Origin of the sequence: Halomonas halocynthiae DSM 14573, assembly GCF_000425725.1 — a bacterium.
GTDB lineage: Bacteria > Pseudomonadota > Gammaproteobacteria > Pseudomonadales > Halomonadaceae > Halomonas > Halomonas halocynthiae.
This window is the reverse complement of the sequence record NZ_AUDZ01000013.1, coordinates 57,295-114,532: the sequence shown is the minus strand read 5'-3', so window position 1 is coordinate 114,532 and position 57,238 is coordinate 57,295. Positions and strand designations below refer to the sequence as shown.

At 53.4% G+C, this 57,238-nt stretch carries 53 protein-coding genes and 1 other RNA gene (2 of these 54 running past the window's edge); 24 read left to right on the top strand and 30 right to left on the bottom strand.

The genetic code is table 11. The annotated features are described in order from the left end of the window. From H616_RS0100540 to H616_RS0100465, 16 genes are all read left to right on the top strand, one after another. On the top strand, window positions 1-804 hold the 3' portion of the coding sequence (locus H616_RS0100540) for an NAD(P)/FAD-dependent oxidoreductase (protein WP_027965605.1). It extends 405 nt beyond the left edge of the window; only the last 804 of its 1,209 coding nucleotides appear in the window; the start codon falls outside the window, past its left edge; its stop codon occupies window positions 802-804. A 57-nt stretch (window positions 805-861) separates the two neighbouring features. Next, on the top strand, window positions 862-2,127 hold the full coding sequence (locus H616_RS0100535; RefSeq protein WP_027965604.1) for an MFS transporter: 1,266 nt from the start codon (window positions 862-864) through the stop codon (window positions 2,125-2,127). A gap of 104 nt (window positions 2,128-2,231) precedes the next feature. Next, on the top strand, window positions 2,232-2,753 hold the full coding sequence (locus H616_RS0100530) for a cupin domain-containing protein (RefSeq protein ID WP_027965603.1): 522 nt from the start codon (window positions 2,232-2,234) through the stop codon (window positions 2,751-2,753). Continuing rightward, on the top strand, window positions 2,750-3,583 hold the full coding sequence (locus H616_RS0100525; protein WP_240470505.1) for an alpha/beta fold hydrolase: 834 nt from the start codon (window positions 2,750-2,752) through the stop codon (window positions 3,581-3,583). The genes H616_RS0100530 and H616_RS0100525 overlap by 4 nt, the downstream gene beginning before the upstream one ends. Next, the gene (locus H616_RS0100520; protein WP_027965601.1) at window positions 3,584-4,378 is read left to right on the top strand and encodes an SDR family oxidoreductase; all 795 of its coding nucleotides are present in this window, start codon (window positions 3,584-3,586) and stop codon (window positions 4,376-4,378) included. Window positions 4,379-4,398: 20 nt separating this feature from the next. Further along, complete coding sequence (locus tag H616_RS0100515; RefSeq protein ID WP_027965600.1) at window positions 4,399-5,193, top strand: aspartate dehydrogenase; 795 nt, start codon at window positions 4,399-4,401, stop codon at window positions 5,191-5,193. Window positions 5,194-5,208: 15 nt separating this feature from the next. Continuing rightward, window positions 5,209-6,669, top strand: a complete 1,461-nt coding sequence (locus H616_RS0100510; RefSeq protein ID WP_027965599.1) for an aldehyde dehydrogenase — start codon at window positions 5,209-5,211, stop codon at window positions 6,667-6,669. 27 nt (window positions 6,670-6,696) lie between these two features. Further along, entirely contained in the window at window positions 6,697-8,331 is a 1,635-nt protein-coding gene (locus H616_RS0100505) for a thiamine pyrophosphate-binding protein (protein WP_027965598.1), read from the top strand. Between the two features lie 161 nt (window positions 8,332-8,492). Next, window positions 8,493-9,710, top strand: coding sequence for a DcaP family trimeric outer membrane transporter (locus H616_RS0100500; protein WP_027965597.1), 1,218 nt, complete (start codon window positions 8,493-8,495; stop codon window positions 9,708-9,710). A 220-nt stretch (window positions 9,711-9,930) separates the two neighbouring features. Then, on the top strand, window positions 9,931-11,067 hold the full coding sequence (locus tag H616_RS0100495; RefSeq protein ID WP_035572225.1) for an FAD-dependent monooxygenase: 1,137 nt from the start codon (window positions 9,931-9,933) through the stop codon (window positions 11,065-11,067). Window positions 11,068-11,126: 59 nt separating this feature from the next. Beyond that, window positions 11,127-12,104 carry a TRAP transporter substrate-binding protein DctP gene (gene dctP / locus H616_RS0100490; protein WP_027965595.1) on the top strand — a complete coding sequence of 326 codons (978 nt, stop codon included), beginning with the start codon at window positions 11,127-11,129 and terminating at the stop codon, window positions 12,102-12,104. A gap of 68 nt (window positions 12,105-12,172) precedes the next feature. Further along, window positions 12,173-12,682 (top strand): TRAP transporter small permease, encoded by a 510-nt coding sequence (locus H616_RS15170; protein ID WP_051233853.1) that lies wholly within the window; start codon window positions 12,173-12,175, stop codon window positions 12,680-12,682. A 47-nt stretch (window positions 12,683-12,729) separates the two neighbouring features. Then, window positions 12,730-14,046, top strand: coding sequence for a TRAP transporter large permease (locus H616_RS0100480; RefSeq protein ID WP_027965594.1), 1,317 nt, complete (start codon window positions 12,730-12,732; stop codon window positions 14,044-14,046). 62 nt (window positions 14,047-14,108) lie between these two features. Continuing rightward, complete coding sequence (locus H616_RS0100475; protein ID WP_027965593.1) at window positions 14,109-15,686, top strand: sulfatase family protein; 1,578 nt, start codon at window positions 14,109-14,111, stop codon at window positions 15,684-15,686. Window positions 15,687-15,965: 279 nt separating this feature from the next. After that, window positions 15,966-16,775 (top strand): IclR family transcriptional regulator, encoded by an 810-nt coding sequence (locus tag H616_RS0100470; RefSeq protein WP_027965592.1) that lies wholly within the window; start codon window positions 15,966-15,968, stop codon window positions 16,773-16,775. 530 nt (window positions 16,776-17,305) lie between these two features. After that, window positions 17,306-18,277: a zinc transporter ZntB gene (locus H616_RS0100465; RefSeq protein WP_027965591.1), complete on the top strand. Its 972-nt coding sequence runs from the start codon at window positions 17,306-17,308 to the stop codon at window positions 18,275-18,277. A 99-nt stretch (window positions 18,278-18,376) separates the two neighbouring features. On the opposite strand, the gene ppx is transcribed toward H616_RS0100465, so the two are convergent. Beyond that, entirely contained in the window at window positions 18,377-19,894 is a 1,518-nt protein-coding gene (ppx, locus tag H616_RS0100460) for an exopolyphosphatase (RefSeq protein ID WP_027965590.1), read from the bottom strand. 184 nt (window positions 19,895-20,078) lie between these two features. Between ppx and H616_RS0100455 the strand changes: the two genes are divergently transcribed. Next, window positions 20,079-22,193, top strand: a complete 2,115-nt coding sequence (locus tag H616_RS0100455; protein ID WP_027965589.1) for a PhoX family protein — start codon at window positions 20,079-20,081, stop codon at window positions 22,191-22,193. 86 nt (window positions 22,194-22,279) lie between these two features. Here H616_RS0100455 and ppk1 read toward each other — a convergent pair whose 3' ends face one another. After that, entirely contained in the window at window positions 22,280-24,487 is a 2,208-nt protein-coding gene (gene ppk1, locus H616_RS0100450; protein WP_035572222.1) for a polyphosphate kinase 1, read from the bottom strand. 231 nt (window positions 24,488-24,718) lie between these two features. On the opposite strand from ppk1, the gene H616_RS0100445 reads away from it, so the two are divergent. Continuing rightward, window positions 24,719-24,919 carry a hypothetical protein gene (locus H616_RS0100445; protein ID WP_027965587.1) on the top strand — a complete coding sequence of 67 codons (201 nt, stop codon included), beginning with the start codon at window positions 24,719-24,721 and terminating at the stop codon, window positions 24,917-24,919. A gap of 94 nt (window positions 24,920-25,013) precedes the next feature. On the opposite strand, the gene H616_RS0100440 is transcribed toward H616_RS0100445, so the two are convergent. The 22 genes from H616_RS0100440 to smpB all read right to left on the bottom strand — a co-directional run bounded on the left by H616_RS0100440 (window position 25,014) and on the right by smpB (window position 45,191). Next, the gene (locus tag H616_RS0100440; RefSeq protein WP_027965586.1) at window positions 25,014-26,279 is read right to left on the bottom strand and encodes a dicarboxylate/amino acid:cation symporter; all 1,266 of its coding nucleotides are present in this window, start codon (window positions 26,277-26,279) and stop codon (window positions 25,014-25,016) included. Between the two features lie 81 nt (window positions 26,280-26,360). After that, on the bottom strand, window positions 26,361-26,693 hold the full coding sequence (locus H616_RS0100435) for a hypothetical protein (protein WP_027965585.1): 333 nt from the start codon (window positions 26,691-26,693) through the stop codon (window positions 26,361-26,363). 161 nt (window positions 26,694-26,854) lie between these two features. Continuing rightward, window positions 26,855-28,684, bottom strand: coding sequence for a translational GTPase TypA (typA, locus tag H616_RS0100430; protein ID WP_027965584.1), 1,830 nt, complete (start codon window positions 28,682-28,684; stop codon window positions 26,855-26,857). A 456-nt stretch (window positions 28,685-29,140) separates the two neighbouring features. Further along, the gene (locus H616_RS0100425) at window positions 29,141-32,353 is read right to left on the bottom strand and encodes an autotransporter domain-containing protein (protein ID WP_084155621.1); all 3,213 of its coding nucleotides are present in this window, start codon (window positions 32,351-32,353) and stop codon (window positions 29,141-29,143) included. 160 nt (window positions 32,354-32,513) lie between these two features. Continuing rightward, on the bottom strand, window positions 32,514-33,410 hold the full coding sequence (locus H616_RS0100420) for a LysR substrate-binding domain-containing protein (protein WP_205619047.1): 897 nt from the start codon (window positions 33,408-33,410) through the stop codon (window positions 32,514-32,516). 26 nt (window positions 33,411-33,436) lie between these two features. Next, a complete protein-coding gene (locus H616_RS0100415; protein ID WP_027965581.1) occupies window positions 33,437-34,114 on the bottom strand; it encodes an HAD family hydrolase in 678 nt (225 codons plus the stop codon). Window positions 34,115-34,965: 851 nt separating this feature from the next. Continuing rightward, on the bottom strand, window positions 34,966-36,336 hold the full coding sequence (locus H616_RS0100410; RefSeq protein WP_027965580.1) for a phage terminase large subunit: 1,371 nt from the start codon (window positions 36,334-36,336) through the stop codon (window positions 34,966-34,968). After that, on the bottom strand, window positions 36,323-36,727 hold the full coding sequence (locus H616_RS13885; RefSeq protein WP_051233849.1) for a hypothetical protein: 405 nt from the start codon (window positions 36,725-36,727) through the stop codon (window positions 36,323-36,325). The genes H616_RS0100410 and H616_RS13885 overlap by 14 nt, the downstream gene beginning before the upstream one ends. A gap of 40 nt (window positions 36,728-36,767) precedes the next feature. Further along, window positions 36,768-37,757: a hypothetical protein gene (locus H616_RS0100400; protein WP_027965579.1), complete on the bottom strand. Its 990-nt coding sequence runs from the start codon at window positions 37,755-37,757 to the stop codon at window positions 36,768-36,770. Window positions 37,758-37,911: 154 nt separating this feature from the next. Then, window positions 37,912-38,490 (bottom strand): hypothetical protein, encoded by a 579-nt coding sequence (locus H616_RS0100395; protein WP_027965578.1) that lies wholly within the window; start codon window positions 38,488-38,490, stop codon window positions 37,912-37,914. Then, the gene (locus H616_RS0100390; RefSeq protein ID WP_027965577.1) at window positions 38,483-38,863 is read right to left on the bottom strand and encodes a hypothetical protein; all 381 of its coding nucleotides are present in this window, start codon (window positions 38,861-38,863) and stop codon (window positions 38,483-38,485) included. The genes H616_RS0100395 and H616_RS0100390 overlap by 8 nt, the downstream gene beginning before the upstream one ends. After that, a complete protein-coding gene (locus tag H616_RS13880) occupies window positions 38,863-40,368 on the bottom strand; it encodes a YfjI family protein (protein ID WP_051233847.1) in 1,506 nt (501 codons plus the stop codon). Before H616_RS13880 ends, H616_RS0100390 begins: the two co-directional genes overlap by 1 nt. Then, on the bottom strand, window positions 40,361-40,867 hold the full coding sequence (locus tag H616_RS0100380; protein ID WP_051233846.1) for a CHC2 zinc finger domain-containing protein: 507 nt from the start codon (window positions 40,865-40,867) through the stop codon (window positions 40,361-40,363). Before H616_RS0100380 ends, H616_RS13880 begins: the two co-directional genes overlap by 8 nt. Beyond that, a complete protein-coding gene (locus tag H616_RS0100375) occupies window positions 40,852-41,079 on the bottom strand; it encodes a hypothetical protein (RefSeq protein ID WP_027965575.1) in 228 nt (75 codons plus the stop codon). Before H616_RS0100375 ends, H616_RS0100380 begins: the two co-directional genes overlap by 16 nt. Continuing rightward, window positions 41,076-41,252, bottom strand: coding sequence for a hypothetical protein (locus H616_RS15500; RefSeq protein WP_156906399.1), 177 nt, complete (start codon window positions 41,250-41,252; stop codon window positions 41,076-41,078). The genes H616_RS0100375 and H616_RS15500 overlap by 4 nt, the downstream gene beginning before the upstream one ends. Then, the gene (locus H616_RS0100365) at window positions 41,249-41,497 is read right to left on the bottom strand and encodes a hypothetical protein (RefSeq protein ID WP_027965574.1); all 249 of its coding nucleotides are present in this window, start codon (window positions 41,495-41,497) and stop codon (window positions 41,249-41,251) included. Before H616_RS0100365 ends, H616_RS15500 begins: the two co-directional genes overlap by 4 nt. Beyond that, window positions 41,494-41,988: a hypothetical protein gene (locus H616_RS15495; RefSeq protein WP_035572219.1), complete on the bottom strand. Its 495-nt coding sequence runs from the start codon at window positions 41,986-41,988 to the stop codon at window positions 41,494-41,496. The genes H616_RS0100365 and H616_RS15495 overlap by 4 nt, the downstream gene beginning before the upstream one ends. Then, window positions 41,988-42,212 (bottom strand): helix-turn-helix transcriptional regulator, encoded by a 225-nt coding sequence (locus tag H616_RS0100355; RefSeq protein ID WP_027965573.1) that lies wholly within the window; start codon window positions 42,210-42,212, stop codon window positions 41,988-41,990. The genes H616_RS15495 and H616_RS0100355 overlap by 1 nt, the downstream gene beginning before the upstream one ends. Before the next feature lie 89 nt (window positions 42,213-42,301). After that, window positions 42,302-42,865, bottom strand: a complete 564-nt coding sequence (locus H616_RS0100350) for a hypothetical protein (RefSeq protein WP_027965572.1) — start codon at window positions 42,863-42,865, stop codon at window positions 42,302-42,304. Then, the gene (locus H616_RS0100345; protein ID WP_027965571.1) at window positions 42,862-44,088 is read right to left on the bottom strand and encodes a tyrosine-type recombinase/integrase; all 1,227 of its coding nucleotides are present in this window, start codon (window positions 44,086-44,088) and stop codon (window positions 42,862-42,864) included. The genes H616_RS0100350 and H616_RS0100345 overlap by 4 nt, the downstream gene beginning before the upstream one ends. A 165-nt stretch (window positions 44,089-44,253) precedes the next feature. Then, window positions 44,254-44,633, bottom strand: a transfer-messenger RNA (tmRNA) gene (gene ssrA / locus H616_RS15325). A gap of 72 nt (window positions 44,634-44,705) precedes the next feature. Next, on the bottom strand, window positions 44,706-45,191 hold the full coding sequence (smpB, locus tag H616_RS0100340) for an SsrA-binding protein SmpB (protein WP_027965570.1): 486 nt from the start codon (window positions 45,189-45,191) through the stop codon (window positions 44,706-44,708). 148 nt (window positions 45,192-45,339) lie between these two features. Between smpB and H616_RS0100335 the strand changes: the two genes are divergently transcribed. After that, window positions 45,340-45,783, top strand: coding sequence for a type II toxin-antitoxin system RatA family toxin (locus tag H616_RS0100335; protein ID WP_027965569.1), 444 nt, complete (start codon window positions 45,340-45,342; stop codon window positions 45,781-45,783). After that, entirely contained in the window at window positions 45,783-46,097 is a 315-nt protein-coding gene (locus H616_RS0100330; RefSeq protein ID WP_027965568.1) for an RnfH family protein, read from the top strand. The genes H616_RS0100335 and H616_RS0100330 overlap by 1 nt, the downstream gene beginning before the upstream one ends. A 47-nt stretch (window positions 46,098-46,144) precedes the next feature. Here H616_RS0100330 and H616_RS0100325 read toward each other — a convergent pair whose 3' ends face one another. Beyond that, window positions 46,145-46,573 carry an outer membrane protein assembly factor BamE gene (locus H616_RS0100325; protein ID WP_035572217.1) on the bottom strand — a complete coding sequence of 143 codons (429 nt, stop codon included), beginning with the start codon at window positions 46,571-46,573 and terminating at the stop codon, window positions 46,145-46,147. A gap of 71 nt (window positions 46,574-46,644) precedes the next feature. Between H616_RS0100325 and fur the strand changes: the two genes are divergently transcribed. After that, complete coding sequence (gene fur, locus H616_RS0100320; RefSeq protein ID WP_027965566.1) at window positions 46,645-47,091, top strand: ferric iron uptake transcriptional regulator; 447 nt, start codon at window positions 46,645-46,647, stop codon at window positions 47,089-47,091. 87 nt (window positions 47,092-47,178) lie between these two features. Here the strand turns inward: fur and recN are convergent, their stop codons facing one another. Next, complete coding sequence (gene recN, locus H616_RS0100315) at window positions 47,179-48,861, bottom strand: DNA repair protein RecN (RefSeq protein WP_027965565.1); 1,683 nt, start codon at window positions 48,859-48,861, stop codon at window positions 47,179-47,181. Between the two features lie 211 nt (window positions 48,862-49,072). Between recN and grpE the strand changes: the two genes are divergently transcribed. From grpE to dnaJ, 3 genes are all read left to right on the top strand, one after another. Continuing rightward, window positions 49,073-49,711 carry a nucleotide exchange factor GrpE gene (gene grpE / locus H616_RS0100310; RefSeq protein WP_027965564.1) on the top strand — a complete coding sequence of 213 codons (639 nt, stop codon included), beginning with the start codon at window positions 49,073-49,075 and terminating at the stop codon, window positions 49,709-49,711. Between the two features lie 151 nt (window positions 49,712-49,862). Further along, the gene (dnaK, locus tag H616_RS0100305) at window positions 49,863-51,788 is read left to right on the top strand and encodes a molecular chaperone DnaK (protein WP_027965563.1); all 1,926 of its coding nucleotides are present in this window, start codon (window positions 49,863-49,865) and stop codon (window positions 51,786-51,788) included. A gap of 92 nt (window positions 51,789-51,880) precedes the next feature. After that, on the top strand, window positions 51,881-53,017 hold the full coding sequence (gene dnaJ, locus H616_RS0100300) for a molecular chaperone DnaJ (protein ID WP_027965562.1): 1,137 nt from the start codon (window positions 51,881-51,883) through the stop codon (window positions 53,015-53,017). Window positions 53,018-53,158: 141 nt separating this feature from the next. Here the strand turns inward: dnaJ and clcA are convergent, their stop codons facing one another. The 4 genes from clcA to H616_RS0100280 all read right to left on the bottom strand — a co-directional run. After that, the gene (gene clcA / locus H616_RS0100295; protein ID WP_338035741.1) at window positions 53,159-54,628 is read right to left on the bottom strand and encodes a H(+)/Cl(-) exchange transporter ClcA; all 1,470 of its coding nucleotides are present in this window, start codon (window positions 54,626-54,628) and stop codon (window positions 53,159-53,161) included. A gap of 114 nt (window positions 54,629-54,742) precedes the next feature. Beyond that, complete coding sequence (locus H616_RS0100290) at window positions 54,743-56,062, bottom strand: TRAP transporter large permease (RefSeq protein ID WP_027965560.1); 1,320 nt, start codon at window positions 56,060-56,062, stop codon at window positions 54,743-54,745. Between the two features lie 69 nt (window positions 56,063-56,131). Further along, window positions 56,132-56,677: a TRAP transporter small permease subunit gene (locus H616_RS0100285; RefSeq protein WP_027965559.1), complete on the bottom strand. Its 546-nt coding sequence runs from the start codon at window positions 56,675-56,677 to the stop codon at window positions 56,132-56,134. Beyond that, on the bottom strand, window positions 56,670-57,238 hold the 3' portion of the coding sequence (locus H616_RS0100280; RefSeq protein ID WP_027965558.1) for a TRAP transporter substrate-binding protein. The gene runs 451 nt beyond the window's last position; 569 of the gene's 1,020 nt are visible here — the last part of the coding sequence; the start codon falls outside the window, past its right edge; it ends in the stop codon at window positions 56,670-56,672. The genes H616_RS0100285 and H616_RS0100280 overlap by 8 nt, the downstream gene beginning before the upstream one ends.

Below are 57,238 nucleotides of genomic sequence, written 5' to 3'. Positions count from 1 at the left end.
GCCTGTCGCCTCAAGGAGCGGCTTGGAGAGAGTAAACGCATCGGCATTATAGGTGGTGGTTGGATTGGCCTTGAGGTGGCATCCAGTGCACGCAAATTCGGTGTCGAGGTTGATGTTTTTGAGCGTGCTCCCAGGCTGTGCGGGCGCAGTGTCGGTATCGAAGTAGCGCATGCGATTCAGGCGTTACATGAGCAGCATGGAGTGGGCTTGCATCTAGATCGCCAGTCCATCGAGTTGGCCCAGGATGCTGATAACCGCGTTTGTGTGACGGCCGATGATAAAGCCTATGCGCCTTATGACTTGGTGGTGGTCGGTGTTGGTGTCGATATCAATCTGGAGCTGGCTCGGGATGCTGGGCTAACAACAGAGCAGGGCATCGTTATTGATGCTGCAGGTTACACCTCTGACCCCCAGGTCTTTGCCGCCGGAGATGTGGCTCAGCACCCGCACCTAGGGCTTTGCTTGCAGTCTTGGGCTTATGCTCAGAATCAGGCTCAAGTTGTGGCCAATGCAATGCTCGATAAGTCGGCGCATTACGATGAGCCAGCTTGGCTGTGGTCAGATCAGCATAACGTCAATATTCAGATCCTTGGAATACCCACCACTGAGACTCACTGCGTTATTCGTCAGGAAGACTCTGGCTCAGTGTTCTTCTATCTCGATAACCAAAACCGCTTAGTACAAATGGTGGCCTTTAATCATCCACGTGCGATCAAGTTGGGCAAGCGTTGGTTGGCCGCTGAGCGTGTGCTTGACGGTGTCGTACTGGCAGATCCTGAATTTAACCTTATGCAGCTTCGTTAACTTTACGAAGTGACTTTTTAGATACACAGCAATGACAATAATGACAGGTAATGATCCATGGAATCAGTACAGGATAAAATAAATCCGCCAGAAGAGTCACTTGATTATGGCGGTTATAAACGCTGGGCTATTCCTATTGCTTTATTAAGCTGTGTTGTTCTTGCGTTTTTTGACAAGATAAGTATCGCTGTATTGCTGAGTAACCCTGAGTTTCAAAGTGCTTTAGGTATTGAGGGCGAAACCACAAAGTTAGGCTTTTTGATGACAGGCTTCTTGCTTTCCTATGGCTTCTCATCAATGTTCCTAGGTTTTCTTGGTGACATTATAAGTCCCAAGAAATGCCTCTATGGCATGTTAGTGTTGATGGCGGCCATTATGGCAACCATGGGGTTCATGAATACCTATGGCAGCATGCTTACGTTGCGTATTCTGCTCGGTATTGCTGAAGGTCCGATGTTTGCTATCGCTTATACTATTGTAAAGCGTACTTTTCCTCCTAAAGAGCAAGCCAGGGCAACGATGTTATGGCTACTGGGCACACCGATTGGTGCATCAATCGGTTTCCCCGTCACTATTTACGTACTAGCTAATTTTGGTTGGAGGGCTTCGTTCTTTTCCATGGCGCTATTGACGATTCCCGTTATGTTGTTCGTCTTATTGGTGTTTAGGAAAGTAGATATCACAACGAAGTCACCAGTTCAGCAATCGTTAGGTACGAGTCGTGTGCCGCTTTCTAATCATAAGCAAGCCACGCGCAAGCTATTTGGGAATATGTCTTTTTGGGCAATATGCCTATTCAATATCGCTTTCCTTTCCTATCTCTGGGGTTTAAATAGTTGGCTTCCGACTTATCTGGTTGAAGATAAGGGTATTGATCTTAAATCTGCAGGTATTTTTGCTTCGCTACCTTTTATCGCCATGCTTTTTGGCGAAGTAGTTGGCGCTATTATCTCCGACCGTTTGGATAAGCGTGCCTTGATGTGTTCATTGTCGCTGCTGGGTGCCGGCCTTGGACTACTACTTGTGCTATCTATCCACAGCTCCAATGTCCTCATGATTACGGCTATGTCATTCAGCGCTATGTGCTGGGGCGTTGGTGCGCCCAATATTTTTGCCTTGTTGGCCAAGGCAACACCGTCAGAAGTGAGTTCGACGGCGGGCGGTATATTCAATGGGTTTGGCAATTTCTCTGGTGCTCTGACGCCGGTGCTCATCGGTGTATTGATTGGCATGACCGGAAATATGAGCGCGGGTCTTCTTTTTATGGCGCTGCTCGCCTTTATCGGGGGTGGCGTGCTGGTGCCCTTGATTCGCCGTTACTGAGCGAAAAGGGTGGCGATGGCGATACCTGTTGCGCCCAGACAGACAATTCGCCTCAAAGAACTCGGCAGGAATGTCCTGAAGAGTAATTAACAAGGAATTGGATCATGACTACGCAAATTGCGACACAGAAACAACCTGAAGGCGTTTCTTTCGAAGACTGGATTGAGACACGTATTGCACGTTTTGAAGGCCGCAAGTATGACTGGAATGCCCTAAAATTCCAAGCCGATTACGATCCCAAGTATCGCCGTGCCCAGATGCGTTATATCGGCACGGGTGCGACTGGGGTCGCCGATGACACGAACACGATACCTTCTGAACATTTCACCTTATCGACCATGGTACTGCCGTCCAAGTGCGAAGGGCCGATGCACGTGCATGATGACGTCGAAGAAGTCTTCTTCGTGCTTAAAGGCACGATTCGCCTCTATCTGAAAGACGGTGACAACTATGTTGAGACCGTTATTAAAGATCGTGATGTGATTTCCGTTCCGCCAGGTATCTACCGCGGCCTGCTCAACGAAAGTGAAGAAGAAGCCTTGATGTGCGTTATGTTGGGCACGCCTAAGCCACAGATTCCGACTTATCCGGACGATCACCCGCTTTCCAAGATCAAACGTAAATGATGACTGGGTCAGCCATGATTGCCAAAACCCTATCTCTTAATAGTGGGTTTCAGGCGTATCGCGAAAGCGGTGCCGGACCGACAGTTGTGCTGTTGCACGGGATTAGTTCCGGTGCGTCATCTTGGGAGCCTTTGGCATCGCTGTTGCCGGGTTATCGACTGTTGGCTTGGGACGCGCCGGGTTATGGCGAGAGTCAGCCGCTGGCTGAAGGTGAGCCGACGGCGGCAGATTATGCGGCACGTCTCGACGCTTGGCTTGATGCCCTTGAGATTGAGCGCTGCGTGCTCATAGGTCACTCGCTAGGTGCCATGATGGCCTGCGCTTATATGGCTCTGTGCCCAGAGCGTCTTGTGGGAGTGATCTTGGCTGATCCAGCTCAGGGCTATCGGAATGCTGATGATGCCAAGCGTGACGCGGTTTATCACAGTCGTTGGCCCTTACTTGTTAAGCAAGGTCCCGAAGCTTATGCCGAAGCAAGGGCGCCACGTCTGCTGCGTGACAGTGCCAGCGAGGCTGATGTTGCTCGAGTGCGTGACGGCATAAAACGTCTCAACGTCTCAGGTTTCGCTCAAGCCAACTGGATGCTGGCTAATGATGCGCTGGAAGGATACGTCGAAAGAGAGATACCCGTACCGGCAAGGGTGCTGTGCGGTGATGAAGATCGCATTACCCCCCCTGAGGATGTTCAGGCGCTGGCAACACGCCTGGGGCTGACCTATCACAGTATCCCACGCGCTGGGCATGCCAGTTATATCGATGCGCCAGCAGCCTTTGCTGCAGCCATTGATGACTTTGCTGGGCGTCTGTTCACCAAAAAGGAGGAGCAGTAAATGAGCTTTATGATCGAAGGCCGAGTCGCCGTAGTTACTGGCGGCTCTTCGGGAATTGGTCTTGAAACCGTCCGCCTGCTGTTAAGTCAAGGTGCCAAGGTGGCGCTGTGTGGTCGCAATCTTGAGCGCCTCGAAGCAGCGCGAATCGCGCTGGTTAATGAGTTTCCAGAATCAGAGTTGCTGGCTGAAGCGTGCGATGTGCTTGATGAGGCGTCTTGTCTCAGCTTCGCCAGCGCTGTCCATGAGCGCTTTGGTGGTGCCGACATGCTGATTGCAAATGCCGGACAAGGCTACGTTGCGAATTTGGATGACACCCCAAAAGAAGCCTGGTTGTCGGAGGCCAGTCTCAAACTATTCGGTGTGCTTAACCCTCTGCAAGCATTCCGCGTACTGCTCAGTGCATCTGATATCGGCTCGCTGACTTGCGTTAACTCATTGCTGGCGCTGCAGCCTGAGCCACACATGATTGCCACCTCCGCAGCGCGAGCAGCCCTGCTAAATATGACCCACTCACTGTCTCACGAACTGATTGGTGAAGGCATTCGTGTCAACTCAATTTTGTTGGGAATGGTTGAGTCGGGCCAGTGGCGGCGTCGATTTGAGCAGCGTTCTGACAGCTCGCAGAGTTGGGAAGAGTGGGTTGGTGCTATCGCTGCCAATCGCGGCATCCCCATGGGCCGGCTGGGTCGCCCCGAAGAGCCGGCTCGGGCCTTGGTGTTTTTAGCCTCCCCCATGGCCTCTTTTACCACCGGTGCCGCCCTGGATGTTTCCGGTGGCTTCAACCGTCACCTATAGCTTATTTGAGAGAGAGCCGCATGACGAAACGACTATTAATGATCGGCTATGGCGCCATGGGTAGTGAGGTACATCGCTTACTGCCCGAAGGAATGGAGCTGGCTTGGCTGGTTGTGCCAGAAGCTTATGCCACTGCGGTTCGCGAGCAGTTGGCGGGGCGCGTCGAGGTGCTGACCGCCATTGATCAGTGTACCGAAGTGCCCGATCTGGTCGTGGAGTGCGCTGGTCAGCCTGGGCTGGCTGAGCACGGTGAAGCGGTGCTGCGTCGCGGCCTCACATTGGCTGTAGTAGCTACCGGAGCCTTGGCTGACGAGGCGCTTTATACCCGCCTTGCCACGGCCGCTCGTGAAGGCGGTGGACGCATGCAGCTGCTATCCGGCGCGGTAACCGGCATGGATGGTTTGGCGGCTGCCCGTGAAGGGGGCTTGGACGAGGTGACATATGAAGCCTGCAAGGCGCCTCGTAGCTGGAAAGGTAGCCACGCTGAAACACTGATCGATCTTGATGCGGTTACCGAGAAAGTGGTGTTTTTTGAAGGTGATGCTGGTGAGGCCGCACGCCTCTTTCCGGCCAACTCAAATGTTGCCGCCACCATTGCCCTAGCTGGAGTGGGTATGCGCGATACGCGAGTTCAATTGAGTGTCGATCCGGCCACTACTCGTAACACCCATCGCATTTATGCACGGGGACGCTTCGGCGAGTTCAGCATTGAACTTAACGGATACCCTCTGGAAAGCAACCCCAAGACGTCGACGCTCGCTGCTCTTTCTGTGGTCCGTGCCTGCCGTCAGGTACTTGAGCCGGTCTCGTTTTAAGTGGAGGTGTCTGAGATGAGTCAGAAGATTTTTATCGCAGGTGAGTGGCGTAAGGGGCGAGGGGACCTCTTTGTCTCGCGGTTCCCTGCGGACGGTTCGATTAATGCTGAGCTTCATGCCGCAAGCTTGGAAGATGTCGAAGAGGCAGTGAATGCCGCCGATATCGCCTGGCGAGCGTGGCGTGGCCGTTTGGCGCATGAGCGGGCTGAAGTGCTGTATCGCGTTAGCGATCTGATTAAGTCGCGCAGCGAAGAGCTAGCGGCTCTTCAGACGCGTGACAATGGTAAGCCTCTGGCCGAGAGCCGTGGGCTAGTGGCTAGTGCCGCTGCTACCGCGCGCTACTTCGCCGCTGCCTGTGAAACCTTGGAAGGTGAGTTACCTACACAGCGTAATGCCGAGGTCATGACTCTGAGCCAGTACGAGCCGCTCGGAGTGATCGCTGCCATCACGCCTTGGAACTCGCCCATTGCCAGCGAGATGCAGAAAGTGGCACCAGCGATTGCTGGCGGTAATGCGGTGGTGCTTAAACCTGCCGAAGCCACGCCACTCTTGGCGCTCAAGCTCGCCGAGCTGTTCGAAGAAGCGGGCTTGCCTAAAGGGCTGCTCAGTGTATTGCCGGGTCGAGGCAGTGTGATAGGCGAAGCCATCGTATGCCACCCCAAAGTGCGTAAGATTTCCTTTACTGGCGGTACGAATACCGGTCGTCACCTCGCGCATATTGCTGCCGATAAGCTGATTGGTACCTCGCTAGAACTTGGTGGTAAGTCACCCACGATCATTTGCGAAGACGCCGACCTAGAGCAGGCGGTTAAAGGTGTGGCTTACGGCATCTTCAGTTCAGCAGGCCAAGCCTGTATCGCCGGTTCGCGACTGTTCATTCATCGCAGTCGTTACGACGAGGTCATGACTCGGCTAGAAGAAGTAGCCAGCAATTTGCGTGTTGGTCATCCCGAGTCTCCGGGCGTTCATCTGGGCCCACTGATTAATGAGGCTCACCGCGACAGTGTGGCGGCGTATGTCGAGCGCGCGCGACAAGAAGGCGCTTGTATTCGTGTAGGTGGCGAAATTCCCCAAGATGAGGAGCTGGCTTCAGGCAGTTTTTATCTGCCGACACTGATCGATGGCCTGAGCCATGAAAGCGTGGTCTGCCAAGAAGAGATTTTTGGCCCAGTGCTGGTGGCGCTGCCTTATGACAATGAGGACGAGCTGATTGGGCTGGCCAATGACAACGTTTATGGTTTGGCAGCGGGGGTCTGGACTGCCGATTATCGCCGCGCTCTGCGTCTTGCCGCCATTCTTGAGGCTGGCACCGTGTGGATCAATACCTACAAAACGTTCTCCATATCGACACCTTTTGGTGGCTACAAGGAAAGTGGCTTGGGTCGCGAAAAGGGTCGCAAAGGTATTCAAGCCTACATGCAGCAAAAAAGTCTGTACTTGGGCCTCAATCACAATCCCAACCCCTGGTGCGATTGAACGCCCACGGTTACTGAGGAATTCATCATGACGACCATTACCGTGGGTGAAGCGATTGCCCGCACTTTAGAAGCTTACGAGGTCTCGGCCGTATACGGCGTTATTTCGATTCATAACTTGCCGATTGCGGATGCTATTGGTCAGCGCGAGCAGATTCGTTTTGTGCCAGCCCGTGGTGAGGCAGGTTCGGTAACCATGGCGGATGGCCATACTCGTGTTGGTGGTCTTGGTGTGGCATTGACCAGTACCGGCGCCGGTGCTGGGAACGCAGTGGGTGCCATGCTTGAAGCGCTTAATGCCGGCACTCCGCTGGTGCACATTACTGGTCAGGTAGAGAAGGCTTATCTCGATCGGGATGCCGGTTTTATTCATGAAACCCGCGACCAGATGGGTTTTCTCCGTGCCTGTTCAAAGCGTGCTTATCGGGTATGCACGCCAGAGCAAGCCGTGCCTTTGTTACATCGCGCCATTCAAGAGGCAATGACATTGCCGCGCGGCCCGGTGAGCTTGGAAATTCCCATCGACATCCAAGCGAGTCAGGTTGAGTGGAATGGCGCGGTGCCGGTTGAGCCTACTGCTCCGGCTCAAGTCTCTGATGCTGACGTTGAGGCGTTAGCTGAGCGTGTACTGACAGCTAAGCGCCCGCTGTTATGGATTGGCGGGGGTTGTCTGGATGCTGGCGATGCTGTGCGCCGTTTAGCGGATGCTGGAATCCCCGTGGTGTCAAGCACGCATGCACGAGGTGTGCTGCCCGACAGCCATCCACGCAGTCTGCGGGCTTTCCATAGCGCACCGGCAGTAGAAGCGCTCTTTGAGAGCAGCGACTTGATGCTGGTGGCCGGATCACGTCTGCGTAGTAACGAAACGCTCACTTATTCTGTGGCATTGCCTCGTCCGTTGGTGCAGATCGATGTTGACCCTGCCGCCGCAGATCGAAACTACCGCGCGGATGCCTTCCTGTGCGGTGAGTGTGGCGATGTGCTTCGTCGTCTGGTAGCCCATATCGACGGAAAGCGTGTGCCCGACGCTCAATTTGACCGTGACATAGCCACAGCAGTCAGTGAGGCTGAACAGGCGCTACGTAGCCAAGTGGGTGAATATGCAAAGCTTTCCGATGCGGTTCGTGCGGCGCTACCAGACGACGGTATTTTTGTGCGTGACATCACCGTCTCTGGCAGCACCTGGGGAAGCCGTTTACTGCCCGCAGAGCGCCCGCTGACCAATATCCATTCCCTAGCAGGAGCTATTGGTCAAGGTTTGGCAACCGGTATCGGCTGCGCCGTAGGGGCTTCCGGCCGCAAAGTGGTAACTATCGTCGGTGACGGTGGATTGATGCTAATGGTTGGTGAGCTTGCAACGCTTGCTCAAGAACAACTTGATATGACCCTGATCGTCATGAATGACGGTGGCTATGGTGTGATGCGTGGCATTCAGGACAAGTATTTTGATGGCCGCCAGTACTATAACGACCTGCACACGCCGGATTTCCAAGGGCTAGCTGATGCGTTAGCCATTCCCCGTTGGAAGGTTGAGCACGGAGATGACTTCGGCAAAGTGATCAGCGAAGCCGTAGCTCAGGCTGGCCCAGCGCTGGTCGAGGTTAACATGGCAAGTGTTGGTGAACTTAAGTTTGCTGGCCCACCTCAGAAAAAACTGTACTGATTTTATTAATGCTCGTCACGCAACGTGACGAGTACGAATAATACATCGCGATGCATCGTGCTAAGGAGTGACGTGACAGATAAAGGAAGTGATAAGTAACAGGTGAATAACTAGAACTACATTTTCCTGACCTCAATGATTTATAACAAAGAGAAACCTCAATGAAATACAATAAATATTTAATGATTGCCGCGATTCTGCCGGTAGGGATAACTGCTTCTCAAATATCACAAGCATATGATGTTGTTCCCGCCGGTCAAGCAGTTGTCACGGGTGAGCCAAGCCGTGTCGGCGCACCTTGGAACCATCGGAGTACATTTAATATTCCTGGCACCAATACTGATGTTACCTTTGGTGGTTACATCAAGTTTGATGCTATCTATGACTTTGATTATAACTTGGGCGAATCCACAGATCCTTTGGCGGCGGCTACTCGAGGTAACGCAACCGATGGTAAAACTACCTTTACGGTTAATGAGTCACGTATTAACTTCCGTACGCAAACGCGTATTGATAATCAAGTATTAAAGACTTATATCGAGGGGCATTTTTTGCCTGATGGTCAGCTTAGTTTGCGCCATGCCTATGGTGAGTATTATGGGTTTTTGGCTGGTCAGACTTGGACCAACTTCATGCACTTTCTGGGCACACCGAGAATCCTCAAGCTAGGTGGTCCTGTTGGTTATGCAACGGGCCGTCCTGATCAGGTGAGATATACCTATAAATCAGGTGTGAATACCTTTGCTGCTGCTCTGGAAGATCCTGAGTCCTCGGTGTCTGATCTAGGCCTTGGTGGTGCAGCAGATAATACGGTGAGACTGCCAGACCTGACCTTACGTTATCAGTACAAGAACAACTTTGGCATCTCTGGTGTGGTGCGTAAGTTCTCGGCTGATTCATTGCTGACAGGGGATAAGCAAACGACTACTGGCTACGGGGTCGCTGCTCAAGGCGCTCTGCCACTGGGCGATCAAACCACCTTGAAAGGCAATGTAATGGTGGGTAAAGGCCTGGGTGGTTATCTGGACTATGTTCCCCCGTCTGGCGCAAAGTTTCGTGCTCCTGATGCTTACTTAGCCGCTGATGGCTCGCTCAAAGCCATTGAACTTCAGAGCTATGGCCTCTCTCTGGACCACAAATGGAACAGCAGCTGGTCGAGCTCAATTGGCACCTCCGTGGTCCATCAGGATTTACCGGATGACACTCCTGCCTTCCAAGAAGTCACTGACACCGTGCAATTTTCTCATATCAATCTGATCTGGGATGTGAACTCACGTCTATCGGTGGGTGCTGAGTTTCAGCACGTTAACCTTGAAAAGGTTAGTGGAGAAAAAGTGGATGCTAATCGCGTGATGGCGAGCGCTCAATTCCAGTTCTGATCAAGGCCGGGTACGGCCTCAACCGCGGTATCCGGTGTTTGAATACCTGGGATATGCCATCTGAGAAGGCCATTTTTCTCAACGCTCCGTTAGTCGCTCGGATTGGGTTTGACAAAGACAAATGATGCGCCTAAATTTTGGGTGTCAGATAATAAACATGGTTTCATATTTGATATTTTGGTGTAGCCATGTGTATCAATAAAAATAAAGGGGGAACGGCATGGCAGGCTTGAGGATCGGAATTTGTGGTGGCGGTATTGGCGGGTTATGCGCGGCCCTGGCGCTGCGTCAGCAAGGGCATGAGGTGATTGTCTTTGAACGTGCCAAGCAGTTTTTACGTATAGGCGCCGATGTAAATCTGACACCTAACGCCGTGCGCGCGTTAGATAAATTAGGTGTAGGGCAGGTGTTGCGTCAGACGGCAGCTCGTCCTACACATCGTATTAGCCGCACTTGGGATACTGGTGAAGAAACGTCGCGGTTACCAATGAGTGAAGCGGCTGAAGAAAAATACGGAGCTCCGCAACTGACGATCCATCGTGGCGACTTGCTGAAGGCGCTTGAGGATGTCTTGCCTGAGGAGTCTATTCGTCTATCTAAGCAGGCAGAACGAGTCGAGCAAGGTCATCCTATGCGGATTCATTTTGCTGATGGCAGTAAAGAAGAGGTCGATTTAGTCGTCGGTGGTGATGGTATTCATTCATCGGTACGCCGTGAGCTGTTTGGCGAAGATCAACCTGAGTTTACAGGTTTAGTGTCTTACCGTGCGGTGATACCGCGCAGCGCCGTCTCTGAGCTGGAAAATCTGGATGCATTTACCAAGTGGTGGGGGCCAAATTCTGACACTCAAGTTGTGGTTTTCCCCCTAACAGGCGGTGAAGAGGTCTTTATCTTTGCCACTACCGCCCAGGATGACTGGCGTGATGAGTCTTGGACGCTACCTGGCGATGTGGAGGAGCTGCGTGACGTCTATAAAGACTTTCACCCAGACGTTCAGGCTCTGCTGGCTGCTTGCGACAGCGTCACAAAGTCCGCTCTCTATGTGCGTGAGCCCATGGAGCAATGGACCGTAGGTCATGCCACTCTTCTCGGTGATGCAGCACACCCCATGGTGCCCTTCATGGCTCAGGGTGCATGTATGGCCATTGAGGATGCAGTAGTACTTTCACGTTGTTTGGAAGGCATTGATCGGGATGGGCTTTCCGAAGCATTGAAGCGCTACGAGATCGCTCGAAAGTCACGCACTGCCGATGTTCAGAGAGGTTCTCGGGCCAACGATTGGTTGAAGGGTGAGGGAAATGCTGATTGGGTCTATGGCTATGATGCCTGGGGCATTGAACTGCCTGATGTGGCTTAGGGACGCCAAGGCGTTTGTCATAACGTAACGTTCAATAAAATACTTAAGAGACCTATCATATGACTAAGAAAGTTCTGACCAAATCCTTTCTCACTTTGGCTTTAATAAGTGCAGCTACTGCGGCTCAAGCCGAGAAAATAAAACTCAATGCTGTTTCCTTTACCCCTAAAACAACAGTTGTTTCACACGGGTTTGAGCAGTTTGTTCAAGGAATAAACGAGGAGTTTGAAGGTGAGCTTGAGATAAACTGGCGTGGTGGCCCTGAAGTCATTCCGCCCTTTCGCTTAGCTGATTCTGTGCGTAATGGGGCTATTGATATGGCACTCATTAGCCCGAGTTACTACTCGGGCTTGGTGCCGTCTGCAACTGCCTCTAATCTTTCCTTTAAAACCTATGAAGAAATTTCAGAAACGGACTATCTTGACCTGATGACCGAGGTTCACAAGGAACGTGGCCTATACTTTTTAGGTGAGATTCCTGCAAGCCCTGTTCAGTTCTTTCTGTTTTTTAAAGAGAAGGTTAGTGGTCTAGACGATATCTCAGAAAAACGCATCAGAGTGTTTCCGACTATTTTACCTTTTGTTGATGCGCTGGGTGCGGAGCCTTTAGTGCTACCCATCGGTGAAATATATACTGCGATTGAGCGTGGTGTAATTGATGGATTTGCTCAAAGCAATTTAGGTTGGGCTGAACAATTTGATGATGTGGTGAATTATTACATTACGCCTCCTTATTATCGTGCTGGGTTCAACGTATTGATCAACCCAGAAGCCTGGGAAGAAGTGCCAGAAGATCTGCGTAATCGAGTGCAAAACTACCTGCGTGATGAGCTAGCTCCACAGATTGATCAGAGCTGGGAAGAGATCATTGCAACAGGCTATGAGGAAATGGATCGCGCCGGTTTCCAAGAGATTAGGCTGAGCGATGAAGAGGCTGATGAGTATACCGCGACAGCGATTAGCGCCGCCTGGGAAATGCTTGCGGAAGATGTTGATCCTGAGCTGCATGCCAAACTGAAAGAAATGTTAGTTGACTGATTTGCTGTCTTCTTCCGACGCCCAGATGGTTTGGGCGTCGATCCCACTTATACTCCGGAGCTTTCACAATGAATGACTCCCTGGCCGTTACGCATTTTTTCTCAAAATTTATGCGTGCAGTTAGTCGAATTAATCTGTGGCTTGCTTGGTTTTCTGCTTTTGTATTGTTGCTTTCAACAAGTCTAGTATTTGCAGAAATTATGTCGAGGCTGATGTTTGGAAAATCACTAGTTTGGGTTATCGAGATTAGCGAATACTCACTGCTTTATATGACCTTTCTAGGGGCTCCCTATTTGCTTGAAAAGAATCGGCATGTCGCTATTGATCTCGTTGTTGAGGCGCTTCCTATATCTGTGCGGCGCCTTGTGGTTGCTCTGCTGTGTTTTGTGGCAGCGATAGCGTGTGGTTATTGTGCCTGGATTGGCGTGCTGGTAACTGTGGATCAATGGGAGTTTGGCTTGCGAGAAACAACGCTAATGCGCCCACCAAGTTATTTAATAACTATGGTATTTCCTGTTGGTATGGCATTGCTTTCGGTTCAGTTTTTCGCACAAGTTTTCGATAGTTTAAAGCGCTGAGCTATCAGCTCATCCACAATAGTAAACACGCTTCTCTGGAGGCTAATATGGAATGGTGGCTCACGCTGCTCATGATTATGGGTCCGCTCTTGGTTCTGATGATGCTAGGCATGCCAGTAGCGTTCGCTTTTCTTGTTGTTAATTTGATCGCATCATACTTTTTGCTAGGTGGTATGTCAGGCGTTGAGCAGCTGGTGATCAGCACGACAGGGGCGTTGACTAGCTTTACCTTGGTGCCTATTGCTATGTTTATGATTATGGGCGAAGTTATGTTTCGCTCCAACATTGCAAATGACCTTTTAGATACGTTAGATAAGTGGTTCGGTAAGGTGCGTGGCCGGCTTTCTTTAATGGCCGTAGGTGGGGGCGTTCTTTTTTCTACTTTAACTGGTAATAGCATGGGGTCCATTGCACTTTTGGGGTCTAGTTTAGTGCCAGAGATGGAAAAGCGTGGTTATAAAAAACCGATGTCACTGGGGCCAATTCTTGGCTCAGCCGGTCTTGCCATTATGATTCCGCCTAGCTCGCTAGCTGTGGTGCTGGGCGTTGTTGCAGAGCTGCCGATTGGCCGTCTATTAATCGCTATCATACTACCAGGTTTGCTAATGGCGGTGCTTTACACGGTTTATATTATCGGCCGGTGTACATTGCAGCCTGATATTGCACCATCGTTTGAAAGCGAACCAACGACGCTTCGTGTAAAAGTTGAGGCGGGCATTAAAAACATTCTACCTATTGGTTTCATCATATTTGCGGTAGTGGGTGTGATATTTCTTGGCTTGGCTACTCCGACTGAAGCCGCTGCATCAGGAGCCGTAGCAACAATAATACTAGCTATCATAAAACGTCGTCTGAGTATAAAAAAGTTTAAAAAATCGATGTTTGAAAGCGCGGCCATCTCGGTGATGGTGTTATTGATTGTGGCTGGTGCTGTGTCTTTTACTCAGCTTTTGTCATTCACTGGTGCAACGTATGGTTTGATGGATGCTGTACTTGGCTTACCTTTCAGTGAAAAAACTATTGTATTAGCTATGGTGTTAGCAGTAGTGGTGCTAGGAATGTTTATGGGGCCACTGCCGATTATGATGGTCACTTTGCCAATTTTTGTACCTGTTGTTATAGAGTTTGGTTTTGACCCGTTATGGTTCGCTGTGCTCTTTCTGATTGCTATTGAAACGGGCTCTACATCTCCCCCATTGGGAGCCGCTCTTTTCGTAATGAAAGCCGTGGCACCTGAGGGAACCAGTATGGGCAGTATCTATAAAGCGGCGGTGCCCTTCCTAGTTTGTGATTTCTTGGCCATTGCGATTGTCTTTATGTTCCCTGCAATTGTTACTTGGCCGGTGGGGCTGATGTTCAACTGAGTTTTGTTACCTCTGCGGAAGCTGCGCAGGGGTAACATATCTCTCTGTTTACAGGATGTATCATGAGTCGACCCAGTTTCGTACTCTTTATTACAGACCAGCAGCGGGCAGAGCATCTAGGATGTTACGGCGACCCTACCGTGCGTACACCGCACTTGGACAGTTTGGCTGCCGAGGGAGTACGCTTCTCCAATTTTCATGTGACCACTCCAATATGTCAGCCTAATCGGGCATGTTTAATGACCGGCCAGCAGCCGTCAGTGAATGGCGTTCGCCAGAATGGCATCCCACTGGACTTGGATAGTGTTACCTTCGCAGATGTGCTTCGCGGCGCGGGTTATCGCACGGCTTATATTGGCAAAGCGCATTTCCAAAATGTGACCAATATCCCAGCACCTGAACGGCGTTTAAATGGTCAGGGGGATCGGCCAGCGGAAGGTTTATGGCATAGTTTGCGTCGGCAGCGCGATGGCGATGGTTATGGCTGGGAAGTTCGGCAGCGTTGGGCCGAAGACCCCGAGCTTGAGTTAGCTACACCCTATTATGGGTTTGACCATGTACGCCTATGTATTGGGCATGGCGATCAAGTAGAGGGGCATTACACCGCTTGGTTACGAGACAAAGGCATTAACCCTGATGACGTGCGTGGGCCGGAAAATGCCTTGCTTGATGCTCGTATCACAGCACCACAGTGCTGGCGTACGGCCTTGCCTGAAGATGCTTACCCAACAACGTATGTTGCTGAGCAGGCTTGTGCTTTTCTTGATGAGCAGGATGATGAAACGCCATTTGTTCTGGTAGTGTCCTTTCCTGATCCGCATCATCCTTTTACACCACCTGGTCGGTATTGGTCGATGTACGATCCTGACGAGGTTGTTCTACCTCCCAGTGCTGGGCACTCTGTTAACACCATTCCAGGACTTTCCAGCTCGGCACTAGAGCCTTATCGGTGGGGAGAAAAAGAACCTGATAGCCACTGGCCGTTGACACTTCCTGAGCGCCAGTTACGTGAAATAATAGCCCTTAACTACGGCAGCATCACAATGATTGATGATGGGGTTGGCGAGGTGATGTCTCGGCTCGACACTAATGGACTTACCAAGAATACAGTGGTCGCCTTCACGTCTGATCATGGTGACTACATGGGGGATCATGGCACCGCGCTCAAGCTAGGCTTGCATTTTCAAAGTGTTATACGCGTACCGCTGATCTGGCGTGATCCTCAAGAGGGCGGAGCAAGTGGACGAGTCTCACGTCGACTGGGAAGTGCCATTGATTTAGCGCCGACTATGCTACAGCGAGCTGGGTTGAAGGTACCCATCGGTATGCAAGGGAATGACCTTTTTGATGTTCTGCGGCCAGCACCACCTGTGCTTGTCGAGGATGCTGGAACTGCTGTATTTCAGGATGGTGATGCCAACTCAAGCATTACGACATTAGTGATGGGTGGATGGCGGCTTAGCCTTTTTGAAGGTGAGCTCAGTGGCGAGTTATACCATTTGCTGAAGGACCCACATGAAACCCAGAATCTCTGGGATGATCCCGCTAGTCAGTTTGCTAAGGTTGAGCTAATGGAGCGTCTTGCGCGTCGTATGGTCTCCTTGCGAGACAAGCGGTTATCTGCGACAGCGCGGGCCTAAACGTGTGATTAAATACTGACTTGTATGAATAGATACATGTTACGATTATATTTTATCTGTTGCGCTAAATCAGCTGATCGCAAAGTTAGATAGTGAGTTAATTTATAAATAATTTAAAATTTAGTTCACTTATGGGTGTGTTTGGAGACGACTCTGCTGCCGTAAAACGAAAGGGTTCATTTTTCGAGATGTTGAGTGTAATCGGTGAGAGATGGCGCTTTAAAGTCGGATTTAGATATAAATGTCAATATTAATCAATGGATGTGAGGTGGTAGGGCGATGAGTGACACAGAGAAGGACGCACGCAGATACTTGATTCCGGGATTGGAGCGTGGCCTGACCATTCTGATGGAGCTGAGCAGCAGTCATCGAGAGATGGGGTTTGCTGAGATTTTAACGCGTGTTGATATTCCTAAAGCTACAGCTTATCGTGCTCTTCAAACTCTAGAGTATATGGGATTTATTCGTAAGCACCCGTCTACAGGATTATATTCGCTTGGAAGTAAAGTTCTACGTTTGGGATTTGAATATGTTGCTTCACTAGACCTAGTACAAGCTGGGCAACCCATCATTGAGTCTTTGCGTGACAAGACAGGGTGCTCAAGCCATATTGCGATTCGTGATGATAGAGATGTTATCTATGTGGCGCGTGTCAGCGCCGCTAACACGACGGTGCGCCGAGTAAGTGTGGGTACTCGCCTGCCGGTGCATCGCACTTCTTTGGGGCGGATGTTGCTGACTGGATTAAGCCGTGAAGAGTTTGATGTCCTTTATCCTGAGCCAAGCCTCCCGGACAATGGGCCTGGAGCTTCTGCAGATCGAGAGTCATTTTGGGCCTTGGTTCAAGAAGACCGCGAGCGTGGTTATGTGATCAGTGACTCATTCTTTCAGCCTGGTATATCTTCAATTGTTTATCCGTTACGTAATCATGGCGGTGAAATCGAAGGGGTGGTTAGCATTATGGTGCCAGCATATGAAATTCCTGAGAGAGATCGCGACCGTCTCCGCATCGAAGTGGCCAAGTCTGCCTGTACTATCTCTGACCTGCTAGGCTACCAAGGCTCGGCTTACGGCCTGAATGTTGACTAGTAAGAGGCCACCTAGTCGAAGGATACACAGAGTGTTTAACAAGGCCTGAGGTTTTGGCTGTTTAAAATCAGGGGTAGCTAAGAAAAGCAGACAAAGAGGCATTCTTTAATTGAGTGTTCATTCAACGAAGTAACACGGAATGTTCTGCCATGACAAAATGATCTTGCCTGGCTCCAGTGAGCACTTCAAGTATGTAATACGCTATGGTGAGGTGAGTCATGGTAGGATCGACGATATCAATGAAAAAAGTATTATATACCTACTACTCAGACGGTGCCCCCCCCCCAAAATTGCGGTGATAGGCGCTACTTACCTTGGTTACTGTGGTTTTTATTTGATGGTGTTGTGTTGAATTAAAAACAGAGTTTATTTTATTCTCATTATTTTTTTCTTGTTATCTTCACGGAAAGTCATGTCGCCCATGTTACCATTATGGGTATATCGCCTGTTATTGATCAATTGATTTTGGCGGTTTTTTAGGATTATCCATCCAGTTATACCGACCATTTATTACCTAGAGGGAGCCCAGCATGGCTACGCACTCTGCGACATATTTAACCGGAGAAAACACGGGCCATGAGGTTGTTGGCGAGGATGCGCTGACGGCGGCGATGGCGGAGTATCAGTTGCTGTGGATCCACATGGATGCCGGTGCGCCTGATACGCGTGTGTGGCTTGAGAAAAACCTGAACTCTCTGGATCCGTTAAGTCTTGATGCGTTGCTTCAGGATGAAACTCGGCCACGTGCCGAGACCATGCAGGATGGAACGCTGATTAACTTACGCGGGGTCAATACGAACCCGGGTGCGGACCCTGAAGATATGGTGTCTATCCGTATGTGGGCCGATGAACGCCGAATTGTCACTTTGACCCTGAGGCCGTTGGCGACCATTACGTCTTTGCAGGATGAAGTGCGTACCGGTAATGGCCCCAAGACACCGGGTGAGTTTTTATGCCGGTTGTCAGAGTTATTGTGTACACGAATAGAAAGCTTTTTGCGTAATTTAGAGGAGCGTGTCGATATTTTGGAGGCCGATGTGTTGGGCGAACCCGACCAGGAACTCCGGCAGGGCATTACGGATGCTCGCCAAGATGTGATTCTTTTTCGTCGGTTTGTTGCGCCGCAGCGCGATGCCTTAGCGTATCTCTTGCATTTCCGCTCACCTGCCTTTATGACGCCAGAAGAGCTGCGCAGACTCAGTGAAGTTCATGACAGAGTTATTCGTGTTGTTGAGGAATTGGATGAATTCAGAGATCGCCTTGTGGTTATACGTGACGAGCTGACTAATGTGATGTCTGAGAGGGTTAACCGGAACCTTTATCTTCTTTCTGTGATTTCGTTGATTTTCTTACCCTTGGGTTTTTTAACGGGTCTGCTGGGGATTAATGTCGGCGGTATTCCTGGAACGTCTGAGCCAGTCAGCTTCTGGGTCGTTTGTGCCATTTGTGTTGCCGTTGTGGCGTTGTTATTAATTGTACTTCGAAATAAAAAATGGATTTGAAGCCTTTGGCTCATTAAGTCGGCGGTCACTCAGCGGTGGTTTCTACCACTGAGTGACCGTGGTTAGCGTACGAATGTGATTGGTTTGGGTCTGGTAGTGTCAGCGCTTTAGTTGCAGGTTGAAGCTGGCGGCCTGCAGGTAGTTGGCTTCTTGCTCAAGGTCGTTGCGTAGCAGTGCTGAGTTGTCGCGGCTTAGGTCTAACGTGAGCTTGTTGCTTTTGACCGAGAGCCGTGGTGTCTCGGGGGGTTGCTCGGGGCGCGAATGGTTAAGAATAACAGCTAGGCGCAGCAGGCGAGCTAAGCGGGCATGGGTATCGCGGTCAGAAGCGGGCAGTGCTTGCCACTCTTTAAGTGGAAATTTGCGGCGATGAGCGCGTACCAAAAAGGCCAGCAAAGACTGTTCTGGCCGTGAAAAACCAGGCAGGTCTGAGTGCTCCAGCAGGTAGGCACCGTGGCGATGGAATTGGCTATGTGAAATGGCCAAGCCGATTTCGTGCAGGCGTGCTGCCCACTCAAGAAAGCGGGCTTGGGTGTTGTTTAGCTTCCAGTCATTTTTTACCTGGTCGAATAGGGCTTGGGCCGTGGTGGCCACATTGTCGGCCTGGCGTGCGTCTACTTGGTAGCTGCGGCTAAGGTTATCCAGTGTCTTGAGGCGACTGTCTTCGGGACTGTTGCGCCCGACCAGGTCGTAGAGAACGCCTTCGCGAAGGGCACCATCTGAGTAGCGCATTTGTTTGAGGTCAAAGGTTTCGAAGATGGCGTTGAGAATTGCCATGCCAGCTGGGAAGACGTGTGCGCGGTCCGGCTTGAGGCCTTCCATGCGGATGTCATCGAGACGTTTGAATTTAATCAGCCGCCGCCGCAGTTCGGCGAGCCCTTCGCGGGTGATGATCCCTTCTTGCTCCGTCCCATTAACTGCCAGTACCGCCGCGGCGGCCTTGATGGTACCGCTAGACCCGACAGGGTCTTGCCAGCCAAGTTCGCGATAAGGACGGCGGATACTGGCCAGCTCGGAGAGGGCCGCTAGCTCGGCTTTGCGCATGTGCTTTTCGCTGATTTCCCCGTTAGCGAAGAAGCGCTGCGTGAAGGTCACGCAACCCATTTTCAAACTTTCCAAAGCCAGTGGTTCGAAGTGTTCGCCGATGATGAATTCGGTAGAACCGCCGCCTATATCTATGATGAGGCGGCGGCCTTCTTCGGCTAAAGCATGTGCTGCACCTAGGTAGATAAGGCGGGCTTCTTCGCGCCCAGCAATAATTTCGATACGGTGACCCAGGTTAGCTTCAGCACGGGTGATAAGGGCTTCGCTATTGGCGGCATCGCGTAGTGCGTTGGTACCCACTATTCGCAGATGGTCTTGGGTGACGCCTTCCAGAAAAGGCGCAAAGCGTGCCAAGCATTCCAGTGCGCGGGTAATGGTGGCTTCATCGAGCAGGTCGTCTTCATCCAGGCCTGCTGCTAGTTGCACTTTATGACCCAAGTGCGCGACAACCTGGAGGCGGTTGTCTTGGTAGTTGGCCACTAACAAGTGAAAACTGTTAGAACCTAAGTCGATGGCAGCGAGCCGTCGGGGTTCGTTGGTGGCTTCTTGGGGGGCCGGGTCCTGTGGCGAGATCATGGTTCTTCCTTCGGCGGGTCTGGCGAGAGGTTGCCGCCAAGTGGTGTAGCTGTCAATAATTACTGGTGCTATGGCTTCTGTCTACTGATGGCCACGGCAAGTATCGATACCCTCTTTCATCATGCTGTCACTTATTGCTTTTATCCTCACGTCATCTTGTCTCCGCTCATCCGAGGAGGACCCCATGAGCAAGGAAATTGAGGATCATCGCGTACTTAACCCGAGCGTCAACGAGCCTTTTGCGGCTGTGCTTGAGCGCCATGTCTCTCGGCGTAATGTGATGCGAGGTGGTTTAGGACTGGCAGCGGCTTCAATGCTGGGCTTTGGTGGTGCAGCGCAAGCGTTGGCTTCAAGCGCGAGTCAGCAAAAGACGCCGCTGAGCCTGGCGTTTGAGTCAATCGCTGGGTCGCGCACTGACGCGGTGGTGGTTCCTCCAGGGTATACCGCACAGGTGGTATTGCCGTGGGGTACGCCGCTGTCAAACGCGGCGCCGGAGTGGAATGCTGATGCTGCCATAACCTCAGAGCAGCAGGCGATGAGCGTGGGTATGCACCATGATGGTATGCATGGTTTCGCACTGGATGAGCCAACGGGGTCGCAGCGCTTCGTGATGGCGTTGAATAACGAATATATTGATCAGAAAGCGTTGTGGGCCCACCAAGGGGGGCCGACGAATGCGACAGAGGGCGCGCGCCCGGCTGAAGAGGCGCGCACTGAAATCAATGCGCATGGCGTGACATTGGTTGAAGTGAAAAAAGAGACTGATGGCCGCTGGGTGCATGTGCGGAACTCTCCTTATAACCGCCGCTTTACCAGCGCCACGGAGATGGAGCTCGCCGGTCCTGTGGCAGGCAGCGATTATGTGAAAACGCGGTTTTCGCCGGAAGGGCGGCTAACCCGTGGTACCAATAATAACTGTGGAAATGGTTACACGCCGTGGGGCACTTATTTTGCCTGTGAAGAGAACTGGCCCAATATTTTTGTTAATACGGGTGAGCGCTTTCTCGATGATGCCCGCCTTGGTATTCCTACTGAGCGTAGCCGCTACGGGTGGGAGACGTCGGCTGGTGATGCTACTGAGCAGAAGGGTGAGTTTGCGCGCTTTGATATTACCCCTCACGCGAGCGATGCCCGTGAAGACTATCGTAACGAGGCGCGTACGTTTGGCTACCAAGTTGAGATTGATCCCTACGATGGCAGTCGGCGTGCGGTAAAGCGCACGGCACTGGGTCGTTTCCGTCACGAGGGGTGCTGGCTGGGTAAGCTTGATCCAGGTAAACCCGTGGTTTTTTATTCTGGTCACGACTCGCGTAACGAGTACATTTATAAGTTTGTTTCTACGGCGGCTTGGGATCCGGCTGATGCTAATCGCCCAGGTGCGGCCTATGATCGCCTGGCAGTTGGCGCTAAATATCTGGATGATGGCACGCTCTATGTGGCGCGCTTTGATGCTGATGGTAGCGGGGAGTGGTTGCCGCTAACACCGCAGGCGACGACCCGTGAAGGCAGTTTGCTGCATGAGGCGCTGGGGTTAGCTGCTGATGATCAGGCGGGTATTCTTATCCGTACCTGTGATGCTGCCGATTTGATGGGTGCGACGCCAATGGACCGCCCAGAGTGGGCGAGTGTCGACCCTGCCTCAGGTGAGGTGTATATGACATTAACCAATAATAGCCAGCGCACCGAAGCGGGTAGCGAAGCAACTTATACCAATGAGGGACACCATATTGATGAGCTTGGTGTCGGTTTTGCTACCGCCCCTGTGAATGACGCTAACCCGCGTCCCGATAATGGTGCTGGGCATATTATTCGCTGGCGAGAAGGCAATGATATGTCGCGCTTTGAGTGGGAGGTGTTTGTTTTTGGTGCCGCCGCCGCTGATAGCGACAACCGCTCTGGTTTGACGCAGGCTAACCAGTTTGCCAGCCCCGACGGCCTTTGGTACGACGACCGTGGTGATGGTCAGGGCATCTTGTGGATCCAGACGGATAATAGCTACGAAGGCGTGGCAGAGTATACCAATGATCAGCTGTTGGCGGTGGTGCCCGCGGCGCTTGAGGGAGGAGTTGTGACGCCAGAGCGCCAGCAGCATCTTAAGCGTTTTGCTGTGGGCCCCAACGGCAGCGAGGTAACGGGGGTGTATATGACGCCAGACAAGAGCGCGTTGTTCATTAATATTCAGCACCCCGGTAATTGGCCAGCGAGTGAAGATGCAACTCAGGCTGCTGACGGTAGTGTGCGCCCGAGGGCGGCGACTGTCGTGATTCAGAAGAAAGATGGCGGGCCGGTTGGCACGTAATTGACGTAAAAAGCAAAAGACCAGAAAAAACCGCCCCCGCAGCTCGCTGCGGGGGCGGTTTGGTGTGGGTTGTTTAATTGACTGTTTTAGGTTTTGGCGGCGTAGGCGTAAAGCAGCGTTTCTTGGGCGCTGATGGGAGCCGCTTTGCCGGGTTGCTGTTGTATGTAGTTGCCATCGGGCTGGAGTAGCCAGCTCTGGCAGTTATCGACAAGATAGGTTTCCAGGTCTTTGCGGACTCGGGCCGCCATTTTTTTGTCTAACAGGGGAAAGCAGGTTTCCACGCGATTAAACATGTTGCGGGACATGAAGTCGGCACTGGAGGCCCATACCTCTGAATTGCCGCCATTGTGAAAGTAAAAAACGCGGGTGTGTTCTAGGAAACGTCCAATAATAGAACGCACCCGAATGTTATCCGATATACCGGAGACGCCTGGGCGCAGGCAGCACTGGCCACGGATAATTAAGTCGCACTCTACGCCAGCCTGAGATGCTCGATAGAGGGCTTGTATGAGTTTGGGTTCTGTCAGCGAATTGCATTTAATGATCAGGTGAGCGCGTTTGCCTTTGCGTGCTTCAACAGCCTCACGCTCGATCATCGACACCATGCCTCCGTGCAGGGTAAAGGGAGCATGTAACAGTGTTTCAATGCGCCGAGCTCGCCCCATGCCAGAGAGTTGTTGAAAGACCTGGTGTACGTCTTCGCAGAGAGAGGGGTTGGCGGTAATCAGGCTGTAGTCGGTGTAGAGGCGAGCCGTTTTGGAATGGTAATTACCGGTGCCAAGGTGTGCGTAGTGGCACAGCTTGCCATTTTCATTACGTACGATATGCATCATCTTGGCGTGGGTCTTGTAAGCCATGACACCATAAATGACGATAGCGCCGGCTTCTTGAAGTCGTGAGGCTAACGACAGGTTGTCAGCTTCGTCGAAGCGGGCGCGTAGTTCGATCACCACGGTTACCTCTTTGCCATTGCGCGCTGCTTCAACCAGCGAATTGACAATGGGAGAGTCGGCACCTGTGCGATAGAGCGTCTGTTTGATGGCGAGCACGCCGGGGTCTCGAGCCGCTTCGGCCATCAGGTCTTCGACCGGGGTAAAAGACTGGAAGGGATGGTGCAACAGAATATCACCCGCGGCGATGGTATCGAACAGGCTGCTACTTTTGCTGAGATTTTTTGGCAGGCCGGGAGTAAAGGGGCGGTAGACCAGGTCGGGTAGCTCAACGTGGTCGATCAGCGATATCATGCGGGTCAGGTTCACTGGGCCGTTGACTCGGTAAATATCGCCTTCTTCCAGCTCGAATTGTTTGCGCAGGAAGGTGATAAGTTCCTCAGGGCAGGTATCAACGACCTCCAAGCGCACACCGCTGCCGTAACGGCTCGCCAGCAGCTCGCCACGCAATGCTGATGCCAGATCAGAAACCCCTTCAGGGTCCATCAGCATATCGGCATTACGGGTAAGGCGGAATTGGTAGCAACCGCGAACCGTCATTCCTGGAAACATTTCTTCGGCGTGAGCATGAATCATCGAGGAGAGAAAAACAGACTCCGTGAAGCCTTCTTCACAGAGCTCCTGGGGCAGCATGATGACTCTGGGCAAAGAGCGAGGTGCCGGTAAGATAGCCAGCCCGCCTTCGCGCCCGAACGCATCTTTGCCTTCGAGCTGCACAATGAAGTTGAGGCTTTTGTTCACCAGCCTAGGGAACGGGTGAGACGGGTCTAACCCGATAGGGCTGATTACTGGCATGATCTTTCTTTCGAAATAGTCTTGTACCCATTCATGCTGGGCTTTGGTCCAGTCATCGCGGCGCCGGAAGCGTAGCCCATGCTTTAACAGCTCAGGCAGTAATACATCATTGAGTATTTTGTATTGGCGCTCAATTTGTTTGTGGGCAACGGCTGATATTTCGTTGAATACAGCGCGTGGTGACCGGCCATCAGCCCCAGTTCTTGTGTCGCCTAGGGCAATTTGGCGCTTGAACCCAGCGACCCGTATCTCGAAGAACTCATCCAGGTTTGATGAAAAAATCAACAAGAACATTAAGCGGTTTAGCAGCGGGTGCGATTCGTCCAGAGCCTGTTCAAGTACACGAATATTGAACTGCAGGTGAGAGAGTTCACGGTTGAAATAGAGAGATGGATCGCTTAAGTCTGCATCAGTCTGGGGTTTGGGTTTGATGCCAGCGCGAGTCTGATTGAGGCGCGGCGGCGGATTATCGATCCCGCTTTCCTCAACACTCGAGTTATTCGGCTGGTGTGTTAACACGAGGGCCTTATCAGGGCTGCAGTCTTTCATAAGCTTCTCTCTGTTCCAAGGAAAAAGGCATGCCTTTCTTCCCAGCCACTGGGGTGAGCATTTGTGTTGCTCGCTCGGTGAAATAAGTCTGCATGCTCTTGGTATTCGTCGGCCATTGTCGAGGGCCAGCACAGGTAACGCGTGTTTGCCTCTGACTTGGTGGCGCCGCACCACGCGAGTGAAAGGCGCTTTTTTCAAAGCGAAAGCTGGCCAAGTTCAGGTTAGGCGAGAATGATATTTTCTCGCGTGTTCGACAGTGCAAGTAAAGCTATCGCAGAGCATGCTGGTGGCGGGAAGTTGGCGTGGATTTGTGCTGTGCAATATCGCCTCGCCAGCTTCGACGCCACCGCTAATAGTGTGGCGGGCTGTGATGACAATCACATGACAGTGCTGCCCCGCGCCTCGAGAATTGGCGCTTGGCGTCGTCGGTAGTGCGTTAGGGGCAGGCCATAGAAGGATGGGGTTCGCGCTGGGCAGAGTCTGTTCAGGTAATGAAATAGCGCCGTTATCCGGCGCTATTTTTGGTTTAGTTGGTCTGTTTGACGTTCTTGGTGTTGTAGATGTTTTCGTCCAGTTCACCTTCGCTCTTGCCAACCAGCACCGTTACCATCAGGTCGCCAGCAACGTTGACGCTGGTGCGAGCCATGTCAAGAATCCGGTCAACACCCGCGACAACAGCGAGAGCTTCCAGCGGTAAGCCTATCTGGGTTAGCACAATGGAGAGCATGATGAGGCCTGCACCTGGCACGCCAGCAGTACCAATGGAGGCTAGGGTGCCTGTCAGAATAATCATTCCGTAGTCCATCATGCTGAGTTCAAAGCCGATCAGCTGAGCGATGAAAACCGCAACGACACCCTGATAGATGGCAGTTCCGTCCATGTTTATGGTGGCGCCTACTGGGAGGACAAAACCTGATACGCCTTCAGAGACGCCAAGGTTTCTTTGAGCGCAACGCAGTGAAACAGGCAGGGTGCCTGAAGAGGAGGCGGTTGAATACGCCACAATTAATGCATTCAAACTGCCCTGTAGGTAGCGCACGGGATTAAGGCGGCCCAGTGTTGCTAGTAAACCTGAATACACCACCAGCACCTGTACCACGCTGGCTAAGTAGGCCACGCCAATTACCTTGGCTAGAGGTAGCAGAACTTCAAGCCCGTAGTTACCGGCTACGAAGGCGATCAGGCCGAATACACCAAACGGCGCAAACGCCATGACGATGCTGGTGAGCTTGTACATGGCTTCGGCAAAGCTTTCGAACACGCGCACGACGGGTTCGCCCTTTTCGCCAATTAGCATCAGTGAAACGCCTAGCCCGATGGCAAACACGATGATTTGTAGAATATTGCCGCTAGCCAAGGCATCAATGGGGTTTTGTGGTACCAGGTCGACGATAATCTGCACCAGGCTTGGAGCCTGCTGGGCCTCAACGGCGGAGTCAAAGGTTAGGTTGAGTCCTACGCCGGGCTTGAAGATGAGTGATGCGAGCAGGCCAATAGCAATGGCAAAGGCTGTAGTGATTAGGTACAGGGCAATGGTGCGCGCTCCAATGCGACCCATTTTTTGTGGGTCGCGCATAGCCGTGATGCCGACAACCAGCGTTGAGAAGACAAGTGGCACGATCAGCATTTTGATGGCGCTGATAAAAATATCGCCAAGTGGCTTGAACATACTGGCTTTCTCGCCCATCAGCGCACCAGCTAAGACGCCAAGCAGCAAGCCCAGTAAAATTTTCTGCCATAGCGGAAGGCGTCGCCAAAAGTTGACGTTAGTGTTGTTGGGCGATTCGCTCATGATGGGCTCCTCTTTAATGGGTTATTGTTGGCTGATTTCGAGAGTACATTAGGCTTAGAGGTTTGCTTGCTGTCAGCCTTGTTAGTCGTCTAGCGGCGCGTTATCGGCCTTTTCGGAAGGGGGTGTTTCCATGGCGCGTTTATCATCTGGCAGGCGGACGATGTCGCCAAGTTTCAGGTCATTGATGCTGGAAACTCGCTCGCCGGTGCTCGGTGTGATGATGGCTGCGATATCGCCGATGCTGGTGTCATCAATGTAGGCTTCTACTTTGATTCGAACGACATGGCCCGCATAGCGTGCCGATAACACACTGCCGGGCGCGGGCTCGCGATAGTCGTCTGGGTGGTCTTTGAAAAATGCCAGAACGCTATGCGGGCCGGGGTCATCCCAGTTCACATGTTTGTGCCGATTCATGAGTCGACCTCCTGGATTGAATAAGTTGAAGCGGACGTTGTGCTGTTTGACGCTACAAACACAATGCCATGTGTCTTGACGCGAGGCCAGTAACGCAACGAGCCCGGCCACATAAGGTGGGCGGGCTCGCAGGTTCGTTTGCGCAGAGCTAAGCGAATAGCTTACTTTTTGCTGGCGCGCTTACGCTCGTTTTCCGTCAGATGCTTTTTGCGCAGGCGGAGGAAGTTCGGTGTGACTTCTACCAGCTCATCGCTGTCGATGAATTCGATAGCCTGCTCCAGAGTGAACTTCACCGGCGGGGTCAATACGATGTTTTCATCATTGCCCGAGGCGCGCATGTTATCGAGCTTTTTGGCCTTGGTGGGGTTAACCACCAGGTCGTTGTCACGGCTGTGAATACCGATCAGCATTCCTTCGTAGACTTCGGTGCCGTGCTCGACAATCAGTTTGCCACGCTCCTGCAGGGTGAACAGTGCATAAGCCAGCGCCTTTCCTGTCACCATGGAGACCATAACACCGTTGCGCCGCTCAACAGAGGCATCCGGCTTGATGGGGCCATAATGGTCGAAGCGGCTGGTGAGTATGCCGGTGCCTGAGGTCAGGGTCATGAAGTGGCCACGGAAGCCAATCAGGCCACGAGCAGGAATGATGAAGTCTAGGCGCATCCGCCCTTTGCCATCGGGAAGCATATTGGTCAGCTCGGCCTTACGATAGCCCAGCTCTTCCATGATTGAGCCTTGATGCTGCTCTTCACAGTCAATAATGACTTCTTCGTAAGGCTCCTGCTTGACGCCATCAACCACGCGCTCAATAACTTCAGGGCGGCCAACAGCCAGCTCGAAGCCTTCGCGGCGCATGGTTTCGATCAGCACCGAGAGGTGCAGCTCGCCGCGTCCAGACACGCTGAATTTCTCTGGGCTGTCGCCCTGCACAACACGTAGTGCCACGTTATGGATCAGCTCTTGATTAAGCCGTTCCATGATATTGCGGCTGGTGACGTACTTGCCGTCTTTACCAGCAAATGGTGAGTCGTTGACCTGGAAGGTCATTGACACGGTAGGCTCATCAACAGTGAGTGGCGGCAGTGCTTCAACATGGCTTACATCGCACAGCGTGTCGGAAATGGCCAACTCGTCGATGCCGGTAATGCAGATGATGTCACCTGCCGTGGCCTCATTGGTCTGAACACGCTCTAAGCCAAGGTGGGTCATTACTTGGCCGATCTTGCCGCGACGCTCTTTGCCTTCCTTGGTGACAACGACAACCTGCTGGTTTGGCTTAACGGAACCACGGCTAACGCGCCCTAGTCCGATAACGCCAACATAGCTGTTGTAGTCGAGTGCTGAGATCTGCATTTGGAAGGGGCTTTCCAGCTCGACCTTGGGTGGCTCAACAATATCGACAATCGCCTTGAACATCGGGTCCATGTTGTCAGCCAGCTCGTCGGGATCCATACCGGCAATGCCGTTGAGGGCTGAGCAGTAGATGATCGGGAAGTCGAGTTGCTCGTCAGACGCACCGAGGTTGTCAAACAGATCGAAGATTTGATCAATCACCCAGTCTGGGCGTGCACCGGGGCGGTCGATTTTGTTGACCACAACAATCGGCCGGAGGCCTTGATCGAAGGCTTTCTGGGTAACAAAGCGGGTTTGTGGCATGGGGCCATCTACCGCATCGACCAAGAGCAGTACGGAATCGACCATTGAGAGTACGCGCTCGACCTCGCCACCGAAGTCAGCGTGCCCAGGAGTATCAACAATATTGATGTGATATTGGGTGTCGGTCTCGGCATGTTCCCAGCGGATCGCCGTATTCTTGGCCAGGATAGTAATGCCGCGTTCCCGCTCCTGATCGTTGGAGTCCATGACGCGCTCCTGAGCTTCTGCTTTACGGTCCAGGGTGCCGGACTGTTGAAGAAGCTTGTCAACCAGGGTGGTCTTCCCATGGTCAACGTGAGCGATAATAGCAATATTACGGAGATTCTCGATCACGAAAGGATCCTGCTGGTAAAATCGGGCAAGCATTATAAAGGCAAGGCAGCAACCGCTACCAGTGTTTCGCGTTTACTTAATGCTGGCGAGTCAAGTGTAAGGAGCAGCTGTGTGCCGCATGAAACAACAAAATCACCCTTAGGCGATTGATTCATTGACTTATTTTCTGGGGCGGCGGCGTAATAAAAAATGAACTAAATTCATGACGGTAAAACATTTAATAAATTATATATTTGCATATATTTTCGAAAGGTTTAAGTCAGAAGGCGTCGTGTGATTCGGAGTGTTTATCAGGTATAGGGTTGCCTGTCAATAAAAAGCAATTAGAGACATGCTGAGTATTTAGCCTCGCCTGGGGTCGTCTAATGCTGGAGCAGGCATGCCCCCGTCGCTTTTCACTTCTTTCAGCCTATTCATCAACGCAAGAAGGAAGGAGACGGGCGGGGGCATGTTAACTCAAAAACTCACTTTTAGGGTGGCGTTGACGCCATGGTCATCCACTCCCTTTCCTAGGCGGCCACGATATCCTAGGTTTACTGAGGCGTGTGAGGCAACGCCGACTTCCAGAGACGCCCCTAGTTCGGCGGTATTTTCTGCCAGCGGAACTCCCGATACGGTAAATTGGTCACCGCCACCGAAGGCTAGGTTTTCCTCGGCAACGTCACTGTCGAGAGCGTGTAGCCAAGCGGCATCGGCGCGCAGAACTGCCGAGTGATCCGTTATTGTGAAGGGTAGCGCTAGGCGGGCCCCTAGGCTGGAGAAGGTTGCGTCGAGATCCTGTGCCTCGCCTTTCAACGCCGCGCTGCCACCTTTTTCTTGGAACCCCTCGTGAGAGACCCGCACCTGCGAGAGGCCTGCGAAGGGCTCAAGCTGCACTTTGCCAAGTGACAATGCGTAGCGGGCTTCACTGAAGACCTGGGTCGTCTCACCGTCATACTCTGCTGTTAGCGTTTCATCGACGCCTGGGAAGGTGACGTTACGCTTGGTATCGATCGAACTGCGTGAGTAACTTGCCCCCAGGCTTAGGTCGAAACCGCCCAGCTGTGCGCCGCCGTAAATACCGAGGTGATAGCTGTCGGCATCCGCGCTGCCCAGCATGCCGTCGCCGTTATAGTCGCTGGAGCCGTAGCCGGCGAGAGCGCCCAGTCGGCCTGCGTCGCCCACTCTACCATCGGCGCCGATTAGGAAGCCCTGAGTGTCACGCGCAAGGTCACGCCCTTCCCCGGCATCGCTACTGCCCCAGTTGCCGACCCCTTGCCACCAGGCAGTTACACCGCTCTCACCGGCAGTCAGAATGCGCTGGTCTTCGCTGTTGCCGGCTAAGCGCGAGGTAACGGCTTGACGGAGCAGGTGACTTTCGTCGGTTAACGCGCCCTGTAGGCCCGCATGTAGTTCGCCGCTGAGCTGACCGAAGGCCGCATCGGCGGTTTCGCTATCCAGCGTGACCACCTTATCGTAGAGCCCGTTACCCATGGCTAGGCTCTCTACGCCGTGAGCCGATGCCTGGCGGTTAGGTGAGAGTGCGACCTGCGCGAAGGCGGTATCGTTACGCTCCATGCGCAGTGTTACATCATGCTTACCATAGCGCAGGCTCGGATCCAGAAACGCCAGGCTTGAGCTGACGGCATCAAACTCGCCGCTCACGTTTTTCTGTGCCGTCAACAGACGGTAGTCGGTGGCTGGGGCGTAGTTGCCGTTCGCTGCCAGTGCCAGTACCGACCCGCCATCGATTCGTATCTCGCCGGTAGCCGCTGTGCGATCGGAATTCCCTGCGGCATCCACATCGGCCTGGTAGATTGCCCCTTCCTCGAACCTGAGGTCGCCTTCCACATGTAGCGTACCGATGGAGCGCCCTGGTGACAGCGTGCCGCCCGATGCAATAGTGAGATCACCAACCTGACCGTTACCTCCTAGAATGCCTCCTTCTGCGACTCGAGTGTGCGACGAGGCAGCGATGGAGCCATTTACGGCCAGTAAGCCCTCGTTGATGAGTGTTTCTCCGGTATAGGTATTGTTGCCTTCCAGCACCAAGGTTCCTTGGCCGCGCTTTTCGAATGCTCCACCGCCCGATATTTTGCGCTTTAGTGTCACCTGATGCTGTGCGTCGGCCACTTTAATGAAGCCGCCTTGCTCTCCCTCCAGCGTCACCTCACGATCTAGCGTCATCATTCCATTACCGGCGATATGTAGGCCACCATCGTTCAAGCGTAGTGCGGCATCGCTGTTTCCTAGAGCGGCATCTTCATCTACCACCAGAGTGCCGCCGTCGGTAATTAGCGTTTCGCTGATGAAGCTGTGGTCGTCGATGCAGTAGTCGGCAATCGCCTGCTGGAAGCGGGGGTCGCTGCTGCCACAGTCCAGACGAGTGCGCTTCTCTTCCAGCGTCAGGTCGGTCAGGATCGGGTTGCCCCACTCGTCGGCAATCTGCCCTAGGTAGATATCGTCGCGCTGATTATTGCGGGTCAGATAAAAGATACCGTCGTTGTCATCGAAGATGGGGGCTCCTTTGCCCCAGATGAGCCGGGTCTTGCTGCTCCCCTCGAACTCGAAACGCTCGATCTCTGGACCCACCCATTTGACGTTATGGGCCAGCGGCGCATGGTCTGATAGGGGGACGCCGTTGTTGGCGACGTCGGTATCATCCAGTACGCCGAGGTAGCGGTCGTTGGGATCACCGGCCAGCGCGAACCACTTGCCGAAGGGCCGGGAGACCATGAAGTGGTCGATGCGAGTAAAGTCCCAGCTGGTCCATTTGTTTTCAGTCTGTTCGGACTCCGACGGCCAAGTCGCGCTGCCATCGCCCGGCTTATGGGGCCGCCAAGGTTCACGCTCGGCGTCGCTCTGCAGCAGCATGAACTCTTTTTTCAGGATGTTGACCGTCCTCGGAGTGTTTCCCGCGATGGGGAATGTCTCGGGCGAGAAGAGGCCGTCGGGAATGATATCGTCGTCGATCGGCTGCCCGCGATGACTTTCGATGAAGGCATCCAGCGCCTGTTGATCGTTGGCGTACTGGGACAGCAGCTCATAATAGAAACCGTTGTTGTTGCGAAGATAGCTTCTCAGCAGCAGTTTCTGCTGATCCACCGAGTGGAGACCACGCTCGGACACGTCGCCGGCGTTGAAGTCGCCAGTCAGAATGATGGGCTGATCGACATCGCGCTTCCACTTATTGATGCTGCGCGCTTCCCGTACCCGGATGCTGTCGTTGTCATAGTAGTTAAAGTGAACGGTACCGACTGTGACGTCCGGCGCTCCGTCCTCAGCGTCAAGCGCTATGTAGCCCACAGAGCCGTCTTCAACATACTGTCCATGCTCACCCTCTAGGCGAGACATGACGCCGAGGTCTTCTACCTGGCTCGTGGTGTAGTCTCCCAGGCCGGCTTCCTTCAACAGGCCGGGAAACTGGTTAAGGTAGGTGCCATTTTGACGGGCTTCCTGAAAGGTGAGCACGTCATAATCACCCTTGATGAGGAACTCCGACAGCAGGGATGGATCATGAGAAAACCGGTCCACCCACGTATTCAGGGACAGGATTCGAAGCTCTCCGTCCGGCGTATCGGCAAGCGCTTGTCCGGCCAGGAAGAGTGGAAGAGCGGCAAGGCATCCCAGTGAAGCTCTTCTCAAGGATGTTTTGCCATCACGTACATGTTGGTACGAACCCGCCTTCATTTGTCTCACCTCATCGATGTCATGGAAAAGTCGCCACCATCATCGACGAGGTGAATGAAGGAAATGGTGTCTCGCTACGAGAAACGCCTTATGCCAAGCACAAGAAAAACTTAATCGTGAGCGATGGGGGGAGCGGCCTCTGCCTTGCGGTGCTTGACGGTTAGCACTGCTCCTGCAGCCACGCGCAAAACCAAGAGACTTTTCCGGACCGCGTTAATCGAGTAATCAAGTAGTGACCGGACTCGGAGGGCATCTGCCCTTCGATTGCCGGAACTAGGGCGCCGCTCTCGAGCAATTCTCTGGCCGCGAGAGAGCGAACCAGTAGTATCCCGATGCCCTGGCGCGCGGCCTGTAAGCCATGCAGCGAGCTATTGATTTCCAGTACTAGGCGAGGCGAGGACTGAGGGAAGCCGTGGTACGAGAGCCATGTCATCCAGCTGTCCTGGTAGCCCTTGACCTGGATTGCGGGAAGTACCGCCAGCTCTCCCGCTGCCAGCGCTTCTCGGTGTCGTTCTCGAAAATCGGGCGAGCAAACCATCAGCCACTGCTCATGAAAGAGCTTTTCGCACTGTGTCTCCTGGGAGCGGCATACGCCATTGGTGATTTCAATGTCGACGTCCCGGCAGGGGTCTTGAGATGGCCAATCCACGACTGAGATGTCCAGGCGGATGAAAGGGTGCCGGTGCAGGAAGTCCGCCAGTCTCGGCAAGAGCCAGCAGTGCGCTAGGGTATGATTCACCCTTAGCGTCAGCACTTCGGGCTTGTCGTTGCCAAACAAGGCTTGGGTCTGGTGGCGTAGGTGGCCTAGGCAGCCCGCCACGACGGGTTGGTATTGCTGAGCCGCTTTCGTTGGCACTAAGCCCCTACCGCCGCGCTTGAAAAGAGGTTGTCCTAGAAAATGTTCTAGGCCCTTCAGCTGCTGGCTCACCGCTGCCTGGCTCACTCCAAGCGCGCGTGCGGCAGACATCACGCTACCGTGCTGCGCCAGCGCCTCGAAGGCAACGAGGGCCTTGAAGCTGGGGAGCATATCTTCCCCATGCCTTTGCTTCGATATCATGTCTTTTTCCGCGTTGCTCCTTGGCATTATGCAGGTGTTTGGGCGGAAGCGCGCCAGTCAAGTCGCGGCCATTCTTCGGTCTGTGCCACTTCGGCGAGGACTGGATCTGGGTTCACGGCCACCGCTTGGTCCGCCCGGATAAGCAGGGGCAGGTCATTGTGGGAATCGGAGTAGAAGCTGATGTGCTTGGCTGGCTGCGACTGCTTCGCTAACCACGCATGCAAGCGGGTGACTTTACCACCGCGATAGGAAAGCTCGCCGACGGTGCCGCCAGTATAGCGTCCGGCGTCCACGACAGGGTCCACGGCGATTACCTCCGGTATGCCAAGGGCCGCTGCCACTGGCGCTACGAGGTGGCGTGAAGAGGCGGAGACAATCATTACTCGATCGCCGCGAGTGTGATGCTCGGCCACGCGAACGCGTCCTTGGGGAAATAAACGAGGTTCGATACGCGCTGTCACGAAGGTTTCTACCTCGCGTTGCACGTCTTCCTCGCGACGCCCAATGAGCGGCGAGAGAGTTAGTGCCAGGTAATTACTCAACAGCAGGTGCCCAGCATGATAGGCGGCTTGCATCTCTTGGGTGCGCATCAAAAAGTCTTGCGGCGTGTCGATCCAGCCACGCTCGATCATCCAGGTATTCCACAGCTCGCTACAGTCGCCGTCCAGTAAGGTATCGTCGAGATCGAACAGGGCGAGACGCATGGCATCCTCCAAGGCGTGGATTTGAGTAAGCCGTGTAGCATGCCTCGGTTTTGTGACAGGGCCGTGACGCCTCTGATGTGCAGGATGATGTCTTACTGCCACCGGAGAGCTTGTTGCTCGGATCGCCTATGGGGGGATAGGGTGTGGCTCGGGGGGGGGAAACAAGAAAGGAGCCCTGAGGCCCCTGTTCATGTGGTTTCTGGAGTGTGATGGAGTACTCTGAAACCCTTATTTGGTGGGGCGGCGTCGTTTGAACTGATCTATTAAGTATTTGTTATGTAATGTATTTATAGACTATCTGTCAGTTAGGCATACACCAGGGCATACACGGTGCTGGCTGCTAGGGCGCTTTCAACGGTGATTTGGTGGAGAAAGGGGGAATCGAATAGCAGAATTTCCCGCTCCTTTTTTAAGCTGGGGGAAGCGCGGGAAAGCTAGTACTACGAAACTTTCGTAATACCCGGCATTGGGGGGATTAGATGGAATAACCTCCTCACATTAGGACAGAGTGTCTTTAAGCGACTCTGTTAGCGCCTGGGCAATCGGCTAGGTTCCAAGCCCATTAGCGTTGTGCAATTCTGCATATCGCCGGGAACGCCAATTTGGCCGCCCGGGGGTGGTCAGCGTGACCGCGGCTTGAAGTGACTCAGGCTCACAATTAAAAGATGGGAATCCTCACCTTTTCTCGGTTTCAAACCGCAAAATTCACTGCCTCGGTTTCAAATAAAAAGCCCCAGCGTTAGCCAGGGCTTGAAGCGCCTACCACCGTCACTACTACTCGGAACGTTGACGCGCAGGCTGTCGGGGTTTTCTCATGCCTGGGGCACTCTCCGACTAATCCCCGTTTGCTACTATCGAAAGCCAGGTATTCGCACCATCCTCGCCCGTTGCGGTTCGCGTCTCAAACAGCCATAACGCACAGCGTCGGCGGCGTGATCCGGCCCCGTGGTTTCCATGTCCTCTATGCGTTTTTGGTCGCGGGCGAGGTAAGGCACGGTATCCCAGAAATACTCACAATGCCGGGCGATATACAGGCCGGGGCGGTCGGGCTTGCCAGCATCCCCCAGTAGGCGGCGCATGATGTTCCACCCGGTGATACGGTCAGCCTTCTTCGCAGGGTGAAAGGCAACGCCAGCTTTCTGGAATTCATCGGCAATGCTGCCGGCCCCTGATCCTGTCTTGGCAAAAATCGCATCGTCGGCCACGCCTTCGGGTTTCACGTCCCAATGCTGGCACCACTTGACGATCTCCTCACCAAGCACGGGCACTGTCCAGCCTAGTCCCCGGTCTGGGTTCTCACGTCTGGCGGTGTGCATTTCATCCACCAGCACAATAGAGCCACGCGGGTAGAAGCGATCATCAGGCCCAAAGCCACCCGGTGATACAGCACAGATATACGTCACGCTGGGGGCGCTGCTTCCGAAGTCGTGGGTAAGGTATACCGTCCAATCGTCGGGGATTTCCTGCCAGGTGGGTACGGCGTTGCGGCTCTCCTCCAACACAGACGCGAAGTAGGCGCCACGGTTAACGGCCCAATCTCCCTCTACCCATGCCCTCAATAGTTCAGGATCATCAGGGCACGCGCTTTCTAGCTGGTCGCGGTATTGCTCGCGGTCTATCAGGTGGTTGCCTTGGAAGGTGGAAGGGCAGTACAGCCATTGGCGCTTGCTCTTTTCCTCGTAAAACGGCTTCCAGGGCTCAGCCTGAAACACATAGCGGCGGGCGATCCAATGATGGCCAGGGCCACCAGGGTTAGCAGCCACCACCACGCGGATAGGCATGTCTTTAGGGCCACGCAAGTTGGAGCGCATCAGGTCGAGAAGGTCAGGGGTTGGGTACTGTCCCGCTTCATCAATAATCAGCAGCGTGAAGCTACGGCCTTGGTACTTGGCATAATCGCTTTGGGTTTCTAGCTGGCCAAGCTCTAAATACCCCCCGTTGGGGAATTTCCAAACATGCTCGCCTTGGTTATACCGGGCGCTGGTGCCGTACACCATGCCAAACAGCGTGCGGGTTATCAGCTCGAAGTCAGCTAGCCCCTTATAGGTCTTGCGAAGGTAGAGGATGCGGGCCTGATCCCCGTACATTTCAACGTGACGTAAGCACAGTAGGGCCAAGCCGTAAGACTTACCACCACCACGGCCACCGCCTAAAAACAGGTCTAGCTCTTCAGGGGCGGCAAGGGTTCGCTGTTGAAAGTCGTTAAGCTCAATCGCTTCCACGCACCACCTCCCCATCTATTGTGCGGCTGAAGTCTTCCAGTGATTGCGGCCCCGGTAGCTGGAAGGTCACGCTTACACGGTTGGCCAATTCGCCTTGGTCGCCTTCACGGTAGCCATGACGGCACTTCAGCAGGAAGATAGCGGCTGTTACGTTGCCGCCTTCGGCTTGATCCATTAGGGCGCTTCTTAGCTTGGTATGCTCAATCTCTCGCCCTTCATCGAGCGCGTTTTGTAGCTCGGGGTGATTTTCCCGCCATGCTTGGAATAAAGCGGTGCTGATACCTAGCCCACGGGCCATGGCTTTGAGTGACAAGCCCCGCTGACTCATATCAAGAATTTTCTTTTCGGTGCCCTTGGGGGGCTTCTTTTGGGTTCCGGCGCACTTCGCCATATCTTGCCTCCTAAATGGCCCCCGTAGGGGCCAAGGTCGGTTACTCAGCGCGGGCGATAAGGAAGACCAGGGGTACGGCCTTACGCTCTACCACGCGGCTCCAATTGGCGGGAAGGGCTAGCTCGGAAAGGCTGGGGGATTCGTCGGCAACGGTATCTTCCACCCACGTAAAGCCAGCAGGGTGCATACCCATGTTCATGCGGCTGTGCAGGATTTGTTGACCGCCACCACGACCAGCAGACGGTAGATTTTCAACTTCCGTACCATCAGCAATGCTCGGCTCAGCAGCGCCATAGCCCACGGCACCAGCACCAAACAGCGCGCAGGTGTAAGCGCCTTCGTTTACTGGTAAGCCGTCATCAACTACGGTCGCCAAGCCTCGGAAGGTGGCAATCGTTCCGCCTTGGGAATCGGGGATAAACTCAATCAGGTCATTCTTGAGGGCGCGGCGGTAAATGTCGCTGTGCATGGCGATAGAGACTAGGCTGCTCATCGAGTCACCAAGGGTGCCAGTGGCATCAATCACCGCTTCAGCACCAAACACACCAGTAGCACCGGTCTCGGCGCTAATATCCAACACCATATCACCCTCAAAGTTGGCGATATTGTCGGCCATGATGCCGCGCAAAGACGCCACCAAGCGCTTTTGAAGCTGTCGATCCCAGTAGGCCACCACACGGCTCTGAATCTTCGCTAGGGCGTCATCCCCGGCGATTTCAGACGCTAGGTTCATGGCAGACCAGCTTTGGTGTAGATAGCTTTTTCGCACCATCTGCTTACCGCTGCCAATCTTCTTGGGGGTGGAGTGAATATCCGGGTCATCGTTAACAATGTTGGCTTCATCGTCTTCCAGGTCACGCCAGAAAGGCACGGTGAAGCTATGGGAGCCTGCTTTAAGCTGCTCGGCAATCACATTGTTTCGGACTGCAACACCAGCACGCACCAGGGCGGTTTTTTGCATGGTTTCTTGCAGCGTGTAGCCAGTAAAAACGGCGGGTTCAATAATATCGGTTAGGCGTACAGTAGCCATGGAATCACCATAAAATATGGGTTAAGTGATTCTCACAGACCATTAGTCTTGGAGGGTGCCCCATCAGGGCTAAGTTACTAACGCTAAGCGGTTAGTGGGCTTTGCCCCATTAGGGCGAGAAGGGCAGCCCCATTAGGGCCACCCGTTTACTATATCACCGCATACCAAAGGTTGGCACGTTATCCGATCCTTCTTTCGGCTTGTCAGCAGCAGGAGCGGGGCGGGAATAATGACGGCCATCATTACCAAGCGCGCCACCGCCTTTAGGCTTGGGAAGGAAAAAATCCAGTTCCGCTAAGCTGTGATCCTGAATAACGTCACGAATATCATTGAACGTTAGCTCTCGCGGCTCCTCGCGGTTGCCGTATTTGCCTTGCTGCACCGTTTTATAAACGGGATTGCCGTCTTTGTCGTGGATCCAGAAACGGCCCTCGTATTCATCCTGAATAATGCTGAAGTGCTTCTCAAACGACTCTCTGAAGATAGAGCCAGCGCCGCTGACTTCCTTAAACACAGCATTAACCGGGGCGTCGAAGGTAAAGGCGCGAAGCTCTGATTTAAGGCTCTGGTTTTCGGCCTCTAGGGCTTCCAGGCGTTCAGAGTATTCACCGCTACCCTGTTGGGCCTTTTTTACTTTACCCAATAGCTCGGCATTTTTGGCTTTCACCTTTTCCAGTTCGGCGGTAAGGCTTTCGTTATCGGCTTGCAGTTGCTCAATGGTCACTTCAGACATGCTCGGCACCTCTCTTTAGGCGTGTAATGATTAGGTTAGCGGCGCGGCGGCCAGCGTTATCGCGTTTGTGGTACGTGGGTTCATCGTCGGCAGCGGCGCGCCACTCTTCTACATAGCGCTCAGCCAAGCGTTGCTGCATTCGTGGGTGAAGGCGTAGAAGGCCAGTGGCCACATGGCGGTAATCTTCCGGCACCAGTGGGCAGCGTTCAGCGATCCATTCCAGCCAATCGGTAGACGTTACCGGGTGGTTATCTTCGTTTTTTTCTGAAAAAGGCCCATCTACCTCCCCCCCTAAAGCCCCTAAAGGGCTTTTAGGTGGTTTACGGGGGGTGTCACTATCCCCTTTTTCTATTTTTTCAAGCCAGCGTCCCATTACTCGCCCTCCTGATTCGGCACGTACTCCGAATGCCAATAGAAGTCGATGCGTGGTCTTCCGGTTGTCGGCACCTCCATTTCAGTCAGATAGCCATGTTCAACAAGTACATCTAATGCCCCTTGCACGGCCTCGGTCGTGTCCAACCCTTGCCAGCCGCGTTGCTGTACCTGCTTCACCTTGAACGGGTGAGGCAGCTTCTGGCGGCGCTTCAAAATCAACTTGGCACCTTGGATGCCACTGTTGGTGGCTGCGCTATACAAACGTTCGGCATGAGTGCGCAGGAAGTCGGCCCACTCAAGGGCTCTTGCGGTAGAGGTCTTGCCCACGCTGCCTTGCTCCCCATCTATCACGGCGAACAGCAGCGCCAAGCTACCCACCGTCTTGGGCATCTTTAGCAAGTGTTCAGCCATTAGTGGGGAAATGTTGCCGGAACGGCACTCGACGTTGATCTCTGTCATCCACTCAATGAACAACGCCTGGGCGTCGGCAGTGAAGCGCCACGCGGGCGGGGTTCCATCATCATCAACACCTAGCTCCAGCGAGTGCAGGCGGTAAAAGACCTGGGAAAAACGCTCTTTGGCTTTAGGGTCAGGTTTGCGGTCGATCCACTTCCAAGAAGACTTGCCGTCTGGCCAAACAGCCAGTTGGAAACGCTGTATCAAACCATCGTTAACTGTCCCCTTAGCGCCTCGCACGATAGGCGCTAGCTTGCTTGGCTGAATGCCGCCAATGATGTTTAAGGCGCACCGTTCAATAGCCACCGTTCCCCGGCCAATGCGGTCATAAGTGAATCGTGAATCACCATTGAAACACTCTAGGTAGAAGGCGCGTTCAGCGGCGTTCTCTTCTTGCTGAAGTTTTGCCAGCAGGCCCGCCAGTTCATCCCGTAAGATGGTTAAGTGGTGATCAAACTGGTTCATCAGTTCGCCCGCTTTTTCCACTGTTGCATCATTCAGAATGTAGCGCTCAGCAGGCCCGGGGGACTCAGGCTCCTTGATACTCCCCAAGGTCTCTTTGGCTGCATCCATTTCGCCTTTGGCGGCCTGATCCTTAGCCTTTTTCTTAACCGCTGCTTTAGCGATCTCGAACAGCTCAATCTCTTCCTTGTAAGCCTTAACGCCCTTTTCGTGCTCTCTCCTTGCTTCCGCTTCAATGGCGTCAATAGCAAAGCGCATTGCCTTGATTGCCGGGGTTTTCATTGCTGAAGGGTCGCCCACCAGCACCGCCCACAGCACAATGACAATTTCCCAGTCATCATGCTGCTTCGGGCGCATACGCACTTTATGGCCTACCAAGCCAGCTAACAGGGCTAGCGCCGATACTGCACAGTATTCCGGCGGGCACTGGATACGTTGGGCAACGTCGAGCACATAGTCGCGCAGCTCTTCCGGCAACATTTCCGGTTGAAAGCTCGGCACTTCGGGGAGGCTTTGCGGTAACGCCCTCGGGGGCGTCACCTTATCGACTTGCTGGTCTAGCCAGTTTTCAGCCGCGTTAAACATGAGCGCCCACCTCCTTTGCGGCAGCCCTCAGACGGCCAGCAGCCACCGCCAAGCGGTTGCGGTCGTCATCAGATAACAGCGTCCCGCTATGCACAGCCTCAGCCGCTAACAGCGCAATCAGGGCTTCACGCGCTACCGCTGCCAATACGTCACGGGGAACCCAACGCTCCCCAGGGCGCTTGCTAGTGGTGTATGCGTCGTTATCACGCTCAGGAAACAGGTCTTTAAGCTCCAGGCCGATAGCGGCTAGCACGTCCCCCGTTGGGCATCCTGCGAAGCACTTCATCAGGATGGTGCCGTCTGAGGTTTCACGCACCGCCAGACTAGGCGAGCGGTCTTGGTGTGCCGGGCAGCACGCCAGCCAACGCCCCGGCCCGTTTTCTTTCACCTTGTCGAGTCGATCCAAGATGGCGTAAACGTCCGGGCGGGTGCTATTATTGGCTTGAACAGTACTTTTATGCGCTCGGCTTCGGTCGGGCGTTTTTATTGCGCTCTGCATAGCCCCTCCTCGCTCAACCAAGCGGCACGTTCGTCCAATACCTCAGCGGTTAGGCGTAAGGTTTCAATCAGGGCTTCCCGGCGAATACCGTCAATGCTTGGATCTATTAGAAGCTCGGCCACGCCATCAAGAATGGTCGCGCACCGGGTCATATGCCGGGCGTCACCAGAAAGGGCAGCGCGGGCTAGGTAGTTTTGGTCGGTAGGAGTCATAGGCCAGTCTCCTTGCTAAATGCCTGGGCTTCGCGCTGCATCTCCTCGAACTCAAGGTGATTGACTAAACCGCTAGCAAGCGCCTGCTCGGCTGTTAAGAAGCGATCCGGGTTAGTGAACTGGAAGCGAATGGTTCGGGTGCGTAGGTCGCAGTTAATGGCTATGGGCATCATTGGGCCACCTCCTGAGAATCCAGGTAGGCAACAGCACCAGCCAGTGCGCCCTCTACAGTTTGGGCGCCGATTCCTTGCGGTGAATCAGCATCAAACCACACCTCTACTGGGGGGCTGCCGGTCGCATCGTTAATTATGCAGCAGGCATCACGACGGCCAGTTTGGCGCACAGCATCACGCCAATCGGTGGCTTCAATGACGGTTTCTTGACCAGTGCGGGCGAAGGTGATTTTGAATAGGCTCATTGGCTCACCTCCGCGTTTTCAGCGCGTAAGGTGTCGTAAGCCTGCATCAGACGGCTGCGACGAATGTGGGCTTGCTCGGCCTCTAGGGCGCGGGCTTTTTCGATGTGGTGGTTGTACTTGCGGAGACGGGTTTTAGCGCTGCTATCAGCAAATAAGGCGGCTTTAGCCATTGCTCGATGGGCGGCTGCTTTTTCGGCGGGATTTCGGGTAGGGAATAGCTTCATCGGTGTGACTCCTATTTGATTGGAGTCGCCACGATCCTTCTCACGGGATTGGGTGGCGACCATACGCGGGGTGAGAAACCGGTCAAATAGGAAACCGGCCAAGCCGAAGCCTGCCCACGCACAGCCGCCATAACTGACGGGCAATAAAAAAGCGCCGTCAATGGGGGCGCTAGTGCGCCTATTTGAACTCGGGTTCTCACGCCCGGCTGACGATTTTGCGCCAGCCCTTGAAGCATATAACGGCATTGGTAAGCGTTGCAAGGTCATTATGCTGCACCTCGCTCGGCCAGCTTGGCCTCTAGCCAGGCGTTAACCTCAGCAATGGGGAAGTAACAAGTTGCTTGCTGGCTATCGCTGAACTTTAGCGGGCGGGGAAAGCTGGGATCATTCTTCAGCAGCTTGTCGATGCCGCTACGGGTCATATCCATAGCGCGGCATAGGTTGGGCTTGGTGATTAACTTTTGGTCTTGAGGTAGTGCTTCGATATTCATGGGAACGCCTCTGTATGAGTGACGTTCACTAAGCTATGCCTCTAGCTTCAGTAAGTGAGGGGAGAAAAATAAATTCAATTTCTCCCTTGTTAATCGCGCCGATTCCCAATTAGTTCATCCGGGGCGTCAGGAAACAAATGCATTACTGCATCCCATCGTTCTTTGTGTTCTGGTTCATAACTGTCTAGGTATGCGAAGAACTGCTTTTCTCTCTCTGGCCTAATTTGCTCGGTGTAACACTTGGCCAAGTAAGACGCTTTATAGGTTTTTGCTCCAAACCCCTCGTACTTTTGGTGTACGTACATGGCCGCTTTGCTAGCAGCGGCATCAATGCCCATTCTCTTTTTATAAACAAGATTCATCATTAGCTTGAATGCCGCGTCTAAAACTACTGAGTTTTTAACTACCTTTCGCCCACCCCCACGTCCTGTATCGTCCAGACGCTTGAGTGCTGCTTTCGCTACCTCACTTTGAATGGTTGGAGTTACCGGAAGACCCGCCTCTTTGAGTGCTGCTATTGCTGCGTCGATATAAAAAGCGTTCCCGGTCTTTTCCCACTCGCTCACGTATGCAGCAATAATACTGGCTTGCCCCGGCCATTTTTGGACTTTATACAACTCCCAGTAAACAGCTTCCCAAGCGCCCTTGCTCATGCCCGCTTCATCTCCACCACGTTGCCGCGCTGCAAGTTATCCAGGTGATCGGCGTACCACTGCATCATTACGCGGCGCTGTTCGATGTATTGCGCTTTGTTGTAGACACCTGCCACACCGTCTTTAACGTGTGATAGCTGGGCCTCTATATGGTCAGCGTTATAGCCGTGTTCATTCAGGATCGTGCTAGCGATATGCCGGAAACCGTGCCCGGTCTGGCGTCCCTCATAGCCAAGGCGGCGTAGTGCCATGATGAATACCGTGTTGGAGCGTGGCGCTGTCTTGTCGCTGCGGCCCGGGAATAGAAGGGGTTGGTACCCGGTCAGTTGGTGGAGGTTCTGAAGGGCTTCAATGGCCTGCTTAGGCAGCGGAACAGTATGCTCACGGCGGCGCTTCATCCGTTCGGCGGGGATCGTCCACAATGCTTTGTCTAGGTCGAACTCTTCCCAGCGGGCTTCCCTTAGCTCTGAAGGGCGGGCAGCGAGGCGTGATAGCAGGATCAGGCCAAGGCGTACATCTTCAGCATGGGGATAAGAGCCAATGGCGCGAAGTAGGGCGGGCAGTTCGTCTTGGCTAACGTGGGAATAGTTGGCCGCTCGGCGGGTGGTCAGGTGCTTATGCAGGCTCTCCAATGGGTTGTACTGGATGCGCCCACTCACTAGCGCCAGGTCGTACACTTCCCGGCAGATAGCGCGTATGCGGCTGGTTTGCTCAACGATGCCTGTCTTTTCCAGGCTGCGCAGGAACTCTAGCCACTCCATCGGCGTTATGTCGGTGAAAGGGCGCTTGCCGAACTTTGGGAACACATGCTTTTGCAGTGCGCCAATTACGCGGGTAGCTGTGCCGTCTGTCCAATTCTGTCGCTTGTTGGTGTGCCACTCTCGCGCCAGCGCTTCAAAGGTGCTGTTGGCAGCTTCTAGGGTTGCGGCTTCTCTTGTACGCTTAGAAACGATGGGATTCTCTCCCTTCGCTGCGTCTGCCCTAAGTTGGTCGGCTTTCTCACGGGCTAAGCTGCCGCTAGTCTCTGGATATCCGCCAAGGCCAATCCACGACCACTTGCCGTCTGGCTTCTTATAGCGCAGTTCCCAAGACTTGGAGCCGTTGGGCCTCACCCTGAAGTAAAGGCCGCTGCCGTCCAGTTCCCTGTATGCCTTGGCCTCTGGTTCCAGTGTGGCCAGCACGGTATCAGCCAAGGGGCGTCGTTTAATCTGGGAGCGTTTCATCTTGTATGCCTTTGGTTCAACATATCGTAAAGCATACACACAGGCATACACGGTGCGCAATGCTGTACGGGGTTATGTGAAAGCATACAGACACAAAAAAACCCGCTCGGGGCGGGCTTTTCAGCGTCATTCAGACCTATATGGAAGCATCTGAATTTAGGTAGGTGGTGGAGGCGGCGGGAATTGAACCCGCGTCCGCCAATACTCGCCCATCGGCTCTACATGCTTAGGTCCGTCATTTAATTTAACGTCTTGGGCTCCGACGGGCAGGATCCCTTGACGCGATTCCTCTAAAGTTTAGCGATTGACACGAGGACAGGGCCAACCGCGATCCCATCATTCTGAGCTCATATCCCTTTGGCAATGAATGGGCACATTGCCGCCGGGCCGGACTAGAAGCTAGCGGCTATTAAGCTGCCAGCGCGCCCTGAGCGTAGTTGTCGTCGTTTGCGACTATTCAATTGTGATGTGGGATTTACGAGATACATCACGCTCTCGGCATGCACCTAAGGGGTTGTCATCAGCGTCGAAACCATGTCGCCCCCAAATACGCGGTCACTATAGCAGGTAAAGCGTGGTGTTGTCAGCCAGGTGTTTCACCCATTTGACAGAGGGCGTCAGGCTTTTGCGTTTTCACGCATGATACGGCCTTTTTGGCGTTGCCAGTCACGGTCTTTCTCCGTAGCGCGTTTGTCATGCAGTTTTTTGCCGGTGACGACAGCCAGCTCGCATTTGACTCGGTTGCCCTTCCAGTAAAGTTTGAGCGGTACGCAGGTGTGCCCTTTGTCTTGGGTGCGCGAAAAAATCCTGGCGATTTCTTTTCTGTGCAATAGCAGCTTACGGGTGCGGGTGGGGTCCGCCACCTCATGAGTGCTGGCGGTATTGAGCGGGATGATATGGCTGCCGAGCAACCAAGCTTCCCCGTTTTTTATCAGGATGTAGGTGTCTGTCAGTTGCGCCTTGCCAGCACGCATGCTTTTGACTTCCCAGCCAGCCAGCACCAAGCCGGCTTCAAATACCTCGTCAATATGGTATTCGAAGCGCGCTTTTTTGTTGAGGGCGATGACGTTATTTCCTGGGCCCTTGCTTTTTTTGGTGGCCATGAAACCTCGAGTTATCTTTTACTGTCTTGCTTACATTTATGGGCAATGAATGAGTGTCTCTCCGGTGGCGGTGAGGCGTGATATCATTCAAACCTTGAATTACTGCTCATGATACGCCCTGAAACACGTGAAGTCAGCGGAGAGCTTAATGGCAACGGTGAATCGGTCTGCCCTGGTGCGGCATACCCCTAAACAGATGTTTGATCTGGTCAATGACTTTGAACGCTACCCAGAGTTTCTACCAGGGTGTCGTCGCTCGCGCTTAATTGAGCGCGAGGCGACGTATCTGGTAGGGGAGATGACTCTTGGGGGCGCCGGTATCGAACAGAGTTTTACCACGCGTAATGAGTTGTATGAGTCTGAGCGTATAGAGTTATCGTTGGTTAAAGGGCCGTTTAAGCGCCTGAAAGGACGTTGGCTATTTACGCCCATGGGTGATGCGTCTTGTCGAGTGAGCCTGGAGCTGGAGTTTGACTTCGCCAACCGGCTCTTGGGTTTGGCCTTTGGCAAGCTGTTCAAACAGGTGGCTGGGCAGTTGGTTGAGGCGTTCACGCAGCGGGCCGACCAGATTTATGGTCGATCATCAGGCTGATGGCTGATAATGACAGCAAGTTGGCGGTAGAGGTGGCCTTTGCTCTGCCGGAGCGCCAATGCATTGTTGAGCTGCAAGTTGTTGAGGGAACGACAGCGCGTGAGGCCGTCGCTATGGCGCGATTAGAGAATTATTTTCCGCAACTGTCATCCAGCAGTTTCACTCAGGCGAGCCTGGGGATCTTTGGTAAGCAACTGAAGCAGCCTGAAGTACACGTTGTGCGCGAAGGTGACCGTGTTGAGGTCTATCGTCCGCTCAACATTGACCCCAAGGCTGCTCGCTTGGCGCGAGCAAAGAGGCACGGCCATGGATGAGCCGCCCCTCATTTGCTACGCATGCTGCCTGAACCTGTAACCAGAGGTTAGTTCTGGTCTTGGCTTTTTAGCCGGTCCAGCACAGTGCCTTCTTGCTGGTTGCCACCAGAAGCTGGGCCAATTCCGCGCTCTTTGAGTAGTGCGGGGGGCTCAGAAAAGTCGCCATGCCGTTGAATGTTAGCCAGCTGGTTACCGTTGAAGGTCAGCGTCAAGCTGCGCTGCTCGATTCCGCCGTAGGCTTCGTCGAGACGGTACATATAGTCCCACTCATTGGCGTCGAACGATGATTTCAGCAGCGGCGTACCCATCAGGTTGAGAACCTGTTGGCGTGTCATGCCTGGTTGTAGCTGGCTGGCCATGTCGTTGGTTATCAGGTTACCTTGCGCGAGATCGCGCTTGTAAACACCGAAGTAACTGCAGCCACTGATTAGCGAGACTGCTGCGGTAAGGGCGATGATTTTGATCAGCTTTTGCATTTGGGCCTGTTCTTCACTATCGTTGGTAAATTGATCATAACCGACCCTACACCATACTGCGAAGAGCAATCATGAACGACCAGAATCAAGAATTACGCAACGCTGGTCTCAAGGTGACCCTGCCGCGCGTCAAAATCCTGCATATCCTTGAAGAAGCCAGTGGTACGCGCCACCTGAGTGCCGAAGATGTTTACAAAACATTATTGGACGCTGGTGATGATGTGGGACTGGCAACAGTATATCGCGTCTTGACGCAGTTTGAAGCGGCTGGGCTTGTGACGCGCCATAATTTTGACGGTGGCCATGCGATTTTTGAGCTCACACGCGAAGAGCATCACGATCATATCGTGTGCTTGGATAGCGGTGAAATTTTTGAGTTCTATGACGAGCTTATTGAAAAACGTCAGCAGGAAATTGCTGAAGAGCATGGTTTTGAGCTGGTTGATCATGCCTTAGTGCTTTATGTGAGGCGTAAAGGCTCCAAAACGACTCGTCAGGACGCGCCGATTAGAAAGTAAGAAAGGTTTGGTGATAACCGTTTTAGCCGAAAGGCCGTGGTGAATAACCGCGGCCTTTTTTGATTGCGTCGTTGATCCGGCTCCCGACTAATGGTGAGGACGCTGGCTGGCGCTCAGCATCTCTCTGGCGTGGGCCAGTGTCTGATCTGTGAGTGTCATGCCGCCAAGCATACGGGCTAGTTCGCCAACTCGGCCTGCTTCGTCAAGTAGGGCCATTTGAGTCAGGGTGTCATCGTCGTCGGCCTGCTTGGAAATGTGCAGATGCTGGTGAGCTTGGGCTGCCACCTGAGGCAGGTGGGTGACGGTCATGATTTGACCATGGTTGCCGAGGCGTCTGAGTAATTGGCCAACGATTTCTGCTGTGGCGCCTGAAATACCAACGTCAACTTCATCAAATATGAGGCTAGGGATGGTGGAGTGCTGTGCGGCGACCACCTGAATTGCCAGGCTGATGCGCGATAGTTCGCCGCCAGAAGCGACTTTAGCTAAGGGGCGTGCGGGTTGGCCTGGGTTGGCGCTGATCAAGAAACGCGCGCGATCCAGTCCTTCCGGTGCGGGCCGAGTGCGTGCTTCCAGAGCAACCTCAAAACGTGCTTTGTCCATGGCCAGGAAGGTCAGCTGTTCTTGAACGTCTTTACCAAGGCGACGGGCAGCGCTGAGGCGCTGCTTACTGATCGCTTTTGCCTGTTCGTGCCAAAGCGTTTCAAGTTCAGATGCTTGAGTCGCCAGGGTTTCCAGTGCATCGCTACCTCCATCCAGTTCGGCAAGCTCATGAGCTAAGCGTTGATGCAGGGTTGGCAGCTCCTCGGCTGCTACATGGTGTTTGCGAGCGATGCGGTGTACTTCCCCAAGGCGGCTTTCAATGTGTGCTAGACGCTCGGGATCAAGTTCTACACTGGCAGTGAAGTGATTCAGCTCACGGCTGGCTTCCTCGACGTGAATACAGGCATCGCTGAGCATGCCCAGGGCTTCGGCCAGGTTTCCGCGGTTGCTGCCCGGTAGTGTCGAAAGGTGGCTGATGGCCTGTTGCAGTAATGAAAGTGCGCCGCCATGCTGGTTTTCGTCACCGTCGCAACAGGTTATGGCAAACTGTGCTTCACGCAGCCGCTCTTCGGCATGTGCTAAGGCTTCTTGTTCTTCTTCAAGCAGGTGGCTTTCGCCATCACTCAGTGCCAGTTGGTCAAGTTCTTCAACCTGGTAGTGTAGTAGTTGGCGGCGCGCGCGCACCTCATCACTGTCATTGGCCATGCGCTTGAGACGGCGTTTAAGGTCTTGCCATTCTTGAAACGTATTGGACATCGCCGTGACGGCCTCACCATGGCCGGCAAAGTCGTCTAATAATCGCAGGTGGTTATCTTCATGCAGAAGCGCTTGATGGGCGTGCTGGCCGTGAATTTCGATTAGGTATTCACCAATTTCCTTGAGGTCGGCGATGGTTGCGGGTTGGCCATTGATCCAGGCTTTGGAGCGGCCTGCTCGGGTGATAACTCGACGTAGCAGGCAGTCGTCGCTAGGCAGGTCGCGTCCAGTCAGCCAGTGTTGGGCGCGCGGTAGCGTTGAGATATCGAACCGGGCGCTTATGTCTGCTCGCTCACAGCCATGGCGAACGTTACCGGTATCAGCGCGCTCGCCTAAGCAGAGCCCGAGTGCGCCCAGCAAAATGGACTTGCCAGCACCTGTTTCTCCGGTAATAGCGGTCATGCCGTTGTCTAACTCGAGTTCGAGATGGTCGACAATGGCAAAGTTGCGAATGGCGAGTTCTGTCAGCATGAGGCCTCCCTGAGGCGATCCAGTCGGCTGATTATCTGTGCAGTGTATTGATGTTTTATACAGTAGTTGAAGGCAGTGAACAACGCACACTATTTCTTATTGGCCTATTTCATGCCTTGAGTTTGTTAACGCAATCCCCATATACACGTTCATCATTTCCCCCGTCCTGCCGACGGCATGCTAGCTGTCGATTGTTACTCAGGAGAAGCACATGGCTAAAGATTCACAGACCCCGCTGGACGACGAGTTGGCTCGCCAGCAACAAGACGGCGAGCCGCAGGCTGAGCCAGAAGATACCACTACTGATCCGCAGGATGTTATCGATGCCGCTGTGGAAGCGGAAGACGAGTCACTTGTGGCACTTGACGAGTCGGATAATCCAGAGGCTGACTTGCTGGCGGCTCGCGTTGAGGAGCTGCAGCAAGAGGTGGATGCGGCTAAGGACCAGGCGTTGCGTGCTGCCGCTGAAGCGCAGAACGTGCGCCGGCGTGCTGAGCAGGAAGCGGCTAAGGCGCGTAAATTTGCGCTGGAAAAGTTTATCAAGGAGCTGCTGCCAGTAGTCGACAGCCTGGAAAAGGCGCTGGAAACATTGCAGGACGGCTCGCAAGCGCATCGTGAAGGCGTGGCCATGACGCTGAAAATGCAGCTTGATGTGCTTGAAAAGTGTGGTGTTGAAGTGCTGGATCCCCATGGCGAACCTTTTACGCCAGAGTTTCATGAGGCGGTGGCTATGGTGCCTAACCCTGAGCTTGACCCGAACTCTGTTATGGATGTCGTGCAAAAGGGCTACGTGCTGAACGGCCGTTTGGTCAGGCCAGCGATGGTGGTGGTCAGCCAAGCGGCTGGGTAATCATTATGGTTGTTTCTGGATGCTGTCAAAAAGGTTTTCCGGCCCCTTGAAAAGCCGTCGAGAACCCCCAAATACGTAAGCATCCGGCGTTAAGCGTCGAAACAGCTGAACATTAAAAAATATTTGCAACACTGAATTCGAGGACATTCCTATGGGACGCATAATTGGTATTGACTTGGGAACCACTAACTCCTGTGTGGCGGTTCTGGATGGTGACGAGTCTAAAGTAATCGAGAACGCTGAAGGTGGGCGTACAACCCCTTCGATTATCGCTTATACCGAAGACGGCGAAATTCTGGTGGGGCAGTCGGCAAAGCGCCAGGCTGTCACCAACCCTGAGAACACCATCTACGCGATCAAGCGTTTGATTGGTCGTCGTTTTGATGATGATGAAGTTCAAAAAGATATTAAAATGGTGCCCTACACCATTGCCAAGGCTGATAGTGGTGATGCTTGGGTTGAGGTGAAAGGCAACAAGCTTGCACCGCCTCAGGTCAGCGCCGAAATTCTTAAGAAAATGAAGAAAACGGCTGAAGACTACCTTGGTGAAGCAGTTACCGAGGCGGTTATCACTGTGCCGGCTTACTTCAATGATAGCCAGCGCCAAGCGACCAAAGACGCTGGCCGCATCGCAGGACTCGACGTTAAGCGCATCATTAACGAGCCGACTGCCGCTGCATTGGCTTATGGCATGGATAAATCCCGTGGCGATAAAACGGTAGCAGTCTATGACTTGGGTGGCGGTACCTTCGATATTTCGATTATCGAAGTGGCCGATGTTGATGGTGAGACCCAATTTGAAGTGTTGGCGACCAACGGTGACACCTTCTTGGGTGGTGAAGATTTTGACATGGCGCTGATCAACTATTTGGTTGAACAGTTCAAGGCTGATAGTGGCATGGATCTGTCCAGCGACAAACTGGCCATGCAGCGTCTGAAAGAAGCCGCTGAGAAAGCCAAAATTGAGCTGTCCAGTGCCCAGCAGACAGATGTTAATCTGCCCTATATCACCGCTGATAACACTGGGCCGAAGCACCTGAACGTTAAGGTGACTCGCGCCAAGCTGGAGTCGTTGGTGGAAGAGCTGGTGGCGCGTTCGTTGAAGCCTTGCCAGACCGCGTTGAAGGATGCAGGACTGTCAGCATCAGATATTGATGATGTTATTCTTGTTGGTGGTCAGACGCGTATGCCGTTGGTTCAAGCCAAGGCAACCGAGTTCTTTGGTAAAGAGCCGCGCCGTGATGTTAACCCTGATGAAGCGGTGGCTGTGGGTGCGGCAATTCAGGGCGGTGTACTAGGCGGCGATGTTAAAGACGTACTGTTGCTTGACGTGACACCGTTGACGCTGGGTATCGAGACCATGGGCGGCGTGATGACAGCCCTGATCGAGAAAAATACCACTATCCCGACGAAGAAGACGCAAACCTTCTCAACAGCGGATGACAACCAAACAGCCGTGACCATTCACGTGCTGCAAGGTGAGCGTAAGCAGTCTTCGGGCAACAAGTCGCTGGGCCGTTTTGACCTGAGTGACATTCCGCCAGCACCGCGCGGCATGCCGCAGATCGAAGTTGCCTTTGACCTGGACGCTAACGGTATTCTCAACGTGTCTGCCAAGGACAAGGCGACGGGCAAAGAGCAGTCGATCGTGATCAAGGCATCCAGCGGTTTGTCTGATGAAGAAGTTGATCAGATGGTACGCGATGCTGAAGCTCATGCGGACGAAGACAAGAAGTTTGAAGAGCTTGTTCAGCTGCGCAACCAGGCTGACGGCATGGTTCACGCGTCTCGCAAAACACTGGAAGAAGCCGGTGACAAGGCTAGTGAAGAAGATAAGCAGGCCATTGAAGCAGCAGCTTCTGAGCTTGAAGAAGCGCTTAAAGGCGATGATAAGGATGAAATTCAAGCTAAGCTGGATGCGTTGACCGAAGCGTCAGGCAATTTGGCGCAAAAGCTCTACGCCGAGACCGACGCGGCACAGGCTGAAGGTGCTGCGCAGGATTCAGGCACCCAGAAAGATGAAGATGTGGTTGATGCAGAGTACGAAGAAGTCAAGGACGACGGGAAAAAGCAATAAACCACGACGCCTGAATCAGGGGCAATGCCAGCGCGGGGGCCAGCCTCCCGCGTTGGTGTTTGTAAAGAGCCGCTATGGAGGCGGACAGACTCATGTCCAAGCGTGATTACTATGAAGTGCTGGGCGTTGATCGCGGCGCCGACCAGAAAGAAATCAAGAAAGCGTATCGACGCCTAGCGCAGAAGCATCATCCGGACCGCAACCCGGATGACGAAAAAGCCAGTGAGCTATTTCGTGAGGTGACAGAGGCTTATGAAGTTCTGACCGATAGCGAAAAGCGCGCGGCTTATGACCAGTTCGGCCATGCTGGTGTTGATGGTCAGGCTGGCGCCGGTGCTGGTGCAGGTGCTGGCGGGTTTGGTGATATTTTTGGTGATGTCTTCGGTGATATTTTTGGCGGAGGCGGTGGCGGGCGTCGTCACCCAAACGCACCGCAGCGTGGCAGTGATCTGCGTTACAACCTAGAAGTAGATCTAGAAGGTGCCGTATCGGGTACCAGCGTAGATATCCGTGTGCCACGGCATGTGGAGTGCGAGCGCTGTGATGGCGAAGGCGCGGAGCCAGGATCAACCAAGGAAACGTGTCCTACCTGTCAGGGTATGGGGCAGGTGCGTATGCAGCAGGGCTTTTTTGCCGTGCAGCAAACCTGCCCAACGTGTCATGGCTCGGGTCAGCATATCAAGGTGCCATGCCATAAGTGTAACGGCGAAGGGCGCGTGCGCGAGACACGGACGCTGTCAGTGAAAATTCCTGCTGGTGTGGATACGGGAGATCGTATTCGCCTCAGTGGTGAAGGTGAGGCCGGGGTTAACGGTGGCCCGCCGGGTGATCTTTATGTTCAGGTAGCGATTAAACCGCACGCAATATTCGAGCGTGATGGGCGTCACCTGCAGTGTGAAGTACCAATTAACTTCGTTGATGCTGCCCTGGGTGGTGAGCTTGAAGTGCCTACGCTGAACGGGCGGGTTAAGCTTAAAATACCCGCTGAAACGCAGACCGGAAAAATGTTCCGCCTGAAAGGCAAAGGGGTCAAACCTGTGCGTGGTGGTCCTGCTGGCGACTTGTTGTGCCGTGTAGTCGTTGAAACGCCGGTCAAGCTTAACGACGAACAGAAAGACTTGTTGCGGCGTTTTCAGGACAGCATGGACGGCAGCAATAGTCACCACTCGCCGAAAAAGACGAGCTTTTTTGATGGAGTGAAGAAGTTTTTCGAAGACATGAAGTCTTGAGCTGGTGTTCTAGCGCGTAATTTGAGCTTGAATGCTTTGTTTTAACATGGTTTTTGCAATAGCGTTAGCTTTTTGAAACAGCTCTGCGTTGATGCAAAAAACGCTCGGTATCTAACGATATTGGGCGTTTTTTTGTGGTGCTCAGCGTGGCGCGTCGTCTAGCTCCGCTTGTTTTTGGCGTTCTAGGATGTGTTCTAGTAGCTGGGAGTAGAGAGGTTTTCCACCGAGTAATTGAGCCACGAGAGTGGCGCCTAAGCAGGTAATGATCATTGGCATAATGAGCTGGTAACTCGCAGTGACTTCTAATACGAGAATGGTGCCAGTGAGCGGCGCGCGTACTGTCGCGGCGAATAGAGCGCCCATGCCAGCCACGGCAAAGGTGCCTGCCTGCAGTTCGTAGTCAGGAAAAATAAGAATGGCAGCCATGCCAAAGGCCGTGCCAAACAACGTACCTAGTGCCAATACTGGGGCGAAAATACCGCCTGGTGCTCCAGAGCTGAAGCTAGCCACGGTTGTGAGCAGGCGTAAGAAGAAGATGCTGGCCAGTAAAGCCAAAGAAAAGTGGCCGACGCTGATGCGCTCAATCAGGTGAAAGCCATCATTGCTGATGCTGGGGTATAGCAGCCCAATAGCACCTAGGCTTCCGCCGATAACACCGCCGGTAATGATAAAGCGTAATTTGCTCTTGCTATTGAAGCGCTGAAAGGCGAGCTGAGCCTTCAGTATCAAGGTATTAAACATAATGCCGACGACGCCAAAACAGATGCCAAGCACTAAGTAAAGCCAATAGGTTTCAAGCGGCGCTGCCAGCAGGCTCTGTGCTATCTCAAGCATCGGTAGCTGCCCATCAAAAAAACGATAGACCATCGTAGACATGATGGCGCCGATGGTGACGGCGTGAATGGAAACCAGGTTGTAGCGAAACTCGGGGCGCATTTCCTCAATGATCAAAAGAATCCCGGCAAGAGGCGCGTTGAAGGCCGCGGCTAGCCCAGCACCTGCTCCCGTTGCGAGCAGTGTATGTCGGGAGTTTTTGTTGTTGAGCCTGAAGATGTCATGGACCATCTGCCCAGCATTAGCGCCCATTTGCACAGTGGGCCCCTCACGGCCTAGTACCATGCCAGCGCCCAAGGTTCCCACGCCACCAATAAACTTGGCGGGGATGACCCGCCACCAGCGCACGGGCCGTATGTCCTGCAAGGCACCTTCGATTTCAGGGATGCCTGAGCCACCAGCTTCTGGTGCAAGTCGTTGTACTAGCAGATAGCCCAGCATGGCTAGTCCGCCTGAGAGAAGGAACATTAAGGGAACAGAGGCCCAGAGGCTCAGCTCAATAACAGACTCGGTGCGTAGCGTGGTTACCCAATTGACAAGCCGGCTGAACATAACACCGATGAAGCCAGCGATACAGCCAACTACAGCGGCCAGCAGCAGTACGCTTAGTGTTGTGTTGCGAGTTTCTTTGCGCCGTCGGTTGCGGTGGAACCGGCGTAATAACGTATCAGCTGTTGTCGTTGGGCTCGGGTTGTGCATGAGCGTATCGCTGCCTTTCAAGGAAGGTGAAGTAACGTTTGCTGAGTATATCAGAGAGAAGTGGTTGCCTAATGACAAGAGCTTGGCGCTCTTTTTTGATCAAGGCCAAAAAGAAAAGCCCAGCATAAGATGCTGAGCTTTCTTGAGTAATGACTCATCTCACACAAGCATAGCCTGTGATTTGAGCCGAGATTAGAACAAGGTTTCAGGCAGCCATAAAGCAATCGCGGGGAAGGCAACAATTAATGCCAAGCCCAGTATCTGTAGTGCCACAAAAGGCAGTGCAGAACGGTAGATATCGGTGATGGTGATTTCTTTGGGTGCCACCGAGCGCATGTAGAAGAGATTGTAGCCAAAGGGTGGTGTCAGGTAGGCTGACTGCATACTCAGAATGAATAGTACAGCAAACCAAGTGGTATCAAATCCTAGCTCATTGACGATTGGCACATAGAGCGGAATGGTGATGAACAGAATGGCGAAATCGTCCAAGAACATACCAAGAATGAAAAAGCTCGCCAGCATGAAAATGATCACCGTATAGGGCGATAGGCTGTAATCCTCGATCATTTCAGAGAGGATCATGCCAGCACCTAGGCCCGTGTAGATTTTGCTGAAGAAAACTGCAGCAATGGTAATCCACAACAGCATGCCGGTGATTTTGGTGGTATTGAGCATGACATAACGCAGCAGCGGCCAGTTGACTTTGCCACGCATTGCGGCGATCAGTAAGGCACCCCCCGCGCCGACGGCAGAAGCCTCAGATGGCGATGTGATACCACCGATGATGCAGCCAAGTACGGTAAAAACGAGAAGGCCTGGGGCAACCAGGTGACGTAACGACGCTATCTTTTCCTTCAGGGTAAAGCGTTCTTCTTCTGGAGCGGGTGGCCCAAGAGAAGGGTTGATGCGACAACGAACCAGAATATAAACCATATAAATACTGGCCAGCATCAAGCCCGGCATCAGGCCTGCAGCGAACAGTTTGCCGACAGACTCACGAGCCAAGAATGCGTAGACAATCATCAGTACGCTAGGTGGTATCAGAAAGCCTAATGCGCCACCAGCCATTATGGTGCCAGTCACTAAGCGCTTGTGATAGCCGCGCTTGAGCATGGCGGGAAGGGCGATGATTCCCAGGCTCACGGTGGCTGCGCCGGAAACACCGGCCATAGCAGCAATTAGTGCGCAGATCAGTACCGTGCCAACGCCGAGGCCGCCAGGCAAACCGCCCATTAGCTTGTGAATCATCTCGAACAGATTATCAGTAATACCTGAGCGTTCGAGCACCAGCCCCATGAAGATGAATAACGGCAGGGAAACCAGCAGGAAGTTATCCATAGCGCCGAAGGCGGAAGCTAGCAGAAGGTCCAGGCCGCCTGGCCCGAACATTACGTAGGCGCTGCCCATGCCCGATATCATCAGTGCCCAGGCAAGGGGGGCGCCCATCGACATCAATACCAGCATGGAGAAAAACATGATGGCGGTGATGGTCAGGGGCTCGAGATTAGCCATAAAAAAAGCCCTTTTCAGGACACGCCGAGAGGGCGGGTCGGTGTTGTTTTAGCGTGATTGAGGGGAGAGTCAAAGTGCATCGTCGTCATTGTCATCTCGTGGATCTTTATAGGTGACACCTGACAGCCGGAGCACAGCACGTACCATTTCTGCCAGGCTCTGTAAGATCAGCAGGCCAACGGCAATTGCAATGGTAGATTTGATGGGCCACAGAGGGGGGCGCCAGACGCTGCGATTAGAAAACTCACCTATTAGCCAAGAGTCATAGGCGAACTTCACTGCCATGTCGAAGAAAACAACCAGTACCACTGTGCCAAGGCCAAACACGACGAGGTCGCAGAATGCGCGTACTCGTGGTGAAAGAAGGCCGTAAATGACATCACTGCGGACATGGCCGTGGTGACGAAGGGTGTAGCTTCCAGCAAGAATGCTCAGCGCACCGAAGAACATGGTTGCCAGCTCATGACCCCAGATCGTGGGGGAATTAAGCAGATAGCGCGCCACAACTTCGATCAACAGTACGCTGATCATTCCTAGTGTCAGCCAGGAGATGACCATTCCGACCCAGTCGGAAAGGCCATCTTGCACCCTGAGATAGCGGGTGACGTTACTCACTCAAGCGTCCTTTTTCAGTAGCGTTTTTGATTAAAATATCGACGGCTTCGGCGTTACGCTCTGACTTAGCGGCTTCTTCCTGCCAGATGCTCTGGGCCGCTTCGGTTAAGCGTTTGGAGTCTTCCTCGGGTAGCGAGGCGAAGTTGAATAGCTCGCCTTCCTCAATGAGGCGCTGGTTACCGCTTTCAAGCCACTCATGAACGCTCTGAGCATACTGAGCGATACCTTCGCGCAGGATGTCCTGATGCTCCTCAGAGAGATTGTTCCAAGAGTCCTCGTTGATGATTGCTGTTTCGATCCAGCCCGGGTTGAGGATGTTCATGAACGTATAGTTGTTAGCCGCCTCATGAAGTTTCAGCTGCTCATATTCCACGGGACCACCATAAACCGCGCCGTCAATTACGCCGGTAGACAGGGCGACATAGAGCTCTTCGGCTGGCAGGAAGACTGTTGGGATATCGAAAGACTGCAGTATTTCGGCGAACTGGCCAGTGGCGCGAATGCGCATCGATTTGAGGTCGTCTAGGCTGGTTATCGGCTCACGGGTCAGCAAGTCATAGT

Excerpts from the sequence above, each read along its gene's own strand:
- H616_RS0100535 (WP_027965604.1), top strand. The coding sequence starts at position 862 with ATGGAATCAGTACAGGATAAAATAAATCCGCCAGAAGAGTCACTTGAT.
- H616_RS0100530 (WP_027965603.1), top strand. The coding sequence starts at position 2,232 with ATGACTACGCAAATTGCGACACAGAAACAACCTGAAGGCGTTTCTTTC.
- H616_RS0100525 (WP_240470505.1), top strand. The coding sequence starts at position 2,750 with ATGATGACTGGGTCAGCCATGATTGCCAAAACCCTATCTCTTAATAGT.
- H616_RS0100520 (WP_027965601.1), top strand. The coding sequence starts at position 3,584 with ATGAGCTTTATGATCGAAGGCCGAGTCGCCGTAGTTACTGGCGGCTCT.
- H616_RS0100515 (WP_027965600.1), top strand. The coding sequence starts at position 4,399 with ATGACGAAACGACTATTAATGATCGGCTATGGCGCCATGGGTAGTGAG.
- H616_RS0100510 (WP_027965599.1), top strand. The coding sequence starts at position 5,209 with ATGAGTCAGAAGATTTTTATCGCAGGTGAGTGGCGTAAGGGGCGAGGG.
- H616_RS0100505 (WP_027965598.1), top strand. The coding sequence starts at position 6,697 with ATGACGACCATTACCGTGGGTGAAGCGATTGCCCGCACTTTAGAAGCT.
- H616_RS0100500 (WP_027965597.1), top strand. The coding sequence starts at position 8,493 with ATGAAATACAATAAATATTTAATGATTGCCGCGATTCTGCCGGTAGGG.
- H616_RS0100495 (WP_035572225.1), top strand. The coding sequence starts at position 9,931 with ATGGCAGGCTTGAGGATCGGAATTTGTGGTGGCGGTATTGGCGGGTTA.
- dctP (WP_027965595.1), top strand. The coding sequence starts at position 11,127 with ATGACTAAGAAAGTTCTGACCAAATCCTTTCTCACTTTGGCTTTAATA.
- H616_RS15170 (WP_051233853.1), top strand. The coding sequence starts at position 12,173 with ATGAATGACTCCCTGGCCGTTACGCATTTTTTCTCAAAATTTATGCGT.
- H616_RS0100480 (WP_027965594.1), top strand. The coding sequence starts at position 12,730 with ATGGAATGGTGGCTCACGCTGCTCATGATTATGGGTCCGCTCTTGGTT.
- H616_RS0100475 (WP_027965593.1), top strand. The coding sequence starts at position 14,109 with ATGAGTCGACCCAGTTTCGTACTCTTTATTACAGACCAGCAGCGGGCA.
- H616_RS0100470 (WP_027965592.1), top strand. The coding sequence starts at position 15,966 with ATGAGTGACACAGAGAAGGACGCACGCAGATACTTGATTCCGGGATTG.
- H616_RS0100465 (WP_027965591.1), top strand. The coding sequence starts at position 17,306 with ATGGCTACGCACTCTGCGACATATTTAACCGGAGAAAACACGGGCCAT.
- ppx (WP_027965590.1), bottom strand. The coding sequence starts at position 19,894 with ATGATCTCGCCACAGGACCCGGCCCCCCAAGAAGCCACCAACGAACCC.
- H616_RS0100455 (WP_027965589.1), top strand. The coding sequence starts at position 20,079 with ATGAGCAAGGAAATTGAGGATCATCGCGTACTTAACCCGAGCGTCAAC.
- ppk1 (WP_035572222.1), bottom strand. The coding sequence starts at position 24,487 with ATGAAAGACTGCAGCCCTGATAAGGCCCTCGTGTTAACACACCAGCCG.
- H616_RS0100445 (WP_027965587.1), top strand. The coding sequence starts at position 24,719 with ATGATATTTTCTCGCGTGTTCGACAGTGCAAGTAAAGCTATCGCAGAG.
- H616_RS0100440 (WP_027965586.1), bottom strand. The coding sequence starts at position 26,279 with ATGAGCGAATCGCCCAACAACACTAACGTCAACTTTTGGCGACGCCTT.
- H616_RS0100435 (WP_027965585.1), bottom strand. The coding sequence starts at position 26,693 with ATGAATCGGCACAAACATGTGAACTGGGATGACCCCGGCCCGCATAGC.
- H616_RS0100425 (WP_084155621.1), bottom strand. The coding sequence starts at position 32,353 with ATGAAGGCGGGTTCGTACCAACATGTACGTGATGGCAAAACATCCTTG.
- H616_RS0100420 (WP_205619047.1), bottom strand. The coding sequence starts at position 33,410 with ATGATATCGAAGCAAAGGCATGGGGAAGATATGCTCCCCAGCTTCAAG.
- H616_RS0100415 (WP_027965581.1), bottom strand. The coding sequence starts at position 34,114 with ATGCGTCTCGCCCTGTTCGATCTCGACGATACCTTACTGGACGGCGAC.
- H616_RS13885 (WP_051233849.1), bottom strand. The coding sequence starts at position 36,727 with ATGGCGAAGTGCGCCGGAACCCAAAAGAAGCCCCCCAAGGGCACCGAA.
- H616_RS0100400 (WP_027965579.1), bottom strand. The coding sequence starts at position 37,757 with ATGGCTACTGTACGCCTAACCGATATTATTGAACCCGCCGTTTTTACT.
- H616_RS0100395 (WP_027965578.1), bottom strand. The coding sequence starts at position 38,490 with ATGTCTGAAGTGACCATTGAGCAACTGCAAGCCGATAACGAAAGCCTT.
- H616_RS0100390 (WP_027965577.1), bottom strand. The coding sequence starts at position 38,863 with ATGGGACGCTGGCTTGAAAAAATAGAAAAAGGGGATAGTGACACCCCC.
- H616_RS13880 (WP_051233847.1), bottom strand. The coding sequence starts at position 40,368 with ATGTTTAACGCGGCTGAAAACTGGCTAGACCAGCAAGTCGATAAGGTG.
- H616_RS0100380 (WP_051233846.1), bottom strand. The coding sequence starts at position 40,867 with ATGCAGAGCGCAATAAAAACGCCCGACCGAAGCCGAGCGCATAAAAGT.
- H616_RS0100375 (WP_027965575.1), bottom strand. The coding sequence starts at position 41,079 with ATGACTCCTACCGACCAAAACTACCTAGCCCGCGCTGCCCTTTCTGGT.
- H616_RS15500 (WP_156906399.1), bottom strand. The coding sequence starts at position 41,252 with ATGATGCCCATAGCCATTAACTGCGACCTACGCACCCGAACCATTCGC.
- H616_RS0100365 (WP_027965574.1), bottom strand. The coding sequence starts at position 41,497 with ATGAGCCTATTCAAAATCACCTTCGCCCGCACTGGTCAAGAAACCGTC.
- H616_RS15495 (WP_035572219.1), bottom strand. The coding sequence starts at position 41,988 with ATGACCTTGCAACGCTTACCAATGCCGTTATATGCTTCAAGGGCTGGC.
- H616_RS0100355 (WP_027965573.1), bottom strand. The coding sequence starts at position 42,212 with ATGAATATCGAAGCACTACCTCAAGACCAAAAGTTAATCACCAAGCCC.
- H616_RS0100350 (WP_027965572.1), bottom strand. The coding sequence starts at position 42,865 with ATGAGCAAGGGCGCTTGGGAAGCTGTTTACTGGGAGTTGTATAAAGTC.
- H616_RS0100345 (WP_027965571.1), bottom strand. The coding sequence starts at position 44,088 with ATGAAACGCTCCCAGATTAAACGACGCCCCTTGGCTGATACCGTGCTG.
- smpB (WP_027965570.1), bottom strand. The coding sequence starts at position 45,191 with ATGGCCACCAAAAAAAGCAAGGGCCCAGGAAATAACGTCATCGCCCTC.
- H616_RS0100335 (WP_027965569.1), top strand. The coding sequence starts at position 45,340 with ATGGCAACGGTGAATCGGTCTGCCCTGGTGCGGCATACCCCTAAACAG.
- H616_RS0100330 (WP_027965568.1), top strand. The coding sequence starts at position 45,783 with ATGGCTGATAATGACAGCAAGTTGGCGGTAGAGGTGGCCTTTGCTCTG.
- H616_RS0100325 (WP_035572217.1), bottom strand. The coding sequence starts at position 46,573 with ATGCAAAAGCTGATCAAAATCATCGCCCTTACCGCAGCAGTCTCGCTA.
- fur (WP_027965566.1), top strand. The coding sequence starts at position 46,645 with ATGAACGACCAGAATCAAGAATTACGCAACGCTGGTCTCAAGGTGACC.
- recN (WP_027965565.1), bottom strand. The coding sequence starts at position 48,861 with ATGCTGACAGAACTCGCCATTCGCAACTTTGCCATTGTCGACCATCTC.
- grpE (WP_027965564.1), top strand. The coding sequence starts at position 49,073 with ATGGCTAAAGATTCACAGACCCCGCTGGACGACGAGTTGGCTCGCCAG.
- dnaK (WP_027965563.1), top strand. The coding sequence starts at position 49,863 with ATGGGACGCATAATTGGTATTGACTTGGGAACCACTAACTCCTGTGTG.
- dnaJ (WP_027965562.1), top strand. The coding sequence starts at position 51,881 with ATGTCCAAGCGTGATTACTATGAAGTGCTGGGCGTTGATCGCGGCGCC.
- H616_RS0100290 (WP_027965560.1), bottom strand. The coding sequence starts at position 56,062 with ATGGCTAATCTCGAGCCCCTGACCATCACCGCCATCATGTTTTTCTCC.